This window comes from Bacteroidota bacterium (assembly GCA_016714535.1).
In the GTDB taxonomy this organism is placed as follows: Bacteria; Bacteroidota; Bacteroidia; order AKYH767-A; family OLB10; genus JADKFV01.
The window spans coordinates 173,014-219,144 of record JADKDR010000009.1; the positions used below are offsets into that span (position 1 = coordinate 173,014).

The 46,131-nt window shown below is 37.9% G+C and carries 40 protein-coding genes and 3 pseudogenes; 8 read left to right on the plus strand and 35 right to left on the minus strand.

Annotation, left to right across the window (positions count from 1 at the left end):
• Positions 1 to 110 precede the first annotated feature (110 nt).
• From IPO27_13315 to IPO27_13325, 3 genes are read left to right on the plus strand one after another with little or no spacing between them, the layout of a single operon-like run.
• Positions 111 to 530, plus strand: coding sequence for a hypothetical protein (locus IPO27_13315; GenBank protein MBK8847464.1), 420 nt, complete (start codon positions 111 to 113; stop codon positions 528 to 530).
• A complete protein-coding gene (locus IPO27_13320; GenBank protein ID MBK8847465.1) occupies positions 527 to 3,577 on the plus strand; it encodes a choice-of-anchor J domain-containing protein in 3,051 nt (1,016 codons plus the stop codon). The genes IPO27_13315 and IPO27_13320 overlap by 4 nt, the downstream gene beginning before the upstream one ends.
• A gap of 6 nt (positions 3,578 to 3,583) precedes the next feature.
• A complete protein-coding gene (locus IPO27_13325) occupies positions 3,584 to 4,741 on the plus strand; it encodes a homogentisate 1,2-dioxygenase (GenBank protein ID MBK8847466.1) in 1,158 nt (385 codons plus the stop codon).
• An 11-nt stretch (positions 4,742 to 4,752) separates the two neighbouring features.
• Here the strand turns inward: IPO27_13325 and IPO27_13330 are convergent, their stop codons facing one another.
• A complete protein-coding gene (locus tag IPO27_13330; protein ID MBK8847467.1) occupies positions 4,753 to 5,454 on the minus strand; it encodes a phosphosulfolactate synthase in 702 nt (233 codons plus the stop codon).
• Between the two features lie 102 nt (positions 5,455 to 5,556).
• Positions 5,557 to 6,975 carry a tetratricopeptide repeat protein gene (locus IPO27_13335; protein MBK8847468.1) on the minus strand — a complete coding sequence of 473 codons (1,419 nt, stop codon included), beginning with the start codon at positions 6,973 to 6,975 and terminating at the stop codon, positions 5,557 to 5,559.
• A 207-nt stretch (positions 6,976 to 7,182) separates the two neighbouring features.
• Between IPO27_13335 and IPO27_13340 the strand changes: the two genes are divergently transcribed.
• The gene (locus IPO27_13340) at positions 7,183 to 8,283 is read left to right on the plus strand and encodes an acyloxyacyl hydrolase (protein MBK8847469.1); all 1,101 of its coding nucleotides are present in this window, start codon (positions 7,183 to 7,185) and stop codon (positions 8,281 to 8,283) included.
• 3 nt (positions 8,284 to 8,286) lie between these two features.
• Here IPO27_13340 and IPO27_13345 read toward each other — a convergent pair whose 3' ends face one another.
• From IPO27_13345 to IPO27_13370, 6 genes and pseudogenes are all read right to left on the minus strand, one after another.
• Positions 8,287 to 9,159 carry an EamA family transporter gene (locus tag IPO27_13345; protein ID MBK8847470.1) on the minus strand — a complete coding sequence of 291 codons (873 nt, stop codon included), beginning with the start codon at positions 9,157 to 9,159 and terminating at the stop codon, positions 8,287 to 8,289.
• A gap of 7 nt (positions 9,160 to 9,166) precedes the next feature.
• Positions 9,167 to 9,985, minus strand: coding sequence for a hypothetical protein (locus IPO27_13350; GenBank protein ID MBK8847471.1), 819 nt, complete (start codon positions 9,983 to 9,985; stop codon positions 9,167 to 9,169).
• A gap of 82 nt (positions 9,986 to 10,067) precedes the next feature.
• Entirely contained in the window at positions 10,068 to 10,901 is an 834-nt protein-coding gene (locus IPO27_13355; GenBank protein MBK8847472.1) for a DUF4249 domain-containing protein, read from the minus strand.
• Between the two features lie 39 nt (positions 10,902 to 10,940).
• A pseudogene (locus IPO27_13360) lies at positions 10,941 to 13,345 on the minus strand (TonB-dependent receptor).
• Between the two features lie 106 nt (positions 13,346 to 13,451).
• Complete coding sequence (locus tag IPO27_13365) at positions 13,452 to 14,186, minus strand: transporter (protein MBK8847473.1); 735 nt, start codon at positions 14,184 to 14,186, stop codon at positions 13,452 to 13,454.
• A gap of 44 nt (positions 14,187 to 14,230) precedes the next feature.
• Positions 14,231 to 15,199, minus strand: coding sequence for a YitT family protein (locus IPO27_13370; GenBank protein ID MBK8847474.1), 969 nt, complete (start codon positions 15,197 to 15,199; stop codon positions 14,231 to 14,233).
• A 176-nt stretch (positions 15,200 to 15,375) separates the two neighbouring features.
• Here IPO27_13370 and IPO27_13375 point away from each other — a divergent pair.
• Positions 15,376 to 17,297, plus strand: a pseudogene (locus IPO27_13375) (amino acid permease).
• 208 nt (positions 17,298 to 17,505) lie between these two features.
• Positions 17,506 to 18,267 (plus strand): SDR family NAD(P)-dependent oxidoreductase, encoded by a 762-nt coding sequence (locus tag IPO27_13380; GenBank protein MBK8847475.1) that lies wholly within the window; start codon positions 17,506 to 17,508, stop codon positions 18,265 to 18,267.
• Positions 18,268 to 18,392: 125 nt separating this feature from the next.
• Here IPO27_13380 and IPO27_13385 read toward each other — a convergent pair whose 3' ends face one another.
• From IPO27_13385 to IPO27_13500, 24 genes are all read right to left on the minus strand, one after another.
• On the minus strand, positions 18,393 to 19,253 hold the full coding sequence (locus IPO27_13385; GenBank protein ID MBK8847476.1) for a hypothetical protein: 861 nt from the start codon (positions 19,251 to 19,253) through the stop codon (positions 18,393 to 18,395).
• Between the two features lies 1 nt (position 19,254).
• Complete coding sequence (locus IPO27_13390; protein MBK8847477.1) at positions 19,255 to 20,289, minus strand: TonB-dependent receptor; 1,035 nt, start codon at positions 20,287 to 20,289, stop codon at positions 19,255 to 19,257.
• Complete coding sequence (locus tag IPO27_13395; protein ID MBK8847478.1) at positions 20,286 to 21,479, minus strand: TonB-dependent receptor plug domain-containing protein; 1,194 nt, start codon at positions 21,477 to 21,479, stop codon at positions 20,286 to 20,288. The genes IPO27_13390 and IPO27_13395 overlap by 4 nt, the downstream gene beginning before the upstream one ends.
• Positions 21,480 to 21,513: 34 nt before the next feature.
• Positions 21,514 to 22,779 (minus strand): T9SS type A sorting domain-containing protein, encoded by a 1,266-nt coding sequence (locus tag IPO27_13400; GenBank protein MBK8847479.1) that lies wholly within the window; start codon positions 22,777 to 22,779, stop codon positions 21,514 to 21,516.
• A gap of 97 nt (positions 22,780 to 22,876) precedes the next feature.
• Complete coding sequence (gene fumC, locus IPO27_13405) at positions 22,877 to 24,271, minus strand: class II fumarate hydratase (protein MBK8847480.1); 1,395 nt, start codon at positions 24,269 to 24,271, stop codon at positions 22,877 to 22,879.
• A 140-nt stretch (positions 24,272 to 24,411) separates the two neighbouring features.
• A complete protein-coding gene (locus tag IPO27_13410) occupies positions 24,412 to 25,122 on the minus strand; it encodes a DUF4412 domain-containing protein (GenBank protein ID MBK8847481.1) in 711 nt (236 codons plus the stop codon).
• A gap of 399 nt (positions 25,123 to 25,521) precedes the next feature.
• Positions 25,522 to 25,956: a GNAT family N-acetyltransferase gene (locus IPO27_13415; GenBank protein ID MBK8847482.1), complete on the minus strand. Its 435-nt coding sequence runs from the start codon at positions 25,954 to 25,956 to the stop codon at positions 25,522 to 25,524.
• 582 nt (positions 25,957 to 26,538) lie between these two features.
• On the minus strand, positions 26,539 to 27,327 hold the full coding sequence (locus IPO27_13420) for a pirin family protein (GenBank protein MBK8847483.1): 789 nt from the start codon (positions 27,325 to 27,327) through the stop codon (positions 26,539 to 26,541).
• A 122-nt stretch (positions 27,328 to 27,449) separates the two neighbouring features.
• Positions 27,450 to 27,944: an SRPBCC domain-containing protein gene (locus IPO27_13425; GenBank protein MBK8847484.1), complete on the minus strand. Its 495-nt coding sequence runs from the start codon at positions 27,942 to 27,944 to the stop codon at positions 27,450 to 27,452.
• Between the two features lie 134 nt (positions 27,945 to 28,078).
• A complete protein-coding gene (locus IPO27_13430) occupies positions 28,079 to 28,381 on the minus strand; it encodes a hypothetical protein (GenBank protein MBK8847485.1) in 303 nt (100 codons plus the stop codon).
• Positions 28,382 to 28,453: 72 nt separating this feature from the next.
• Positions 28,454 to 29,161, minus strand: coding sequence for a pirin family protein (locus IPO27_13435; protein MBK8847486.1), 708 nt, complete (start codon positions 29,159 to 29,161; stop codon positions 28,454 to 28,456).
• 30 nt (positions 29,162 to 29,191) lie between these two features.
• Positions 29,192 to 29,605 (minus strand): hypothetical protein, encoded by a 414-nt coding sequence (locus tag IPO27_13440; GenBank protein ID MBK8847487.1) that lies wholly within the window; start codon positions 29,603 to 29,605, stop codon positions 29,192 to 29,194.
• Positions 29,606 to 29,641: 36 nt separating this feature from the next.
• Complete coding sequence (locus IPO27_13445) at positions 29,642 to 29,824, minus strand: hypothetical protein (protein MBK8847488.1); 183 nt, start codon at positions 29,822 to 29,824, stop codon at positions 29,642 to 29,644.
• Positions 29,825 to 29,874: 50 nt separating this feature from the next.
• Complete coding sequence (locus tag IPO27_13450) at positions 29,875 to 30,384, minus strand: SDR family oxidoreductase (GenBank protein MBK8847489.1); 510 nt, start codon at positions 30,382 to 30,384, stop codon at positions 29,875 to 29,877.
• Between the two features lie 60 nt (positions 30,385 to 30,444).
• A complete protein-coding gene (locus tag IPO27_13455) occupies positions 30,445 to 30,897 on the minus strand; it encodes a MarR family transcriptional regulator (GenBank protein ID MBK8847490.1) in 453 nt (150 codons plus the stop codon).
• 294 nt (positions 30,898 to 31,191) lie between these two features.
• The gene (locus IPO27_13460) at positions 31,192 to 31,986 is read right to left on the minus strand and encodes a hypothetical protein (GenBank protein ID MBK8847491.1); all 795 of its coding nucleotides are present in this window, start codon (positions 31,984 to 31,986) and stop codon (positions 31,192 to 31,194) included.
• An 11-nt stretch (positions 31,987 to 31,997) separates the two neighbouring features.
• The gene (locus IPO27_13465; GenBank protein MBK8847492.1) at positions 31,998 to 33,287 is read right to left on the minus strand and encodes an ammonium transporter; all 1,290 of its coding nucleotides are present in this window, start codon (positions 33,285 to 33,287) and stop codon (positions 31,998 to 32,000) included.
• Positions 33,288 to 33,318: 31 nt separating this feature from the next.
• On the minus strand, positions 33,319 to 35,514 hold the full coding sequence (locus tag IPO27_13470) for a glutamine synthetase III (GenBank protein MBK8847493.1): 2,196 nt from the start codon (positions 35,512 to 35,514) through the stop codon (positions 33,319 to 33,321).
• Positions 35,515 to 36,300: 786 nt separating this feature from the next.
• On the minus strand, positions 36,301 to 37,206 hold the full coding sequence (locus tag IPO27_13475) for a helix-turn-helix transcriptional regulator (protein MBK8847494.1): 906 nt from the start codon (positions 37,204 to 37,206) through the stop codon (positions 36,301 to 36,303).
• A gap of 1 nt (position 37,207) precedes the next feature.
• Complete coding sequence (locus IPO27_13480; protein MBK8847495.1) at positions 37,208 to 38,026, minus strand: oxidoreductase; 819 nt, start codon at positions 38,024 to 38,026, stop codon at positions 37,208 to 37,210.
• A 45-nt stretch (positions 38,027 to 38,071) separates the two neighbouring features.
• Positions 38,072 to 38,968: a DJ-1/PfpI family protein gene (locus tag IPO27_13485; protein MBK8847496.1), complete on the minus strand. Its 897-nt coding sequence runs from the start codon at positions 38,966 to 38,968 to the stop codon at positions 38,072 to 38,074.
• Positions 38,969 to 39,607: 639 nt separating this feature from the next.
• A complete protein-coding gene (locus IPO27_13490; GenBank protein ID MBK8847497.1) occupies positions 39,608 to 40,195 on the minus strand; it encodes a YdeI/OmpD-associated family protein in 588 nt (195 codons plus the stop codon).
• 9 nt (positions 40,196 to 40,204) lie between these two features.
• The gene (locus IPO27_13495; protein MBK8847498.1) at positions 40,205 to 40,528 is read right to left on the minus strand and encodes a DUF3291 domain-containing protein; all 324 of its coding nucleotides are present in this window, start codon (positions 40,526 to 40,528) and stop codon (positions 40,205 to 40,207) included.
• A 182-nt stretch (positions 40,529 to 40,710) separates the two neighbouring features.
• Positions 40,711 to 42,162, minus strand: coding sequence for a PQQ-binding-like beta-propeller repeat protein (locus tag IPO27_13500; GenBank protein MBK8847499.1), 1,452 nt, complete (start codon positions 42,160 to 42,162; stop codon positions 40,711 to 40,713).
• Between the two features lie 849 nt (positions 42,163 to 43,011).
• Between IPO27_13500 and IPO27_13505 the strand changes: the two genes are divergently transcribed.
• Positions 43,012 to 43,815, plus strand: coding sequence for a DUF4065 domain-containing protein (locus IPO27_13505; GenBank protein MBK8847500.1), 804 nt, complete (start codon positions 43,012 to 43,014; stop codon positions 43,813 to 43,815).
• Positions 43,812 to 44,156 (plus strand): hypothetical protein, encoded by a 345-nt coding sequence (locus tag IPO27_13510; protein MBK8847501.1) that lies wholly within the window; start codon positions 43,812 to 43,814, stop codon positions 44,154 to 44,156. Before IPO27_13505 ends, IPO27_13510 begins: the two co-directional genes overlap by 4 nt.
• A gap of 346 nt (positions 44,157 to 44,502) precedes the next feature.
• Here the strand turns inward: IPO27_13510 and IPO27_13515 are convergent, their stop codons facing one another.
• The 3 genes and pseudogenes from IPO27_13515 to IPO27_13525 all read right to left on the minus strand — a co-directional run bounded on the left by IPO27_13515 (position 44,503) and on the right by IPO27_13525 (position 46,116).
• Positions 44,503 to 44,742: a hypothetical protein gene (locus IPO27_13515; protein ID MBK8847502.1), complete on the minus strand. Its 240-nt coding sequence runs from the start codon at positions 44,740 to 44,742 to the stop codon at positions 44,503 to 44,505.
• Positions 44,739 to 45,731, minus strand: a pseudogene (locus tag IPO27_13520) (virulence RhuM family protein). The gene IPO27_13515 and the pseudogene IPO27_13520 overlap by 4 nt, the downstream one beginning before the upstream one ends.
• A gap of 52 nt (positions 45,732 to 45,783) precedes the next feature.
• Positions 45,784 to 46,116: a hypothetical protein gene (locus IPO27_13525; protein MBK8847503.1), complete on the minus strand. Its 333-nt coding sequence runs from the start codon at positions 46,114 to 46,116 to the stop codon at positions 45,784 to 45,786.
• Positions 46,117 to 46,131: the final 15 nt, after the last annotated feature.

Sequence of the window (46,131 nt, forward strand, 5' to 3'; positions counted from 1 at the left end):
ATCGAAAATCACTTCTCAAACCTGAATTATTAATAATATGTTTTCGCACTCAATACAATTTATTTCCTCATTCATAATTATTAACTTCGCACTTCAATAAAAAAAATCACATGATAAAATTTTTAAGCTTAAGTCTTTTTCTTATGCTTACGTATGCGCTCTCTTTTTCGCAAACCTATACGGATAAGGAAATGCGCAGCAAACCGTTATGGATAGAAATGATGAATGATACAAATGCCAACTTTTACGAAACCGTAAAAGCATTCGACCAATATTGGGAAAAACGAGAACACCCAATTGAAGAAGAGGAACTAATTGGCGAAAAGAAAAAAAGCGAACGCCAGTCCAAAATTGCAAGACTATTTGCACGAAATCGCAGGCTCAATGATTCGCAACATTTAGCTTTCGAGTACAAAAAGTTTGGTTGGTGGCGCATTAATAATGATGGCTGGGCAAAACCTGATGGAACGTTATATACTCCAGAAGAACGAAAAGTAATGTTTCAAAAAGAAAGGGGGGCTGCTAAATGAGGAAATTATTTATTCTTATTTTACAGTTTGCAATAACCTATTCTAGTTATGCTCAACTGCAACCCAATTGGAAAAATACCGGCCCCGTAAAATTTCCTACTAACAAAAGCGGGCAAATAAATGGAATTGGACGATGCTCACAATTAAAATTCCATCCGTTCGATTCGCTCAAGCGATACACTGCAAGCGCCTCAGGCGGCTTGTATTATAGTGCCGATGGAGGCAACAACTGGAATCAGATGAATACCGATGTGTTGCCCAAAACAGAATGTGCATCGCTTGCCATACACCCTACCAACGATTCAATTATTTACTTAGGAACAGGAGATGCTAATTACTATGGTGGTGGCCTTGGCGTTTGGAAATCGATTGATCATGGCGCTACATGGATCAGCAGTAATAGCGGAATGGGCAATGTGCTGGTAATTGAAATCCTGATAAACCCATCAAACCCTAATGTGCTGATTGCAGCAACCGATGCAGGTATTTACAAAAGTATTAATGCTGGAGCTACGTGGACTAAGAAAAATTTTGCAACCGGTTTTAAAGACATGATGTTTAAGGCTGTGCCTTTAACTGACACCATATACGCTGTAAACAGTTCTCAATTTTATATTAGTCCTGATATGGGCGAAACTTGGAACCTTATAACCAATGGTGTTGTAATTCCGGGCGGTGGCAGCGGTGGTGGGTTCAGGCTAGGAGTATCGCCTGCAAATCCGCAAGCTGTTTATATAGGTATGATCAAAGATGAGGGAACCATATTACGCTCATTAAATGGAGGCACATCGTTTACAACGGTTTATCATAATCCATCGGTAAGTCTTACAGGCTATGATGAAAATGGCGGTGGGCAGGGTAATTATAATTTTGATATTACCGTAGATCCAAACAATGCAAATGTTGTATACCTGGTATCGCACTGCGTTTGGCGCTCAGATAATGGAGGTATTGCCTGGACACGCTATACTGATTGGTGGGACGATTGTCACACCGACATGCATCACATTGTGCACAACCCCTTCAACACTGCAGAGCTTTACAATATTAATGATGGTGCCATATTTTTAAGTACAGATAGTGGCGATAATTGGGTAGACAAATCGGATGGAATAGCAGCAACCGAATGTTATCATGCTGCGCAAAGTCCAGTATCAGTTTATAATAGCATTGGTACACAAGATAATGGCGAATGCTATTTTGATGGAATTTGGAAAACTAATCGCGGGGGCGATTGGACCGTGCGTATGAGCTATGGATACTTATTTCCCAATCAGGTATATTATCATGATGGCGAAAGGCGTTTGGTAAACAGCAGCGATCAAAGCTGGAATATTCCATTTACTCCAGGCAATAGCGGCAACGATGTTGCACTTGGGTTTACGCCTGCAAATGTAAACACGGGCTATTGCGGCAAAACCGATATATGGGTAAGTACCAATTTGAACAATACAAGTCCGGCCTGGACTAAGGTAACCACACTTAACAAAGCTGTAAAAGCAATACAGGTATCGGAAACTAATGAAAACGAAGTTTGGGCAGTGCTTGGCACCAACCAAATAGTGCGTGTGCTTAATGCAACTTCATTAACACCGCAGGTAAGCATAAAGTCGGTACCTGCAAGCACTACCAATTCGGATATTGCGATTGTAAAAAATCATCCAAACGAAGTTTTCGTTTCATGCGGATTCAAAATCTATTTCTCTTCTGACACCGGCAGCACATGGGTCGATATTACGCTTAACTTACCAGTATTAAATATTCGCAAAATTTTTCATGATAATTATAGCAGCAATCATGCCCTCTATGTTTGCAATAACCTGGGTGTATATTTCAAAAATGATACAATGACCTCGTGGGCTAGTTACGCCAACGGATTACCAACGGTAGCCTCTTACGCTGACTTTATGATGATGAATGATGGAACTCCCAACAGTAAAATAATGGCATCCTATTATGGACGAGGCGTTTGGGAATCGCAAATGTATAAACCTAACGCACTACCTGCAGCTGCTTTTGGCGCTACAAAAAAAATTATTTGTGTAAATGAAAATGTGCAATTCATCGACTCTTCCACTACCAATGTGAGCAGCTACCTTTGGACATTTACTGGCGGTAATCCCGTCAACTCAACCTTACAAAATCCAATTGTAACCTATGCTGCTTATGGAAAATATGATGTATCATTAGTAGTTACTAATGCTTTTGGAACCGACACCATGCTAAAAACACAATATATAAAGGCGCTAAGCAATGGTATGCTTCCTTTTAGCGAAGCTTTCGAAGTTGTTTTTCCTCCGGTAGATTGGCAATCGACAGATGTAAATGCAAATAATGGTAAGTGGAATAAAAAATCGGGAAGCAGTGCTTATGGTATAGGACAAGCTTGTGCTTTCTTCAACAATTTTGTTTATAAAGAAAATGGCAATTACGATAGACTAATAACACAACCGGTTGACTTAAATTCAGCGCAACTAGGTGTATTGAAATTTGATGTGGCGTATGCTGCAAATACCAATGCAGCAAAAAGTGACACCCTTGCTGTATACGCTTCTATCGATTGTGGAAGTACCTATACCCTACTCTATGAAAAAGGCTCGACCACTCTGGCAACTGCTCCACCTAACGGAGCTGTCACCTTTATTCCAACACCTGCGCAGTGGCGCACTGATAGCATTGATGTGTCGGCATATATTGGGCAACAAGTACTATTTGCTTTTGAAAACAGAGGATATAATGGTCAAGCCATTTACTTAGATAATGTAAACGTAAATGTTTTTACTGCCATAGAGCAAAGTGAAAAAGGAGAATTAACTATTTTCCCAAATCCAAGCAGCGGCAATATGCTTATTGACTTAGGTAGGAGTAACCGCTTTGTTGACTATAAAATTTATTCAGCCGAAGGAAAACTGATAAGACAAAGTACAATAGCTAACAACGTAAGTGAAGTGCGAATAAGCGAATCAAGTTTGTCACCGGGACTATATACGTTACAACTTTCAGGAAATAATGTTCTTAGAAATTTTACATTTGAAATTATTAAATAAATAAAAATGCCACAGTATCATAAATTAGGAAACATACCTCCCAAGCGTCACACCCAATTCAGAAAACCCGATGGTGGATTGTATGCTGAAGAATTATTCAGTACACATGGGTTTAGCAATGTCTATTCACTTATTTACCATTGCCATCCTCCTACTCTTGTAAAATCAATTGCCGAACCGATGGATGTAACGCCAAAGGTAGCCTATATGCGCAGCCTGAAACATCAGAGTTTTCTGGGTTTTGATGTACCTGCAAAGGACGACTATTTGGATGCACGCACCCCCTTGCTATTGAATAACGACCTCACCATTTCGTTGGCTGCACCGCGCCTATCCATGACCGACTATTTTTATAAAAATGGTGATAGTGATGAAATGATTTTTGTTCATAAAGGAACTGGCGAGTTAAATACATTGTATGGAACGCTCACTTTTGGATATGGAGATTATATCATTATTCCACGCGGAACTATATATCAGATAAAGTTTAATACAACAGAAAACAGGTTATTGATAGTAGATTCACATTCGCCCATAGAAACGCCCCGGAGGTATCGCAATGAATATGGTCAGTATGAAGAACATGCTCCTTATTGCGAGCGTGATATACGCAAACCTGAAAATCTGAAGACCTTTGACGAGCAAGGTGACTTTTTAATCAAGATTAAAAAGGAAAATCAGATGTATCCCTATATTTATGCTACACATCCATTTGATGCCATTGGCTGGGATGGAAATCATTATCCATGGGCATTTAGCATACATGATTTTGAACCAATTACAGGAAGAGTGCATATGCCACCCCCTATTCATCAAACATTCGAAGCACATAATTATGTAATATGTTCTTTTGTTCCAAGGCTTTATGATTATCATCCATTATCAATACCCGTTCCTTATAACCATAGCAATATTGACAGTGACGAAGTATTGTATTATGTTGATGGAGATTTTATGAGCCGCAAACACGTAGAGAAAGGACAGATAACGTTGCATCCCGGAGGTATTCCTCATGGCCCGCATCCGGGCACAGTAGAAAAAAGTTTAGGACAAAAAGAAACAAAGGAACTAGCCGTAATGATAGATACCTTTAAGCCACTGTGGGTTACAGAAGATGCATTGAAAATATACGATGATAGCTATCACCAATCGTGGTTAAGCTAATATTGATTGAATTAATTTTTATCCACAAACTGAAAAAATGTGTCGCTGCGTAAGCCTATCCGCAGCGTTTCAAGTGCAATAATCTCATTGGGGGCAATGTTTCCTAAGTTAACATCGGCACCAAACAATTTTACAAAATAAGCTTGTTGTGCTTTTTGAGGTGCTTCCCAAATTATGTTCTCTTCTTTAACCTTATTCACTATTTTATTAATCAGCACCACATGCGCTTTTCCGTTGGGTCTGTAAATTCCTACATTACCACTTTCGCGTGCTTCGGCAATCACCTTCCACGAGCCGGCTTCCATCTCGGTTAGCATCATCTTAATCCATAAGTTGGGATGAATCAATATGCCTTCTTCTTTGCTTCCTACTTCCGATACCACAGTATAATTCTTAGCAAGTCGGCTAATATATTCGCATTTCAAATCATGATTGAGGGTTATGCTGCCATCGCTAACTTCGGCATGTGTAATCTTGTACTTGTCAAGCAAACGCATGTAATCATCAAACTTACCACGATACACAAAGGCCTCAAACATGGTACCTCCAAAATAAACAGGAATTTTGTTTTGCCGGTATACGTCAAGTTTTTTCTCAAGGTTTGGTGTAACCAATGCACTACCAAAACCCAACTTTAAAATATCGATATAAGGACTACCAGCCTCTGCAAGATTAGCGGCTTCAGTAGCACTAAGGCCCTTATCCATAACCATGGTTATGCCCTTGTTTCGGGGGCTTAGCCGACCTTTGAGGTACGGCAGAAAGGCTAAAATTATACATAGATTGTAAACAGAGTTTTCACTACAAATGAACTACTATTTTCTGTACTGTTCAATAATTGTCATTATATTTTTATCAGACTTTATTCCCGGAATTATTTCGAACAATTGCGTATGCGTTTCGAAATCATTTGAGAGCGCAAATTCAAGCATTTGATATGACTCTTTTAGATATCCATTTTCGTACAGCATTCCACAGCATTGATATTGAAAGTCTGCATTGTCAGGAAAATACTTGATACCCTCCGAAATGACTTCCAAAGCACGTTCTGGCTCATTATTTTCGTATAGCAAAATGCTATACTCTAACCATATAATTTCATGTGCCGGATCAAGGCCAATAACATTTTCGTAGCACTCGCAAGCCTCTTTGTAATGATTTAAATTCGATTGACAATCGCCAAGTGCAAACCAAAATTCGGCATTGTCAGGTTCTAGCTCTACTGCTTTTTTATAATAGTGCGAAGCTTCGAACCACTTAAAATTAAGAGATAACACCATGCCCATACTATACCATGCGGCAGGAAAATTTTGATTCAGCTTAATACAACGCTGATAATTCATTTTTGCCGCATTATGATCTCCCATCCATTCAAAGCATTCACCAATGTGATACCAATATATAGGATTATCAGGGTTAATATTTGCAGCTCTTTCATAGTACAACAGTGCATCTTTATATTGATCAAGTGCAAAGTAGCAATCTGCTGTTTCTCCTAATGCTGCAATATTATTCTCTTCAACAGCTATGGGATAACTATATGCATCAATTGCAGCGGTATAGTCTTCAAGTTCTTTATAAATCAGGCCTTTTGCAATCCAAGCGTCCAGATTATAAGGATCTTCGTCAAGTATTTTTTCGAAAAACAAAATACCTTCATCAAGTTTAAGAGTTGCTGCAAGCCAAATTACAAATTGTTGCGAAAGAAAATAGTCGTTGGTGCCACTGCTAATATATAATTTCATATACCTAACTGCCTGTTCGCAGTCTCCGGTATCGGCACTTGCAAAAGCAAGGTCATGATATATAGGGGCTTTTTCTTCGGCATTAATAAGTGCTTTCTTAAAAGACTCAATGGCTCCCAATGGGTTTTCGCGGTTAAGAAAAATGTGTGCCTTTAGTAAATGTAATTCGTGCTCATCTGGCCAGAGTGCTTCAAAATTATTTATGATATCCATGGCTTGTGCTTCTTTGCCCAATTTAAATAAGGCAGCTGCACGTTTCAACTCAAAGGTATGAGCACCCGGATGCATCTCTTGTGCATAAAGACATACCTCCAACGCTTTCGCATAATCTAGTTCGTGAAAGTAATAGTCGTAAATTTCAAGAAGTTCCTCGGTATCAAAAAAGTAGGATTCCTTCTTATCGAGCATCTCCTTGTATCTCTTCACACATGCTCCCTGCTCATTGTCGTGCTGGTTATCATCCTCCGGCTGGCTTTTGTTCCAATTCATACTCCTCTTTTTTAACTCAACAACTGCAACTAAATAGCAGCTATTGATATGTAACGATACAAACCTAACTAGATTGTTTTTATCTTAATACTCTTTGGTCATAAAGATTTTAACAAATAGACTGTTCTCAACTTTACAGTTTTCAAAAATTACGCCATCTTGCGCTATCAAATTATTTTGGCAGACATTAGTAAAAACTCGTATCCAATGAAAGGCACGGTGGTAAATGGTATGCGCTTAGGCTTGTTGATAGTATGCATGCCACTGTGTTTAAAGGCGCAAGTAGTCACACCTGCCAATATTGCTGCACAACTGCATTATGGTTTTCTAATAGCTCACCGTCCCTCTATGGCGCATATGCAAGAAGAGCACAGCAAAGGCCTTGAGCTTTCCTTTACTTTAAACACGAGTGGAAACAAGCCCTGGCAGCGTCTTTATGGTTTTCCGGAAATTGGAGTTAGTTACATTGTTTTATCAACAGGAAGTAAGGAACATTTGGGCAATGCACATGCCCTTTATCCTTTTATTAATTTTGGAATTATCAAAAACAAAAACTATAAACTGTGCTGGCGTTTGGGTTATGGCTTCGGATATATTGAGAAAACTTTTTCGGAAAAGGACAATTATAAAAATAACGCCATTGGCTCGCACCTTAACGCTGGCGTTAATGTAAGAATTAAACAGGATATAACACTTAGCCGCAATTGCTTTTTAACTACCGATGTTGGAATAAGTCATTGGAGCAATGGCAGTGTAAGAACTCCTAACCTGGGAATAAATATAGCCACAGCCAGTGTTGGATTTCGCTATCAGTTTGGTAAATTTGTTCTGGATACAATAACACGACCTTATTCGCAAAATAAAAAGGGAATAAGCATACTGATAGGCGGTTTTCCAAAAGAGGTGTATCCGGCAGGCAATCGTAGATTTTTTGCTGCAACCTTAAATACAAGTTATGAATTTGGAAAAAAGCTAAAGCATAAATGGGCAGTGGGTGCTGATTATATGTACGACAATTCGTTGGCCTACCGACTTACAAATAGTCAACCTGAATTGGGTATGATGGAGGCCAACTCACGCATAGGTATACACGCTGCTTATATTCAGCGTTTTGATAAAATGGAAATTTGGCTGCAACAAGGTTATTATCTCTACAATAAAATGGAAGAAGACAGCAAAAACTTATTTCAAATTTATGGCTTGCGTTATTACGTGTATCAAAAATGGTTTGCGGCAGTGAATCTAAAAACGCATTTCGCCAAAGCAGATTATATCGAATTAGGTATTGGTAAAAAAATAGAATGGTAAAGATTAACGTGCTTGCTCCTTAGGTTTTCTGCTAATAATATAAACGCCACCTAAAATTAAAGCTAGGCTAATAAGTTGTGCCATGTTTACAATTTCGCCATACCAAATACCCAGGACTACCGAAACAAAAGGCATGAGGTAGGTGACCGAAGCAGCAAATAATGCTGAAGATTTTTTCACAAGTGAATTAAATAAAACGGTGGCTACACTTGAGCCCACCATGCCCAGAGCAGCGACAGCAAGCAAGGAGCGCAAACCGGTTCCTTCAAAAGAGATTTTATGTGCAACAGGATGAATTAAAAAATAAATCACATAAGGAATAGCAGCAAAGGAAAGAGCAAATCCGGCAGCATGCATAACGCTGAGGCCCCCAAAATGATTTCTGATAATATTTACACTTGCGCCATAACCTACACAAGCAAGTACTACATACCAGGCATACGGATCGGCAATAAACTTATCGCCCTTTGGTTGAAAGTAAATTAAAGCCAGAGCGCCTAACATACCAATAAGCACACCCAACCATTGATTGCTGCGTGTTTTATTTTTAAAAACAGCAAAGGCAATAAGTAAAGTAAATAAAGGGCTTAACGCATTAAGCATGCCTGCTGTAGTGCTATTGATACGCGATTCTGCCAACGTAAATAATACCGCAGGAATACAATTGCCTACCATTCCTGAAGCTAACAGCCACTTCCACTTGCCTGCTGGAATTTTTGCAACAGATCTGAATATAAACGGGAGCAATACGGACGAAGCGAAAATCATACGCAAGCCTGCTACTTCAATAGGAGAAAAAGTTAGTAACCCTTCCTTAATCAATACAAATGAGCTTCCCCATATAACTGTAAGTATAGTCAACAATATCCACTTCATGGTTAGGTCAGGGTTTTAGTTGTTTTGCAAAAAAAGGTGTGTGCGCCAGTTGCCCAAGGTCATCATTTTTTATATACCTATTAATTCTGCACGAATAAATAGCATATCGATTATGTGTAAACGAAGACTCTACCTGCATTTCGTGCATACTATTTCCTAACATTGGATAGGTTATACCATTAGCTGCATGGTTGCTTTTCGCTTCTGCAAAATAATCATGCCTTTTATTTTGATGTAAGTCGCGGTCAATAGTTGAGATAACCGAAGCGTTATCAATTGTCACATTGCTCAATACCAATTCTTCGCCTAATATTAGTTGGTTCTTATTATTTGAATGCAAAGACAGTATGGCTTTGTTCTGTTTGGTATTAATATGAACAAGGTCGATGGGGAAGGTAACTTGGTTGACTTTTACTCTGCGTGTAAGCAGATAAACAGGAACAGGTAAAAGATACAAGTTGTATAAGTGTAAGAGATCGTTTACAGTCATAGTTATGCGCTGATGCCTGCGCTTAATTGGATTCATGAATGCAAAAACAATCCGGGTTAATAGCTGCTGTAAAAAACTCTGAACAAAATTTTCACTTTTTCGTATTGAATAAATTTTTACATCATTCAAAAAATGCTCCTCCGAATTGACAATGGTAAAAGTGGAAATTACTTTTTTATTATAACACAAATTGAGCTGATCGAAACCGGAAGGCAAAGTTGCAGCTATGCCAATGCTTAAAGGAGTTAGCGTTAATGGAAAAACATCCTCTGCTTGTAAACGCTGATTACCGCACTCCCAGTAAAACAAACTATCAGGTTTGTATGCTGTTTGCACCAATCTGAACTTAGAAGGATAGGCATATATTATATTCTTAAGCAGGCTCAATAAAACGAGGGTTCAGAATTTTTAGTTAGTACTACTTTGCATAAATCGTATCGTAGCTGGCCCCATAACCGGTAAAAAACCCGAGGCCACCTTTCACATTTGACTTAATAAATGCTACCGAAGAAAATGGATTGCCATTATTGCCAGATTGGGTTTCGGCACTGCGCCAAAAATTAAACGCATCAGCATCAATGGTACAAAACTTTACAATAATAGTATCGCCACGTTTATAAAATCCGCGTTCAATACCTGTGTCGGGCTCAACACTATTGGGCAATGTAGGACGCGAAAAGCCAAATTCGATACCGGTACCATTAATAAACTTGTCTTCGAAAACACTTCCAAATGGAGTTAAGAAAACATCATCCTTACTTGGCCTTTTGGCAAACCAACGATAAGCATTGCCTGCAGTATCAGGGTCTCTCAGATAGCCATAGGCAAAGCCCAGACTATCTAAATTTCCATAAACTTTGAAATAAACGCTATCGAGCACTACCGGCTTTGGCAAGGTTGCATAAGCCTCAACTTTTTCACCTTCTTTGGTTGTTACGGTAATGGTATACCTTCTTTCGGTTACTCCAACCATGTTTAATGCCATATATAAATAACCCAATTCAGGGGCAACAGCTTTCATGGTATCAGTGCTCACACCATCCGAAATTAATACGACTGCATCCTTGATAAGCAAGGCGGACAGTGCAGCGCTATCAATGGGATCAAAATATCCTGCAGAGCGCGATAAATATGCATACGGAGGCAATCCAGGCTCTACATAAGCCTCTATAACTACCTGAGCCTTGCCGGCAGGTAAGTCAACGGTTATATCCTTTTCGCACGAAACGAAAATAAATAGCGAAGCTATCAAACGTATAGTGTATATGTTACTCTGGTTTTCATACTCCGATTAAAAATTAAAATTATAGGTTATCGAAGGAATTACTGGAAATAAACTCACTTGCTTAGCCTTCACTTCGAGGTTACCTGTAGTTGCGTTGGTGGTACTTTCAAAGTAAATAAAGAAGGGATTGTAACGGTTGTAAACATTAAATACACTGAAGTTCCAGTTACTTTTAAATTTCCCCTTTGTCTTTAAATATAACGTAGCGCTTATATCGGCACGGTGATACGATTGCAATCGATAACTATTTAGTGGAGTATAGGTATTATAAATCTGCGAGCCCTGCCCAAAATCAGGCGCCTGCGGATTTGAAAAATCAAGGGGTCCTACAAACAAAACCTATCCTGCGGTAAGGTGAGGGCATTGCCCGTACTGTAAACCCAAACTGCACCAAAGGTCCAGCGATCGTTAAGACGATACGATAGCACAAGCGATACATCGTGCCTGCGGTCGTATTTAGGGAAAAATATATCTCCAAAATTTTTATCATCAAATTGCCTGAATGTCCAGGAAAGCGTGTAACCTGCCCATCCATTAAACTTACCATATGCCTTCTTAAAAAAGAACTCGGCACCATAACTCCAGCCTTTGCCAAATACAAAATTATTATCCTGATTATTTTTAACATCTTCGTCAGGCTGCGCTCCATCCCTATACTCAATCTGATTTCGCATATCCTTATAGTACACTTCAATTGAGGACTCGTACATGTTATCTTTAAAATTCTTAAAAAAGCCAAACGCATACTGTGTGCTCACTTGTGGTTTCACGCGGTCGCTACTTGGCACCCACACATCTGTGGGTAGCGAAATGGAAGAGATAGAAGCGAGATGGATGTACTGATAATTTTTCGTGTAAGATGCCTTTAAGGATGTTTTTCCGTTAATTGAATACTTGGCCGAAAAACGAGGCTCTGCATTAATATAATTTTTTACGATGTCACCCTTACCATATACGATGGTATCTTTTGGCTTAAAATTTTCATCTAGCACATACCTATCAAAAGGGCCTACTTGCATAAAGTCAGTTACCCGCACACCGTAGGTTACAGTCCAGTCATCATTTATGTTCCAATCATCGGTAGCGTATAGGGATAGGTCATGTGCATATAACTTGTAGGGCTTACCAAGGTCAAAAACTGTTTCGCCTTGCCTGGCACTTGCGCTCTGTGGAGTAAAAGAGTGAAAAATATAATTGGCTCCAAACTTAATATGATGCAAGATATGCGGAAAATAGTCGAAATCGGTTTTCAAATTCCAGTCGCGTACTCCACTGAAAAGTTTAAATTCAAAATCATCCTGACCGGCACCGAAACTAAAATCGTAATCGGTAAAAATCAGCGAAGTATTCATAAATAACTTATCGTTGAATAAATGATTCCAACGAAGCGTAGCCGTTGCATTTCCCCACGGGATATCAGCAGAAAAATCACCGGTGGGACTTTTAAAAGTAAATACATCGCGACCAAAATATCCGCTAAGAAACAAACGGTCTTTATCACCAAAACGATAATTGACTTTGGCATTGAGATCATAAAAAAAATATTTATTGCCGGCACCGCGCGAATCGGGGTCTACAAAAGGCTCGCGTAAAAACAAATCAATAAAAGTTCTGCGGGCACTGATGATAAATGATGAGGTATCCTTTTTAATAGGCCCTTCAATGGTAAGTCGGCTTGCAATAAAACCAACTCCACCCTGCACATGAAAGTCTTTGTTATTGCCCTCTTTCATGGTAATGTCAACTACCGATGCCAGACGCCCACCATAATTGGCAGGCATGCCGCCTTTGGTAAGAGTAAGATTTTTAACCGCATCGGCATTGAACACACTAAAAAATCCAAACAAGTGCGAAGCATTATAAACTGGTGCTTCGTCAAGTAAAATTAAATTCTGATCGGGACCACCACCACGCACATAAAATCCTGAGTTGCCCTCACCCGAACTTTTAACTCCGGGTAACAACTGTATGGCTTTCATTAAATCTACCTCACCCATAAATGCAGGAAGGGTTTTAATTTTTTCAACATCCCAATCAATTTTTCCCATAATGGTTGATTGCACATTCTGATCCTTACGTTCTCCAGTTACTTCAATCGCTTTGGTTTCAATTATTTTTGATTCCAAATCAATATTGAGTCGAATGTCTTTATCTAACTTAACCTTTTGACCAAATTCCTGATAACCCAAATAAGAACATGCAATGGTATATTCTCCCTTTTCTAAGGTAAGTGAATAAAAGCCGTACACATTGGAGGTTGACCCTTTAAGGGTTTCCTTTGTATATACATTAGCGCCTATCATACTCTCTCCGGTGGTCTTGTCTTTTACGTAACCCGATATGGTAAACTTTTGAGATATGGCAGTGTACCAGGAAATCGATATCACTACAAACGATAAAATTCGTTTCATATAATTGGTGAGAAAGTTATTAAAAATTGCGGGCGCAAAGGAACATTAAAAACACCAATGTGGATAGTATTAAAGTACTTTAGGTGTTAAAATAAATGTTAAGTTATTACCTGGGAAGCCGCATTGAAAAACCAAGACTACCATAAAAATCAGGCGCATTATCTGACAACTTGTAACCCCCACTAATATCGAGTTGCATGTCTCGGGTAAGCAAGAAGGTTAACCCACCATCTACCAAATGCGATGCTTTTGATTGATCAGGAACAAAACCAAAAACTTCAATATATCCACCTAAAAAATCATTAAAGGAATAAGCTGTAGTGAGTGTATAAATAAATGTTGCCTCACTGGAATTGCCATCCCACTCTGCGCCCAGGTTGTATCCAATATTTAGTTTTGGAGTAAGTGCATGTTGCAAGGTAAAACGAAAATCGCTGGCAAATGAATTGGTTGCAAACTCAGGTGTTGCAGTTTGAGGAATGTAAATGTGACCAATGAACGATGTCATGGGAACCCAGCCCTTTGCTTCGCTAAGCTTTGCCTTAAATCCAACCCCTAAGGGATTTAATCCGGTTTGATTGCGTTTACTGGTATTAGAGCTAATCAATTCGGTAATAGCCCTTAATTCGAAATTTGAATTTACACCATATTTCCACAAAACGGTTGGAACAACAAAGTTGGTAACACTGGCAGTAACTTGCTCATAGTTGAAGCCCATTTCGATTGAAAATGCCCCGCAGGCACCAAATAGCTGGTTTCGGTTTGGTCGGGGCGGTCTGTTTGTATAGGTGGCAACTCTTGTGCATGAAGACTGAGTAAGGTGAAAAACAAACAACCACAAAGTATCAAAAATCTAAAAGAGAAGTTATTCATAAAATTTTCTAATTAATGCTTTAATGGTCGCTTTTTTACAATTCCGCCTTTGGTATCTTTTACGCTACTCATAACAACAAATGCCTCCGGGGCAATCTTCGCAATCTCGTTGTTTAGTTTGCTTAGTTCGAGCCTAGTTATCACCGTGTAAATAATTTCCACATCAAATCTCTCGCCATGCTTACCATAACCTCGCTTGCCATGTAGTATGGTAACTCCCCTACCCATGGTTTCAACTATCATTTTTCTGATTTCTTCATGTTGCTCAGAAACAATGGTTACTCCAATATACTCTTCAATACCTTCCACAATAAAATCAAGAGTCTTGCTAGCAGATAGATAGGTAATCATTGAGTACATGGCCGTTTCAACAGAAAGCAAATATGCAGCTGAGCCAAATATCAGCACGTTGATAACGATAATAATATCGCCAACTGAGGTACTCAACTTTTTACTCAAATAAATAGCAAGCACCTCGGTTCCATCTATAACTGCGCCTCCACGCATGGCAAACCCGATTCCAGCGCCAAGAAAAAAACCGCCAAAAATGGCTATGAGTAAATTATCATTGGTTACCAAAGGAAAATCGATAACAGCTACTGATAAGGCCAGCAGCGCTATCGCGCTAATCGTTTTAATAGCAAATGATTTGCCTAATAAACGGTATCCTAAGTAGACAAAGGGCATGTTAATGACTACTATTAGCAGCGAAAAAGGAATTTTAAATACCAAAGAAAAAAGCAACGAAATTCCGGTAGCCCCACCATCAATAAAATTATTGCTTAATAAAAAACCCTTTAAACCAAATGCAGCCGAAACGACTCCGGTAGCAATAAAGAGGGCACTCTTTATTTCGCTTTTTAACGAAACCTGAAAGGCGTGATATGCCTTTTTAGCCTTGTCTGAATTGAGGTTAGCTATAGGTTCACCTTTAAGCTGTGATAACTTTTTAAAAACGCTTCGTATAAAAATTGCTAACATAATTGTAGAGTGGCAAATCTAATCAAATATTAAAACTACACCCTTACTTATAAAACGCAATGTTATTAATTAGCACCAAAATCAGTCCTATATTGAACAGCGTTATAGGCACAATTAAAAGTTTCTGTACGGCTTACTATTTTTTTCTCTATGTTTGAAAACATTAATAATTGCCAATGAATTTATTCAGAAGAAAAAATCTTCAATCAATTATCAAAGATATTGATTCGCAAAAGCCGAGCATGGTACCATGGGTAAGCATCTAGGATTGCGCGACCTAACTGCATTTGGAATAGCTGCAATAATTGGTGCAGGCATTTTTAGCACCATAGGTAATGCAAGTGCAAGTGGCGGCCCCGGGGTTGTTTTACTTTTTATTTTTACCGCAATGGCATGCACATTTGCAGCTTTTGCTTATGCCGAATTTGCCAGTATGGTGCCTGTTAGCGGCAGCGCCTACACCTATAGTTATATTGCCTTTGGCGAAATTATAGCCTGGATAATTGGTTGGGCACTAATCATGGAATATGGCATTGGTAATATTACTATAGCCATTTCGTGGAGCGATTACTTTACCACACTCATGCACAATTTTGGCTGGGACTTACCTGCCTGGAGCACCATGGACATTGTATCTGCCTATAACGGATATCACGATGCTGAGAAATTGATACATGCCGGCACTCCGTACGATGGGCTGCAACATAACCTTAAGCAAGCGCACATAGCCTATCTCAATGCACCGAAACTAGCAGGGTTGCACATTGTGGCCGATATTCCTGCTTTATGTATGATTGTATTTATAACCTGGCTGGTTTACCGTGGTATGCAAGAGTCGCGCAATGCAAGTAATATTATGGTGATAATAAAACTTGCCATAGTACTTTTGGTAATTGCAGTAGGTTTTTTTTATATTAATAAAGATAACTGGGATCCATTTTTACCAAACGGAATTTCGGGTGTATTAAAAGGAGTTGCAGCGGTGTTTTTTGCCTATATTGGTTTTGATGCAATTAGCACCACGGCCGAAGAGTGCAAAAATCCTCAACGCGATTTGCCGCGAAGCATGTTCTACAGCATTTCTATTTGCACAGTTCTCTATATCATCATTGCACTAGTACTTACCGGTATGGTTAACTATCGCGAGCTTGGCGTTGGCGATCCGCTGGCATTTGTTTTCGAAAGGGTGGGTATTAAATGGATGTCATTTATTATTTCAATTAGTGCTGTAGTGGCCATGGCCAGTGTGTTTTTGGTTTTTCAAATTGGTCAACCCCGTATCTGGATGAGCATGAGCCGCGATGGCTTGCTTCCAAAAAAATTCTCGAAAATACATCCTCGCTTTAAAACCCCTTCATTTGCTACTATTATAACAGGTTTTGTAGTAGCCATTCCGGCATTGTTTCTTAACCTAAATTGGGTTACAGATGTTTGTAGTATTGGAACCTTGTTTGCCTTTGTATTGGTTTGTGCCGGGGTATTAAAATTACAAATAAGCAAAGATGCACCAGAACGAAAGTTTAAAACTCCTTATTTAAATGGACGCTATTTTCTTCCGGTCATTCTAACGCTGGTTCTTTTGGCTGTTTACTTTTATAATGGTGACACTATGAAAAGTTTTCTTGTAAATGCCCCTCGTATGTATGCAAAGTCGGAGCTAATTACCAACCTTGATAAGCGCGAAATAGAACATATAAAATATAGTATAAGCATGTATGCGCCTCAAACCTATTCGCAATCGGGAAATGATGTTCAGGCCACGCTTGAAAATTTTAGCGATCAGGAATACGAGGATTTTTTAAAGACAACGCAACTTAGTGAAAGTAAGAAATATGAGTCGGGCTGGAAACTATTTAAACACAAAGTTCCAATATGGATTTTCATACTGGTTGCCATTTTCCTTTTATATATGGCCATTAAGCATAACCTTTCGCTTATTCCTTTGTTAGGTCTATTGTGTTGCCTCTATATGATGTGCGAAATGAGCTACATCAACTGGCTGTATTTTACAGGATGGTTATTAATAGGTCTCGTAATTTACTTCATATATGGATACAGTAACAGTAAATTGAATCATAAAAAACCACATACTATTTAAGATTTATCTAATTGTTTTCTTATGGCAAATTTTCCACCTATCTTTGCTATGCATACCACCGGGTGCGCCCAATTGCCCAAAGGCAATTGTACTGACCAAGGTGTGCAGTTGTGGTCAACAAAAACACGCCTTGATATTCGAAAAAATTGTTCCTGAAAAATTCAAAATATTAAACTTAGGAAGACTCTTAATTCATAATAAATAATTTATGCCAATAGCATTAATAACAGGTGCCACAGCTGGAATAGGAAAAGCATGTGCATATAAATTTGCACAACATGGATATGATTTGATTATTACTGGTCGCAGGATTGACCGGTTAGAGGCAGTTGCCTCAGATATACGCACCAATTTTGACAATCGAATAATGACACTCAATTTTGATGTTCGTCATCAAAAAGAGGTAGAAGAAGCCATCAACAGCCTTTCGTTCAATTTTAAAGAAATTGATATACTTATAAATAGTGCAGGCCTTGCCAGTGGCCTATCAAACATACAAGACGGAGATATTGCTGATTGGGATAAAATGATTGATACGAATGTAAAAGGTTTGTTGTATGTGTCGCGGGCAGTTATGCCATTAATGATTAAGCGTAAGCACGGTCATATTATTAATTTGGGAAGTATAGCCGGCAAAGAAACTTATGCCAAAGGCAATGTATATTGCGCAACAAAATATGCTGTTGACAGCATTAGCAAAGCTATGCGTATTGATTTGCTACCTCATCATATAAAAGTAACCAATATAACCCCGGGTGCTGTTGAAACCGAATTTAGTTTGGTACGTTTTAGTGGTGACGCAGCAAAAGCAAAATCTGTTTATGCCGGTTATGAGCCTTTAACAGCCGATGATATTGCTGATACTATTTTCTTTGCTGCATCGCGTCCGGTTAATGTTGTAATTAATGATATTGTGATAACTCCGCTTGCACAGGCAAACACGGCTTACCTTATGCGATCAACCACCTGATTTTTTCAAAGTCGTTGATATTCAAATTTCGGATACCCCTTTTTGCCGCTCTCGTTATAAAATCTATAAAGTGCAATTTATAAAAATAGCCCTTGTTATCTTTTAGTATGTAAACGTGGCCTGGTTTAACTTTTGAACATGCCCGCATTGATATCAAAGTATTTCCATTCAAATCCTATGGCATCGCGCGCCTTGGTTAGTATCTTGTTTTTGGCAAATTCGTAATCCACTTTTTCATAGCTATAACTGCTGTCAACAGTAGCTTGTAACATATTTGGGTTTATCAATACTCCTGTAACCAGGTAAGGAAATGGCAAACTATTTTGAGAAAAAATAACCCGGTATCGTGTAAACTGAATATGCCATTGATTATATTGGGGTTCTAGTGACAACACGTTGCCAGCATTATCAAATGTAAAATACTGATAACTGAAATTATTATCTCGTTCAATAACAATATTTGCTGACTGCGTAGAAGCGATACTTGCGTACTCAAATCTAAACGAATTATTATTACAATCAACAATTCTGATTTTCCAAAATCGCTCAGCAAAATTCGAATAGAGGTAACCGCGATCGACAACAAATATTTGATTTTTATTGTTATTCCAATTTCCTATTGCAAGGCTATCCTTATTCCATGACGGGGCATCCCACAAAAATACGAGTCCGGTAGTATCGGTTACAGCAGAAAATATATTGCTGTTAACTTTAGCTATGTGCATGAGTTTGCCGCCATTCATGTAGGAGAAAAAATTGTTGTCTTGCGCATCAAATGCAAGATCCCAGGCTGCAAAACGGCTATTGAATGTATCCTTATTGCTTAAGTTAAAATAAACCTGTTGTTCATACAATTCGCCCTGCTCTACCTGAGCAATAGTGCCGTTGCCGGGTTGAGGTAATTGTACCGCATTTTCTTCTTTGAGACAGCTACTACATAACTGCACAACTAAAAGCAAAACCATGATATTTCTCCAAGCTACCATTTCAATTTTTCTTTTTATTGAATTCGTAACGCAATTCAAGCATGTAATTTCTTCCCATTGCTACAGGAGTGATAGGTCCACCACCATGAGGTAGGGCGGCCGCTGTTGAATTAACAATATTAGTAACGTCCAAAATATTTTTTACTCCACAAACGATTTTCAAATGGTTGTTAAATAAACTCTTTGCTGCAATGATATCGAACATCGAAAATGCACCCGACCTTGTCAATGCCGACTCACCTATGTTACTCAAAGCAATTACCCTTGACACTCCATTTACTTTAAAAAATGCGTTGATTTCTAAACCATAATTCTGATTATTGCAACCGGCTGTTGCTGCAAACTCAGGAGAATAATAAACTTCTTGATTCATTAATCCTGAATTGCCCACCATGTTAAAAGAAATAGTCGACTGCCAAAGATTACTTCGGGCGCCTACCCTTGCTCCTGCTCCATAGTTACGAAAGCTGCCACTATTTATATACGTATATTTAAAAAATAAGGGGTCAGTTAAGCCAAGCGTAATCAGATTTTCAATCATGTTGTAAAAAGAATTTATTCCTGCCTCAAACGATACCGTTTTAGCATACCACACCTTGGTAATATTTGCCTGCATGTTTAATGCTTGCTCTGGTTGCAAATTATTATTGCCCGTTATGTTATGATTGGCATCGATAAAATTGATATCCAGTTCCTTTAGCGATGGCGCCCTGAAACCCCTGGCAACAGAAACGCGAGCAATTGTGTTCTTAGCCGGATTGATGCGCAGATGTAACGATGGAGTTACTGGGTTTCCAAATCTAGAGTTGTGTGACACACGTACTGAAGGCCTAACCACCACCTTGCTTAACATAGTAAACTCAATATTGCCAAATGCCGAAATGGAATTAAACTCCTGAAAATTATTGCGCAAACGAGCGCCTCTTGCGGCATCCAGTTGCAACTCGCTTCCTGCATTATACTTTACCTTTTTTGTATCAGAATAGTCGGTCATAAGAACACGCACCATATGCATATCATACAGACTAGTATTCACATTAGGTCGGATGGCAATTCCTTATTTTCGAGTGTAACCAAATCTTTTCTGTACGAAGTTTTTTGGCGTAAGTAACTGTTGTATGCCCCGGTAACTTTTATGCTTTTCTTATTGTTCCAACTATGTGAGTATGTCATATCAGCTGATGCACGTCTGGTAAAAAAACGATCATCAAAAGCATAAGCCTCATAAGGAGTAATAGTAGGAGCATTTTTGTCAATTATTGTTTCGTCCAGATACGAAGACTTTATTCTTATTTCGCTTTTATTAAATCGATAGCCTGCACCTGCATTCGCTACATACTGAACACGAGGGTTCCATAATTGTGTACGTTGTGTTCCCGGATCAGGATATCCATCAAAAAAATTACGCGCGCCACTTACATTATACCATGCATTTTTACTACCGCCTCCTACTGCAATACCAGTATTGTAATTGCCTACCGACTCATATTTTCCATTTACATTTATAAGCAAAGGCGATTCAACTTGCGATGCAGTTATAATATTGATAACTCCACCTAATGCATCGCTTCCGTAAATACTCGAAAGTGGACCTTCAATTATTTCTACGCCTGATACATTTTGAAGTGTAAGTTGATTTAAATCAATATTGCCATTCTCACGACCATTTACCGGAATGCCATCCACCATTACCTTTACATTTTGACCTCCCAAGCCATTAAGTTGCAAATTGCTTCCCAAAATTGGGTCTTGCGTAATTCGCATTCCGGGCTGTGTTAGTAATACATCATTCAAGGTGGTGCTTGCCTTTTGCTCTATTTGTTTCTTGTCAATCACTTTTACCTGGTATGCACTCTCGGCAGCAGTTTGATATTGCAATCCGGTTGATTTAATTTCTACAGTTGGCAAATCAATTTCCAGAGGTTTTAAGTAAATGTTGGTGTTGACGGAGGTAAGCGTTATTGATTGTGTTAAAAAGCCTCTTTTATAAATAGAAATTTTAGAGGGTGTAATGATGTCCACCTTTGCAAGTCCATTGGCATCTGCAATAAACTGCCTTCCACTACCATCATATATAGTAATGGTTGCATACTCAATAGCAGTTGAATCACTTGCAGCACGCACGGTTAGATGTACTAGCTCTGATTGAGAATTTCCATTTACAAAAAGTACACATAGAAAAAAGCTTAACAATAAACTCTTTAATGCATGGTATATGGACAACATAATGTGTTATTAAGTGCTAAATAGCATATGCCATTTAGTTTACAAAAACTTTTGTCTGATAAAAATTATTGCCGGTACTGATAGTTACAAAATACAAACCTGTGCTTAAATTTGTTTTTTTGATGCTGGTATTGTTAAGTCCATTGCTTAAACTCAATTGCTCGCTCAGCAGCACTTGCCCGTTCAAATTAATTAATTGCAATTCAGCATTTGTAGTAAGCGGGCTATTAACCAATATTGAAAGATTTGTTTCATTATTTATAAATCCAACAATTCCACCTGACTGATCATTGACAGCATTAATAGATGTTGGAATAAAGAGCAAATTAAAATCAATATTGCCATTGCTCAGTCCACCATAACCGGTAAAGGTGAGTTGAAAGATTGCACCATTTTTATCTTTAATAAAATAAGTGAGCGAGTCTTCAATAGACCAGGAGTTACCAGAAAAAGTTTTCCAATCGTAACCCATTACATTGATTTGTGAATTGAAACTACTCATATAGTTGGAAGCTTGAACCTGATTAACATCCACCCCACGGGCTTCAGCAACCATAACTCCTTCATTAGCTAAAGCACCTACAACCGGATAGTAAAAATTAATTCCCTGATCGGCATAGTAGCGATTGAAAGTAATGTCCCAATCTGTATTTGCAGGTTCACGATCAACAATTTGTCCGGTGCGTAAACTGTAATATATCAACGTTTTATTGGCATATGGCGATTTGGAAATAGTAACGGTAGTATCAAATGAATTGTTGAGGGTTGCATATCTAAAAGTATAATCGCCAGCCAGGTTGCGACTTTGAATCCAGAGTTTATAATAAACATCCGGGCTTCCATTTGCAACTAACTTAAGCAGGTATAAGCTGTCGCCAACTACATTATGCGTTATTATATTATACGTTCCCCAGCCATAGTTAAACATATTGGCAGGATTATAATTACGATTGATAGCGCCCCAATACCAACTTGTGTCGGTATTATATAATTCGTTCCAGTTTATATTATTGGTGGTATCCAGTGTTGCAAAATCACCTGTATTGGCACCACTAACAACATAGGCATGTACGCCATAGTTTGAATTAATGTGCACTCCGGCCGAATAGGCATTAATGCTAAATGCAAGCTCCCAATTATTTTTGGGTACACTTACTTGATTGCCAGTACTGCAATCAAAAAATATTTCTGAAACATAACCTGCCTGAACCGAAACCTGATTTGGTGTTCCAGGCTGGGCATTAATACAATTAAATGAAATGGAGAAAATGATAATTGGCGCAAAAATAAACTTATACATATAGTTAACTTGGAATTTTGCGCGAATGTAGTATCAGCAATCAAGGATACCACATGATAAATGTCATGGTTTGGTAAGAATTACAATTCTATGACAATCACAAACCTACCATTTCTTCCGGCTTAACCCATTGATCAAACTGTTCTGATGTAACATAACCAAGGTCGATAGCTGTTTGCTTCAACGTCTTTCCTTGCTTATGCGCAGTTTGTGCAATTTCTGCTGCTTTGTAATATCCTATTCTGTTATTAAGCGCGGTTACAAGCATTAAAGAATTTTCAAGATTCGTCTTAATATTTTCATGTAAGGGCTCAATGCCTACTGCACATTTATCATTAAACGAAATACAAACATCAGCTATTAATCGCGCGCTATGCAAAAAATTATAAATCATTACAGGTTTAAAAACATTTAGCTCGAAGTGACCGGTTGCCCCACCAATATTAATGGCCACATCATTACCCATTACCTGAGCTGCAATCATGGTCATGGCTTCGCACTGAGTAGGATTTACTTTGCCCGGCATAATGGAAGACCCCGGCTCATTATCGGGAATAAAAATTTCGCCAATGCCACAACGCGGGCCCGAAGCCAGCAAGCGAATATCGTTTGCAATTTTCATTAAGCTGCACGCCACGGTTTTCAAAGCGCCATGCGATTCTACAATAGCATCGTGTGCTGCCAGCGCTTCAAATTTATTTTCGGCCGTTATAAAGGGATGTCCGGTTAAAGTGGCAATATGAGCTGCTACATTTTCGCTATAGCCTTTTGGAGTATTAATGCCGGTTCCTACAGCGGTTCCACCTAAAGCAAGTTCACGCAGATGCAGCAAGGTATGTTCAATGGCACGTATACCGTGATCGAGTTGCGAAACATATCCTGAAATTTCTTGGCCCAATGTTAATGGGGTAGCATCCATCAGGTGCGTTCTTCCTATTTTAACAATACCCATATATGCTGCACTTTTATTTGCAAAGGTATTGCGCAAGGTTCTCAATGCTGGTATAACCTTTTCTACCAGAATGGTGTAGGCTGCAATGTGCATAGCAGTTGGAAAAGTATCGTTGCTCGACTGCGATTTGTTTACATCATCGTTTGGATGTACAGCCTTTTGCTCATCGGTAAGTTGGCCGCCATTTATAACGTGCGCGCGGTAAGCTATCACTTCATTAACGTTCATATTACTTTGCGTGCCACTACCCGTTTGCCAAACTACCAGAGGAAACTGATCGTCCAGTTTGCCATCCAGAATTTCGTCACAAACTGTTTTAATCATTTCGCATTTCTCAGAAGCCAACACTCCTGCTTCAAAGTTTGTAATAGCAGCTGCCTTTTTTAAATGGGCAAATGCCATTATTATCTCTCGTGGCATGCGATTTATATCCTGCGCAATTTTAAAATTTTCGATTGAACGCTGTGTTTGAGCGCCCCAGTAAACATGTACAGGCACCTGCACTTTTCCCATGGTATCTTTTTCTATTCGAAATTCCATTGTGTTATGATGATTATTTTTTTTGAGGGCGCAAATATATCAGAACTAGTTTCTATTGGAAATAAATAGCTGATTGATTTATTCACTCTTCTAAAAGATATGTAAATAAAAAAGCCGCTTAAGCGGCTTTTCGTTATTCTTTATTTGTGATCGGAATGCGGTGTTGCTCCGGGTGGCATTGGCATTTCCATTCCGGGAGGCAAATCAGGCATTTCCTGCATTTGATATCCACTCATGTCAAATACTGAATTAGGTACAGGCTGCTTCTTAATATTTGAAAATGTAACGGTTGTGATTTCATTGGTTTTGCGATCGGTAATGATGTATTGCACCGGCACACCCTTCATATCCTGATAGCCAATAGGACGCTGCATACGAGCCATTCCTCGGCCCGGAGTTTTGGTAATTTCTAACACCTCAAGCCAAGGTAAGATATCCTCTTCGGTCATCCAATACTCCATGTTTTTATTCTCATCTGAGGCAAGGTATTTCTTGCATTTATAACCACTTATTTCCTTAACTTCTTCGGTTGCTATAACCTTTACATTGCTTTCATTTTGGGCTGCGCTAGCAGGATGATTATTTATCTTTCTGCGGATGGCCATATTGGTTCCCCCCTGCTCTATTAGCATTGTACTCGTATTGTTACCCCTGTCAGTAATGGTCTTAAAGGGTGCCATCCTTTCGTTTTTAATTACCATAAGCGAAATGGTATCCTTAATAGTAAAGTCAATTACTACGGGTTCTGGTCGCGATGAGTTAATCACTGACATTTGGAAGTTGCCTTGCCATTGTGCAAAGGCGGCTTGCATAAACAGTATGCAAACAACTAATAGGTTTATTCTTTTCATATTTTTTTTATTGTTAAAATTTAATTGGGGCAGCAAAAGTATTTATTTTTTTGGATAAAAGGCAACCTCGCTGCCTTTAACCTCAAACATCCGGGTTATAATTCAAATATAATGAGTTTCGAATTCATTTTGAACAGGTATTTAATTCCTCGGATTGGGACCTTTTTGAAACTTGTCTCACAGGGCGTTTTTTTCTTGAACTACCTGCTACTCAGAAAGTTTTAAGCAACCGGAAGTGAGAGACTTTTACCACAAAACTTGATTTGAAAAACTAAACTTTCATGAGCTACAAAATTGTCTGCGCAGCACGAAACCCCGACTAATGCAAATGTGCTTTTAACGGAAAGGTGCTCTTGGCTTTTGCTGTTCATTTTGTGTCAATTAGGTTTTGTTATTCTATTATTTAAGCGTCCATAACCAAGCGTCACCAATTTCTTCGTCTTGAACAATTTCTGTAAAAACAAAACCGTTTTTCTCTAATATTTTTGTCGAAGCGTTATGCACAGGTGCAGTTTTCGCTGTAATAATTAGCGTTGGGTCATATTGTTGAGAAATTAAGACAAGTTCTTTACACGAAAACGATGCAATTCCTTGTCCTTCGTATTCTTTGAATGTCCAATAGGCTATTTCAACTTTTCCTTCTTTTGGTTGTCCGGTAAAACCACAAGAGCCAACAATTTGATTTTGTCTTACAACAAAATATCCAACCCAAGGCAAGTTATAGCCGATTTTTGGATAATATTCCTCATAGGATTTCAATAACATTTGACAGTCAACTGAACTATAAATATTATTCGTCTTATCTAAATTTAATTCTATTGCTTTCAATTCCATTTTATCAATCAATTTCAATTACTTTCTTGTCAGTTTATTTATATCGATGTAGTTTGCAAGGTTTACCGCCAACCTCAAACTGTAAAAAAATTATTACCAACACAGCTGCACATTATCAATATGTGGTAAAAATAAAAAACATTACAACAGGTGTTAAGTATTTTTGAAATGAAATATTTTACATGCATTATATTGCACAAGCCAATAGACATCAGTAAGATTATTTTTGCTGGATTGTAGTATTTCGGCCCACAATCCCGTTCGCTTTGTCGATGCTTTTGAAAGCAAGCTCGACTTGCCAAAGTTACAGTTTGAGGTAACAAGCATCAACAACGAGGACCGCCCATCGTTCGATTGCAATATTGTTTATATCGTATACAGCCACTGTTACACCCATTAAAAACCAAACCGCACTCCGTTACAAATGCACCAGCCTACACTACCGACTAAAGCTCATGCTAAACCCATAGCAGCTAGTGAGGCTTGAACACTTGCTATGCATATCATCCTTCGTTTGTTTTACCAGGAGGTGGGCTATTTTGTAGGTTTAAATGCCAGGCGTTTGTGCTTCCATATTCATAATTAAAGAGGATGCAAAATTCCCATATCGCCACGTTGTAGTCTTTGTTGTGTTGCTGTCATTTGCTCGTGAGTCGTCATTACAAAAGGTCCTCCGTGAACAATGGGTTCGTTGTGCGGTGTGCCTGATGCAAATAGGAAATTTGAAGTTTGGCTAGTCGAATTAACTTTTATTTTATCTCCTGTTTTCTCAAATGTTATCATGGATATTCCTCTAATCTCTCTGTCGGCAATGGTAATATCTCCTGTCATTAAATAAATAAACGCCATTTCTTTGGTGTCAAGTTCAATACTTGAATTTGGTTGTAACGTAATGTCAAATAATGAGGTTTTTGTTACCAAATCAAGTGGCGAAGTTAAGTTTTGGTATGTGCCTTGTATAACTCTCAATTTTATATTGTCTCTATTGTATTCAGGAACATCTTTTGAAAATGCATGAAAAGCTTTTGGTTCTACCAATCTGTTTTTGTCTGAATGGTTGATCCATATTTGAAAGCCATGACAATCAATTCCATCAGTGGTTGGTACTTCATCGTGCTTTACACCGCTACCTGCTTGCGTAACGTGTATTCCACCCGGTTCAATAATACTATTATCACCTCGACTGTCTCGATTAAGAAATGAACCTTTGCTATCAGGCATCATATAGGTCATAACAGATACACCTGCGTGAGGGTGGGGTCCAAAAATTGCTTTGTCCATATGAAACTCTGTAAAAACCAAAAACGGTTCAAAATCAAATTCGTTATGAAACATGTCAACCGATGTAAAACCCATTGGGTTTGGTTTCATGATTTGCCTGGTTATTCTTTTTACTTGTTTTTGCATCAATTGAGTCTTAAGATTTTGAGTTTATACTATATGCCATTTACTAAACAACCTTGAGAATAGAGCTATCCTTGAAGTCAAGTATCTTATCCATTATTTTCCACATAACTTTTAAATTCCAGATTCATTTTTTTAAAACCGCTGGGTGCGTTCTTCATCATGGGCAGTTCTTTAAAGATCAATGACAAAATACCTCTGTACTCTTCTCTGTTGACAAGCAAGGTTCTTTCATTTCCTAAATCCCGGAGTTCAAAAAAATGCTCTCCATCAAAAACCCTTGGTATACCGGTTATGGCAATCCATGCGAACTGTTTTCGCTCCTCCCAATGTGAAATAGCAGGTTTGAATTCGTAAGGGGCTGCTCCATCTGTGGAAAGCTTCAGGTGCAATTTCCCCCCAGGTTTTACTTCACCACCTAAAAAAGTCAATTGGGTATTCCAGTTCTTATAGCTTTTAAAGTCAATGATCTCACTCCATACTTTGTCTATAGAGGCATTGATTTCGATTTCGTCTCGGATTTCAAAGCTTGCCCTGCTCAATACAATTAGCAGCGTGAATAGAATAATTATGGTTATCCACATAGTCTTGTGTTTAATCTATTTGTTTATTCGTTTTTAAAATGCAGATAAGGTTTGTGAACAATATCTTACGCCTACTGCTCACACCTTACTAAAGGTTTAGTTTGAGGCTGATATCTTTTAAGATTTCTGCATTATCATAAGGATAGAGATATCCAGGTTCGGTAGTTGCAACCCCTGGAAAATGTTCCTTCAGGTAAACTCTGATTCTGATTCTCTGTTCTTCTGAATATCTGCCTAATTAAAACCAAATCAACTTTTTTTAATGTGCTTAGTTTTTTCAATCCTTCTTCTTCACTAAAGTTACCAATAGCAGTTGCTGTTTTAAGGCTATCTCTAATCATGGAAACAACTTCATTCATTCTTTCAGGATTACCACCAAACAAAACCATTACAGGTGCGTTTTCCTGAGGTGCAAAAAATTCTCTTATTAGTGTCATGCTATTTTTGTTTTGTGCATCTGCGTTGATGCTAATTGAAAGTAAAATAATGATTAGGGCCCTTCTCATAAACTATAATTTTATTCCACGTTGCATAGGGACTTCTACAAAAATTAATTCTGCATCTTCAAGAGACTTTATTAAAAAACTATCTGCATCATATATTCCAATTGCATCACCCGTCTCAAGATTCCTATTATCAATTTCAATTGAACCCGTTGCACAATGAACATAAACGCCATTGTTTTTCAAATTCATTTTATATGTAACGGAATTTCCTTTATCCAATTTTGAAACACTAAAGAATGCATCCTGATTGATTGGTGCAGTTTCATTTCTGCCATCAGGCGAAAGTGCAAGAAGTACTTTGTTGAGTTTGTCTTCAGCTTGATAGCTAAATTTTCCGTGTCGTGGTTTTACATCCATTGTTTTTGGATATACCCAAATTTGAAAACTGTGAAATGATGCTGTTTTAGATGCATTAAATTCACTATGCATAATGCCCGTTCCGGCACTCATTGTTTGAACGCAATTTTCATTGATAATACCTTCGCTGCCAGTATTATCTTTATGGGCTTGTGAGCCTGAAATAACAATGGTACTTATCTCCATGTTTTGATGCGGATGCATTCCAAAACCTTGTCCGGCTTCAACTACATCATCAGCAAAACCACACAACTCACCAAAGTTGGTTTGATAAGGAACAAAAGCGTAAGCACTTTTTTTCCATGCATCCTGCTTATGAATTCTGTCAACATTGTTTCTTAAAATCAATTTCATTTATCGAATAATTAAGAAGTAATAATTAAATCAGACATTACTTTTTTTGCTTCTGTTAATGAAATACAAAAGCACAAGTGGAACTACGCAATGCATTGTTGAAAGCACCAAAGCGTATGTCGTTGTTACATTAGGTATTCCTTTGAAAGGGCCGCCTAATGATAAAAGCATTAGTATAATAGAAAGAATACTGAAAATTCTGAACCCATTTTGAGTATATTTCTCAATTAAGAAAAATACAGTTGAAGCAACCAGAGTGGGAACAATACTGGCCATTATTACTGGAGCAATTGTTAATGGTTGATTGGGTTGAACAAAAATATCATCCGTTATCCATCCCATTTTTTTAGAAATAAAGAACAGAATAGCATTGATAATTGTTGAAACGGCAGATGCTGTTAGACCAGCCATCATTACTTGTTTGAAGTTTAATTTATTTGTCATTTTGATTTGATTTTGAATTAAATTTTGATTTTTATTTTATCTGGATTTATTTACATCGTCCCATGTATCAAGACATATCACTTCACCTTTTACAGCTCCCTTTGCAACTTCAAGAAATGCAGGAGCAAGGGCAAGTGTATCCTGGTCAGCTTGCATACCCATTTTGTTTGTTGTTCCGCCAATTGGAGCAATACCAAAGTGAATGCATATAGTATTCACTCTAACTTTGTCATTTATTGTTTCTGCGTTTAAACCATAGGTTAAACTATTTACAGCAGCATTTTTGCAGTAGCCAACCACAGGTTTTCTGCATTCGGAATAAAACCAGGCAAGCCATGTGCAAGTCCACCACTAATCATAGTGTAAGAAGAGCCCTCCTGATTTTTTAATTCAGGAAGAAAATATTTTGCCATTAAAACGGTATTAAAAAAGCCGTTGTCGAATGCATCTCTCACCATCTGAGAGTCTGTTTTGGTAGGAGCCGTAGCATAGGTTACGAATCCTACTGATGAAACAATGTGGTCAATAGATTTTCCTTTCAAAATAGCAGAGACATCTTGTTTTGTTTTTGCAGCTTCTGCATCATTTGTAAAATCACCAACCACTGCATAAAATGGTTCATCGGGTTTTAGTGATATTGTTTTTTTTAGCTCGTCCAAATTCTGAGCATTTCGGGAAATCCCTACCACTTGTGCTCCTTCATTTAGGAATGCTCTTACAATACCTGAACCTACTGTACCGGTAGCACCGGCAATTACGATTACTTTGTTTTTAAACATAATTTTAGTTTTTAATTAGATTATTGATGTATTAATTTAAATTTCTCAAGAATTGATTATCTATTTTTTACAATTTTTATTTGCTAAATTTTCAATGGTTTTATTCAGCACCTTCATACAAACCTCGAGGTCACTTTTACTGATGCCTTTTAGTGCATCATTGATAGCAGCCTGACCGCATGCCATGGCTTCCTCTTCAATGCTTTTCCCTTTTTTTGTAAGCTGAATTTTAAAAATTCTCCGGTCGTTTTCATGGTCTGCTCTTTCTACTATGCCCTCCCTCTCCAAAATGTCAATGATGCGTGTAACATTTGCTCTGTCGCGAAGGGTACCTGCTGCTAATTCCTGTTGCGAACATCCGTCATTCTGCCATAAATGAGTAAGTACACGGAATTGGTCTGGCGTAATAGGAAGATTTTTCTCTTTCATATGCATAGCCAATTGCCTGAACACATATGTATATGCTACTCCTAATATTCGACCGTAAGACTTATCAATTTTTGTCATAATCATCCGCAATTGTTAAATACGCAACAAAAGTAGAAATGATTTTTCAATTCACAAAATTTATTCTTAAAATATTTTTAATGAAGAGTTGATTTTTTGATTTCACCAATAACACTCAACTCATTTTCAGGGTTGTTTCCTTTTTAGTTTTTGTTTGTTCCAGTCACACATCCAATTGTCTGCGGCCAGATTAAATATCGAAAAAATGAAAGCTGGTAAGTATTGGCAAGAGGCAAAATAATACCAGAAAAAAAATGGATCGAAACCCAAATGCAAGACCAAATAATATTTTGTTATTTTTTAAATACACAAAACCGGTATTCCATTTTCATTGGTAATAAGTTCCTGGAAAATTTTTTTTCTTTTCTCAGCCTCTTTGCGATGATGTTTTGTATCTATCATCAATGCTATGAGATCAAACTTTTCATGGCTTGCCACCGATAATAACTCCTTGCCAAACTTCTTAGTGGGTTGGTCTGTTCTTCTCAACTCCAGGTGGGCGTTATCAATTTTCAATACATTTTTTATGGTGTCCACTTTTTTCTGCATTTCCTTTTCCTCGTGGTCATCTTTCGTAGCAGGAATTATTATTGTAAGTTTCGAACCAAACAAACTTATAATAGCTTGCAGAGTAGACAAAGGAGCTTGCAATTCTGCCTCATGGCTGAAAATGGGAAGTAAAATATTTTTGTAAGGGCGCAAAGGGGTGTTGTGCTGCACAACTACTGTGGGCGTTTCGGCATTAAAAATAAGTTTGAGCGCATTGCTCCCGGTTATAAACTGCAGATCCTTTTTACCATGTGTTGCCATGAAGGTTAGATCCACACTTTTATTTTTTAACCAGTCTTTGAGTCCTTGAATCAAATTGAGGGTTGAAACTACTGGCTTGAATGAAATGTTTTTATCGAAGTTTGCAATATTTGTTATCTGTTCAACACTCTTTTTTTCGGCCCATTCGCTATCTTCGGTGCTGTTAATTCCATGTAAGGAGATTACTTCTGCTTTGCAAAGTGAGGCGATCTGATAGCAATGACATGCAGCCAAATTGGATGCTAAAGTATAGTCGGTAAGTAACAATAATCGTTTTAAAGACATAATAAATAAGTTTAATCGTTCAATTCAAAGGCTCGCTCACCATGAAGTGCAGCATCCATACCCTGATCCTCTTCTCGCTCTGATACTCTTGCACCACCAGTAATGAACGCACATATTTTAAATACAATGAAGGTGGCTATAGCCGAATAAGCAACTGTTACCAATACGGCTACCAATTGCGTCCATACCTGAGAAGGATTTCCATAAAGAAGTCCTGCAGCTTTGTTTACCGCAGGATTTGCAAATACACCTGTAGCTATTGCACCAAATATTCCAACCATTCCATGCAAACCAAAAGCATCAAGCGTATCATCATATCTGATAAGTTTTTTTAGCTTAACCACGCAGAAATAACCTACCAACCCCGAACCTAAGCCAATGGCAGCCGCGCCCGCCACATCAACAAACCCGGCAGCAGGAGTTATGCCTACCAACCCGGCAATAACACCTGAAGCAATGCCTATAATAGAGTGCTTACGCGAATCGACCCACTCAATCAACAGCCACGACATGCCTCCAATACAAGCCGCAACATTGGTCACCAAAAACGCATTTGCTGCAATGGCATCAGCTGCAAGTTGGCTGCCGGCATTAAATCCAAACCAACCAAACCACAAAAGTGCCGAGCCAAGTATGGTTAGTTTTAGTGATGATGGCTTAGCTTTTTCAGAAACAAAATCCCTTCTTTTTCCAAGCATAAATAAGAGCACCAGTCCGGCCACACCGGCATTGATATGAATTACGGTTCCTCCGGCAAAATCGAGCTCACCGTGGCCACTCAAAAAGCCACCTCCCCAAATCCAGTGAGCAACAGGACAATATACTAAACCAGTCCAAAGAAATGTGAAAATAATCCATGTCGAGAATTTAATTCGTTCAATGATTGATCCGCTCACAATAGCAATAGTAATTGCAGCAAATGTTCCCTGAAAGGCAACAAACAGCAATGTTGGTATAGTGTTCGACACATCATTAACACTAATTTCTTTAAGTAAAATATTGCTAAAACTACCTATAATAGAATCCTTACTGCCGAAAACCATACTATAACCCACTGTAATCCAAACGATAGTTGCCGAACAGAAGGCCACATAGCTCATTCCAATAGTATTTAAGACGCTACGGGTACGTGTGAGCCCTCCATAAAACAAGGCAAGCCCGGCAGGTGTCATCAACATCACAAGTGCTGTAGCAACCAACATCCATGCTGTATCGCCACTATTAATTTCATTCCCTGCAAATAATAAAAAGGGGTGAAAAATTATTAAAAAAATTAATCCTGATTTCTTGAACTTGGTCATAGTTTCTTTTTATGGCATTGAAAAAACATAATTACCTTATAAAGAGCAATTCGCGGTATTTTGGTAGCGTCCAATGTTCGTTATCAACTACTCCTTCAAGCATATCAACATTTGCCCGTATCTTCTCGAAGTATGGAATAACTTTGTTGGCATAAGTTGAGGCTTTTTCAAATGCATCTTCCATAGCCCTGGCTTCCATTAATTCATGCTTTAGTCCAACAAGGTCTTTACTTACCTTTTCGGCCAAATAGGCTATTGGAGAAACCATTTTATCTACCAGGTGTTTTGCCTGAGCTTCTAATCCCATGCTTTTCATGTTATTGTGAACTTCACTCATCCTGTTGATGGTTTTATATGCTGCAGGAAGAATAAAGCTGTGGCTCATTTCGAGGAAGAGATTGGCTTCAATATCAACTTTGTTTGTGTAGTTCTCGAGTAAAACATCGCATCTGCTTTCCAATTCTTTTGAACTAAAAACCTGTTGACGTTTAAAGACCTGAATTGACTTTTCGGTCAACAAAGATTTTAAAGCTGAGGGTGTATTTTTATTATTACTTAGTCCGCGTTTCTTTGCTTCTTCTTCCCATTCTTTAGAATACCCATTACCATTAAAAACGATGCGGTTAACAGCATCTTTGTAACTCTGCAACACTTTTATAATATTGGCTTTTTGGTCGGTATTATTTAAACTGAGTTTGTCTACTTCCGATTTGAAAATTACCAGTTGATCTGCAATTATTGTATTTAACACCGTGATAGGAGCCCCACAATGCGCAGAGGCACCCACAGCACGAAATTCAAAACGATTGTCGGTAAATGGGAATGGAGATGTTCTGTTTCTATCTGTTTGGTCTTTGGTTATATGAGGAATTTTGGTTAGACCAAGATCCATCATCTCTGCTTTGTCTTCCATTTGAGCGGCTAACCCATCAGTCCAGAAATTATCAAGCACCTGCTGCAATATGGATCCTGTATATACCGAGATAATTGCCGGTGGCGCTTCATTGGCGCCAAGACGATGATCGTTACCCGCAGTGGCAATACTTGCTCTAAGTATATCACCATTATCATGAATAGCTTTAATGATATTGATAAAAAATGTAAGGAAAAGCAAATTGGAGCCTGGAGAATTGCCCGGAGAAAGAATATTTTTTCCTGTGCTTGTTGACATGGACCAATTGCAATGTTTTCCGCTTCCGTTAAGGCCGGCAAAAGGCTTCTCGTTGAATAGGATTCTGAATTTATGTTTCACCGCAGTCTTTTCCATTATCACACGAATTAGTTGATTGTGGTCTACTGCAACATTTGATTCTTCAAACATGGGTGCGCACTCATATTGCCCGGGAGCTACTTCATTATGTCTTGTAAGAATTGGTATTCCAAGTTTTAGACTTTCAAATTCAAAATCCTTCATAAATTCTTCCACACGCTCAGGTATGGCAGCAAAATAATGATCATCTAGCTGTTGGCCTTTGGCCGGTTTTCCTCCAAAAATTGTTCTGCCGGTTAGCAAAAGATCGGGACGCGCATTGTAAAACCGCTCATCAACAAGGAAGTATTCTTGTTCCCAACCCAGGGTTGAAAAAACGTGACCTATGCTTTCGTCAAAATATTTGCAGACTTCAGTGGCCGCCTTGTTCAAAGCATGATTTGATTTTAATAAAGGCGTTTTGTAGTCCAGCGCTTCACCGGTAAATGAAATAAATACTGCCGGAACATAAAGTGTCTTTCCTAATTTTGTTTCCAAAATAAATGCCGGTGATGACGGATCCCAAATGGTGTATGCTCTTGCTGAATGTGTTGCCCTTAATCCTCCTGAAGGAAAACTGGAGCCATCAGTTTCGCGCTTTACCAATTCGCCCGCAGTAAGGCTTTCAATGCCCTTTATCTCTGGGTTGATGGTAGGTTTATAAAATGCATCATGTTTTTCGGCAGGGGAATCGGTAAGAGGTTGAAACCAATGTGAAAAATGAGTAACCCCTTTTTCCATTGCCCATTTTATCATTGCCTCGGCCATTTGCTCAACAGTAGATGCTTCTATTGGTTTTTGCTGCAGCGTTACTCCCCTCATTTTCTGATATACTTCATCGGAAACATAAGCTTTAAGCGTTCGCATATTGAAGATGTTTTCACCAAACAGATCAGAAATTTTTCTTGAACCGGATGAATTGGAGTGAGTCATCGTTTCGGCATCGACCCCAGAGTTAACAGTGTTAGTTTGATTCATTTTAAAATTGATTAATAGATATTATGTACAGTTTAATTAAATTTACGTTTGATGAATTCAGTAATTTTATTTAATGTTATGTATCGAAATTTGTCAATAGAAAATTTTCTACTTTAAGTTAAATTTTACGAATAAAAGTTTGTTGAATCAACGTTAAGGCCTTAAGTAGAAAAGTCGTGGGCAAACATAAATAAAATTCTAATTTTCAATAAACATTTTTTTCGACAAAAGGTCAAACCATGCCATTACAAATGAAAGGAAAGTACTAACACTACAAACGTTTAAACAATTCGCAATTAAACAACAATAGATTGTTCAAAGTTAAACCCAAATTATGCAGTAGAAGTTGATCTAAAAGCCGAGCTATCTGTATTAATTGAGTTAATCGTTATGTAATTGATAATTTCACTTGCATAATACCATTAGCTATTATACAACAGGCTAACGCGATTTCTCCCTCTCCTTTGGAGAGGGTTGGGGTAAGGTAAGAAAAGCAACTGTTTTATAAAAGCTAATGGTATAATTTGTGTTAAAAGTAATTGCAAACTGACGTATACACTCATAGTTAAACAATCGCAAAAACAAAAATTGCTTTACTATTACACCTAAGCAATTTAGCACGCCCCCCCAGCAAAGCCACTCAATTATGACGACACCCCATGCCGGTGTCGCTGAACACCCCGTTAGAGTATACGGGGCAGGCCTAATAGACAAAAGCCCCTCGTTTGCTGCGATGCCGGGGGGGCTTTCGTCTATACGGCTAAATGTTACGTGCTGGCGTTTCTGTCAATTTAGGTTTCTGTATTCAATTGGAGTCTTCCCTGTCTTTTGTTTAAAAAGTTTGCTGAAATATTGAGGGTACTCAAATCCTAATGAATAAGCAATTTCTCCAACACTGTTGTCGGAGTTTATCAAAATATTTTTGGCTTCTTCAATAAGGTAGTAATGAATATGGTCTTGTGCATTCATTCCTGTTTCCTTTTTGAGCAGGTCACTTAAATAACTGGCAGATAAATGTATGTTGTCAGCTAAATATTTTACTGTCGGCAAACCAGTTTCTTTCAACTGTTCCGATTTGAAGTAGGATTTTAATAATTTCTCTACCTGCGCAATTGTGTTTGAATTACTACTTTTTCTAGTAATAAATTGTCTGCCGTAGTAGCGTGAACAATAATTGAGAAGTAATTCAATATTTGAAACTATAAGGGTTTGGCTGTGATTGTCAATATTTTCTTGTAATTCCGTTGCAATTTTTTGCACACAGTCATATAAAGTTTGTTTTTCTTTTTCAGATAAATGCAAGGCCTCAGCAGTTTCGTATGAAAAAAAAGTGTATTCATTCATTTTTTCACCTAACGATGTACCACGAAGTAAATCTGGATGAAAGAACAAACCCCAACCCATCATATCGTCTCTCTTCTCAATCTCACTGTCCATTGTAACCACTTGCTTTGGCGCAATGCAAACCAAACTTCCATCCTGAAAATCATAAGATTGTCTTCCATACCGTATTTTATTGGCGCAATAGTTTTTAAACATAATGGAATAGAAATCAGTACTAATCCTTGTACCTTCTTCTACGTATTCATCTACTTTACTAAAATCAACCACTGCAACCAATGGGTGATTAGTTTTGTTTTGCACAAAGTGGTTGATTTCGGATATGCTATGTAATTGAATAATTGGTTTCATTTTATACTTGGCTCATTACAATTTTATCAAATAATCTATCCCCTAAATAAATTCTCATCCAAACCATTGGTTTTGCATATAGCCCAACTCTATATCTTGTTTTTGGTTTTCGTTCATTTATAATTTTACTCACAGTGTTGGAAATTACAATAGGTTTTGAACCCTTTCCGCTATCAAACAATTTTTTAGTCGCAGCTACTAGTTTGTTTGTGATTGTAGCATAAGCTCCTTTTGATGAAAATTTACTTAACTGGTTTAACATAACATCAGCAAACTCGGTTCTAATGATTCCCGGCTCTAAAATAACTACATTTATATTAAATTGTTTAATTTCTAATCTCAAACAATCGCTAAAACCTTCAACTGCATGTTTGCTGGCATGATACCAAGCACCCATTGGTGTGTACATTTTTCCGCCCATGGAAGAAGTGTTAATAATTGTTCCCATTTTTGCTTTACGCATGTATGGAACGACTATTTGTGTAATTGCCGCTAATCCAAACAAATTTACTTCAAATTGTTGTCTGGCTTCTTGGATTGGTACGTCTTCAACAGCACCATACAAACCATATCCTGCATTGTTCCAAAGAACATCGATTTTCCCTTCTTGCTTAATGATCGTGTCCACTGCATTTTGAATGTCACTTGCGTTTGTAACATCCATTTGAATAGGATGCCCACCTAATGTTTTGAGGTCTTGCATTTGGTCAATTCGTCTTGCAACAGTGTAAACTGTATGTCCTTGCTGAATGAGTTCTTTTGCAGTTTCTTTGCCCATTCCTGAACTTGCACCCGTGATTAAAATTATTTTCTTGCTCATTATTTTGAATAGTATTATTACTTAATTGGTGGCTTAATAAAATATTTAATTGCTAGCGAATTTTTTAAGTAATTCTTCAGAAATCATTTTTCCTAATTGGTCGCAGGCCTTTGGACTATCTCCACTAAAAAGTCTGCGATCAATATAAGTGTCTCCTTTAACACCGTCATTAATGACTTTCATACCTTGTTCTTCAAGTTTTTCACATTGGAACCAAGGAAGCATGCCCGGTAAATAACCAAGCATGGGAGATTGCTTATCAAATTTATCTGGAAAAGCGGCCAGTTTGTATCCACTATATGGATGCGGGCCATCTCCATTTTGAACGGTCGCCATAAGGGCGGCAGGCCCGTGGCAAACGGCAACAAGGTATCGGTCAGTATCTTTTACCCAACGAATCAAAGTGCCTACATTTTTATCTTCTGGCAAGCCAACCATGGCACCATGCCCGCCAGGTAGAAACAAAGCAACATAATCAGAATCTTCGTTGAGCTTACCATTCGCAATCATTTCCGAAAGTGATAACGGACGGTCAAACTTGGATTGATTATTTGCAAGAAATGTAATTACTGCAATATCTTTTTTGGGCACCGACCACTGTTCAAGAATTGCAGGCTTACCAGTTGGTGTAACCACATCAAAGTTAAACCCTGCATTTACCAAGTGCATCAGAGGTACTGTTGTCTCCTGTACATTTTGCCCTGTGGAGAACAAAACACCATTAGCCATTTCAAGGTAACGTTCTTCTGTACAAAGGACTAATATTTTTTTATTTCCTGTGTACTTCTTACCTCCGAAGTCTGTGTGCTTATAGCCACTTTTTTTATCTACACCAAGAAAAAGGCCGAGCGGAGATGGGATGTATCCTCTACCGTCCTTCTCTATAGTAGGGGCGATGCCGAGCAAACGCTGAAAGAAGTTTGTTTTTGTTTTATTACTCATTTTTCTTGAATTTATAATGCAAATGTCAGGCTAATGAGTCGTTGTTAGTTAATACAAATTCACGATTGTTGTATACTTTTTATGGATTGTTAGTTTTGTTATTCGATTCGTGGTCGTCTTACGCTTGCACCTAACGTCAGCCTGTGAAATAACCAACTTGCCCACAGCTGCACGTTAACAACATGTGGTAAAAATAAAAATTGCAACGACACTGCTGACGGACCTTCAAAAATAAATAAATACACATTACATAGCAGAAGGCTGCCGGTATCAAATGAAAATATCAAGTTTAGATTGCAACATCGATGTTGAAAATGTTGTACGCTTTATTGATGCATTTGTAAGCAAGCGCGATTTAGTAAAATTGAAATTTGAAAAGAGTTCTTGTTGTCGTGGTATTTTAATCTACAATTGGCATAAATCGTATATGGTCATAGTTATGAAATCGCTTCGATCGCCAAAATTTTCAAAAGTGGGTTTTTTCACATCTTGACGCACGGTTGGCAGCTACAAGAAGTTGGCGATTTCGAAGCACAAAACTGTCTGTTAGCACCGCACTTGCTACGAAGCACAAATCTTCATTTAACCACTGAACCGCCAATTTCTTGTAGGTGCTGTTATGCGTTTGCCCTTCTTTTCTCATTGTCTGGAATGATTTGCTTTTATGTTGTCTGTTGCAAGACGCACTGTTTCTTCAATTCGTTTTTGTCTTGTATCGTCTTTCTTAGCGTTGAGTATCCATTCAAGTATTCCCCGTTTTGATGAACGTGGAAATTTCACCCAATTTGCAAATGCAATTTTGTTTTTTGAGAATTGTGCTTGTAAGTCGTCTGGAACGGTAATATTCTCTACATCATCCAATGCTGTCCAAGTCCCATTTTTTTTGGCAATTTCTATCATTTCAAAACCTGCGGATTGCATAAGTCCTTGTTCAATCAGTTTTGCAACTTTCTCTTTGTTAAACTTACTCCAATTGCTTTTAGGGTTTCTCTTCGCAAAGAATTGATAATAACTACTCTCATCCCTTTTGTTTGGTTTGCTGTCTATCCAACCAAAACACAATGCTTCGTCCACCGCTTCTGGGTAATAAATGCTCGGGATGTCTCTCTCTTTTTTGTAAATGATGAGCCAAACAGATTTTTCTGTTTGGCTATTTTTTTCCAACCATTTTCGCCAATCTTTTCGTGTCTTGGCGTGATAAGTATTTATGCCGTTATGTAATTCCAACTTATGTGTTTATTTAATGTCAAATAACATTTTTGCTTCATTCCAACTTATTAACTCCCCCCTATTTATTCGTTTGGATTGAATTTTAGAAGAGAATAACTTAGATTGTTTCATCGCTTCTAAATGTGTTCCATGTCGATAAAACGCATTGATTTCTTCTTCACTAAACCATAGAGTCATTGTATACCAGTGCTTCAAATTCCAGTTGTTGGTTACTTTATACTTTTTGCAATTTGATTGTTTCAACTCACTAATAATTTGTGCGTTAAACTTAAAAAAGGCAACTAATTTAGAATATGACTTCAACTCTATTTTAGTAATTGATATTATCATTTAATTATTGAAGGTTTGGTTTGTATTTCATTTTTCTGTCTATTTAATAATGTTTTGCAGCTACAAGAAGTTGGCGATTTCGGAGACGAAAACTGTCTGCCACCGCTGAACATGATACAAAGGACAAGGCTTCATTTAACCACTGAAACGCCAATTTCTTGTAGGTGCTGTTATGGGATGGGCTAATGTTTAATTATTTTGAAAGGTTGATTAACCCCATCAATCATCAGGAAATATAAACCTTGAGGGAATCCGTCCAATTGAATAATTGTATTTTTAGATACAATTCCAGTTTTAATTTCGCTGCCTTTAATATCTATCAACTTAAAAGCACTTCCGAAGATTTCATTGCCAACATCCAGCACAAAATAAGAAGATGTAGGATTTGGATAAACCCTCGCAAAAACATCATTTATTTCATAAGTTCCGGTTGCCATTGTTGGCGTATAAACTCTGATTTTGTTACTTCCGGAAACAGCAGCAAGACCATTTGCCGCAAAGCAAACACCGGAAGTATTTGTGAAATTTAAAACATCAGACCACAACAAATTTAAGGAGAGGTCAAAAGCATACACGCCATTTTCTCCATTCGTTGCATAGATAATATTGTTGTTAGTAGATGAAATCCTTGGTGAATAAAAACCTCCCTGGGTAATGGAAACAGATGAATCGTTAACAACACCAGTCAGTGGATTTAAACGGACGATTTTTCCATTTGACGGAGCATAGACTGAGCTGTCCGATCCAACACACATCGTACTGAAGGAACAATTACCATAGATTTTGGTTTGCCACAATAAATTTAATTGGGTGCCATTATCTGACAGCGCTGCTACATTATCTTCCGTCAGCTGAACATAGATTGCACCGTTTTTTCCGACCATTAAAGCTGATTGTGGCAAATTCCCTCCAGGTTGTAATTCGGTTACAATATGGGAATACTTCTTTTGGCCGTTTAACAAATCAATTGCCCATACATACGAAATACCGCCAATTTGCTCCAATGTATATCCGGTATTATTACCCTGACTGATGGCCATTTCTCCGCTACCTGAGGCCATAGGTACTGTTGAAGTTTGCCAAACCATTTGACCATTTGAAGGGTCTATTTTATAGGTTTTAAAATTCCCCATAATATAAAAGTTGCCAATTGAATCAAAAACTCCTGATTCGGTTATATAAGCAGCGACATTTACATTTGATGTCCAAATATGCGAACCGTCAGATACATTAAGTGCAAAAAGTGAATCATTATTGCTTTCTGTATACCTCATTACAAAAACTCTGTTGTCGCGAAGACCCACAGGAAGTGACCGTCCTGCAGAATCAGTAACATCAACACTCCATAACAAATTCCCCGTGATTAAATCGAAACATTCTACAGGGGCATAGGTGAGACTTTGAAACCGCATAGTCACCAGATAGTTCCCTTCAATATATATAGGGGTACCAAAAAATCCTGATGATGTAGTTTCCCATAGTACACTGTCTGTTGTTGGTCCGGCAACATCAACATAACCGTTTTTTCCCCAATTTCCACCAATATTATTCCAACCGGTATTTTGACCCTTCACCAAAGCAGAAATACTCATAAGGACAAATAAAATTCCATGTTTAATTTTAATTTGATTCATATTAATTGTTTTTATTTTTAGCCTTGCATATAACGTCAGCCCATGAAAAAACCACTTCCTCAACAGGTACACATTAACAGCATGCGGTAAAAATAAAAATTACAACGACACTATAAACGTATCTTTAAAAAAAATAAATACACATCACATACCAGAGCACTGCCGGCATTAAATGGAAATATCACGTTTAGATTGCAACATCGATGGTGAAAATGTGGTTCGTTTTTTTGATGCACTTGTATGCAAGCTCGGTTTATTGAAATTGAAATTTGAAAGAGTAATAGTTATCTTGAAATTTGAATAGCTAAAGTCGCCACAAATCGCATACAGCCATAGTTACGCCCCCGTCAACGATCCGCTAACGCAATAGCAAAATTTCTGCACATCACTTGCTTACATTTCGGGAATACTCGATGCAGCCTCAATAAATGCTAAGGCCGGGGCAGGCAGTGCAATCCCGTTGTGTATTTCACGACACCAAGTTTTGTCAGTTAGTAGCTGCTTTGTCATTCGACCGAAGCACCACGGTTAGTAGTTTCAACATTGATGCAACGAAGCGATTTATATTTAAAGCTCTTTTTTTTTCTATTTGAACCCGTACGGTGGGAAAAATAACTTTGTAAAAAAAGGAATGGTGTATTTTGTTTGGGAACAAAAAACCGCTCTTATAAAATTGACTTGTGGCGTTGGCTTGCAGCTTATTAAAGAATTTGTTTTTTGTGAATGCGTTTTTCCTGCACTAAAGCATCAAAAAGTTCAAATCTTATTGTTTGAAATAGGAACAAATATTTGTTTTGAATTGAAACAGTGTTTATCTTTGCGCTGTTGAATTGAAATAAATAAATTGATATGAACACAAAACTCTCACAGAAACAAATTGGTCAGAGGGTAACTGATCTTCGTAAAATGAAAGGGTTGTCACAGGAAAATTTAGCGAAAAGTGTCAAAATTTCCAGGCCGTCTTTGGCTCAAATTGAGTTAGGGAACAGAAGTGTTGATGTGCTTGAATTGCAAAGGTTGTCTTTGGTCCTGGGTTTTTCAATGGATGATTTCATGTCTAAAAACTTTACTATGAGCCAGGATTTAGAAGGTAAAGCCGAAGCAAAGTCAAAGAAAACAAATGAACGAATTTCTGTTCCAACTCTGCAAGTCAACAAGTTTAAAAATGTGTTGCTCTACATTTTAGAAAGATGTGCAGGTAAACCCAATGTTGGCGAAACGGTGCTTTACAAACTGCTTTACTTTTCTGATTTCAACTACTACGAATTGTATGAAGAACATTTGACTGGTGCAAAATATCGCAAGTTGCCATATGGTCCTGTTCCGCAAAAGATAGACACCATTATTGGTCAGATGATGGAAAAGGGATTGATGCAAAGAATTAAAACGGAGTACTATGACAAGATGCAAACTCGTTACATTCCTCTTGTGAAAGCTGATTTGACAGAGTTGAAAGCAAGCGAAAAGGAAATGATTGATAAAGTGATTGAACAAATGAGTGACTGGTCTGCATCTGCTATTAGTAGTTATTCTCATAAAGATATGCCCTGGATTGCCTCAAAAGAAGGAGAAGAGATAAATTACGAATTAGCTTTTTACAGAGATGCTCCTTTCTCGGTAAGGAACTATGGAGACGAAATTGAAGAACAATGACTTTTGAAGAATTAACCGAATTTAAAAGGGACTTGAAAATCCTTTTGAAAAAATACAGAACATTGAACGATGATTTGGGTGTAGTGAAACAAGTGTTGACTGCAGCACCCGAAGCAAGACCACCGTTCAGTTTTCGCATTGACAATTTGGGATTAGAAACTTGTGTAATCAAAGTGAAAAAGATTGCCTGTAAAGCATTAAAAGGACAAGGTGTGAATTCAGGAATACGTTTGATATACGCCTATTTTGAGAGTGAAGCGAAAATAGTTTTTATAGAACTCTATCACAAGAACGATAAAGAGAATGAAGACAAGCAAAGGATTTTAAACAACTTTAAATAGCAGGGAAAATAAAAAATTTGCAATACCCGGGTATAGAATGGTTGTAAGAATGTAACCTAAAGTTTGCCCATAGCTACACACAAACAGCATGAGGGTAAAAAAAATTGCAACGACACCATTGACATACCTTAGTAAAAAAAATAAATACACATCACATACCAGAGCACTGCCGGCATCAAAAAGAAATATCAAGTTTAGATTGCAATATCGATGCTGAAAATGTTGTATGTTTTTTTGAAGCTTTTGTTTGCAAACTCTATTTAGTGAAATTGAAATCTGTTCAGTGGACAAGTGGTCAAAATTTGTCAAGATTTGATTCGCCTAAAGTTTTTGTGCTGCTGTACACTTACAGTTTCTCATAAGCTTGTGTGTATACCTGTTCGGGTAAGTTGGGATTGAATTGTTTTAGTTTCTGTAAGAAATTTCTTTTCAGAATAATTTCCTTTTTGCTTCCTCTGCCTAATGAACTGCCTTCACCAAATGTTTCTTTGTTGTAGGCAATAGCAGTGTCCCAACCAAGGCGGTCATGAAACAAATCAATGGCGGTTTGTTCTACTAAATTATCTTCTGAATATTCCCAACTCATTTATTGTCTTTCAATTTTTTTACCGCTTTATCAAAATCGCTTTCGTATTCACGGTCTTGTATCACTCTGTATTTTTCATATTCACCTTCGGCTTTTAGCTTGGCTTCCAGCATGGTTACTTTTCCTTTGTCTTTCAGAATCGGGTAATTAGAGAGTTGCAAAAAGTTTGTTAAAAACTTACTCCAATCTTTCATATACATCAGTTGGCTGCGTTTGGCATTTACCTCTGCCAAATCAAGATAGGCGGAAACTATTTTGTTGAGTTCTTCAATGTGAGCTTCATTCAAATAATTTTTTTGCAACCGAGACATCACTTTTCAATATTTTTTTCCTGAAGGGGCTTGTTTCCATGTTTTCAATCCCATGTAAATTTTCTTTGCATCGGCTTCGGTGTAAATTATTTCGGCTGCTGTTTTTCCTGTAATTGCCCAATGCAATTTGTTTTGAACCGATGCAAAAAAATCTTGTGTGGTGGGTGCTTCTTTGGTGTAATCAACACTCAAAGCATACAGGTCGGTAATCTTCTGATAAAATCGTCTTTCGCTTGCACGGATTTCACGAATGCGTTCAAGCAATTCATCAAAATAATCTTTGCCGAAATTTTGCCTTGCTTCAATCGTTCATCATCCAACACAAAACCTTTGGTGATAAATTCTTTCAATGTGCTTGTTGCCCAAATACGAAACTGTGTGGCTTCGCTGCTGTTTACACGGTAGCCAACTGCTAAAATTGCTTCTAATCGGTAATACGAAGTTTGGTATTTTTTGCCATCGGCAGCAGTTGTTTCCATTTTGGAAACAACTGAATTTTCATCCAACTCTTTTGATTCAAAAAATGTTTTTTGAGGTGTTTGCTTATTGCAGGAACAGCCACCGCAAACAAAGCTGACAGTGCTTTTTGTGTTAACCAAAAGTTTCTCCTTGGTAAACCACTTCCACCTTTACATTGCCTTGTGGGGTGGAGTAAAATATGAGTTGATTGTTTTCCATTAGCGTAATTATTTTTTTGTCATTTACCGAGAAATCCTCGGCAACTAAATCTTTATTTTTCAACTTGTAAGAATTCCTTAATAGTTCGTTTTTCATTCACTACCATTTTCCTGATGTCGGGAAAATGGTTTGCACCGTGTTGAGTGGTATGTTCCAAAATGGAACTAACCACTTCTTTTAATTCTCTGCTTTCTATACTTTGCTCCTTTACTTTTTGAAAGTCAATTTTACCTGTATGTTTAGAAACATCAATTCCTGTAATTGGGTATTTTATCTTATCGATATCAATACCAGAAGGAATATAAATAATAGTGTAAATTATAATTAATCCCACTGCTATCGCAAACAGGGCAATCATAAATCCAATAATGCATCCTTTTTTCATTTAAATGTGTGCTAA

Bases quoted from the DNA above. Each gene is read 5' to 3' on its own strand.
- IPO27_13315 (MBK8847464.1), top strand. From the start codon at position 111: ATGATAAAATTTTTAAGCTTAAGTCTTTTTCTTATGCTTACGTATGCG.
- IPO27_13320 (MBK8847465.1), top strand. From the start codon at position 527: ATGAGGAAATTATTTATTCTTATTTTACAGTTTGCAATAACCTATTCT.
- IPO27_13325 (MBK8847466.1), top strand. From the start codon at position 3,584: ATGCCACAGTATCATAAATTAGGAAACATACCTCCCAAGCGTCACACC.
- IPO27_13330 (MBK8847467.1), bottom strand. From the start codon at position 5,454: ATGGTTATGGATAAGGGCCTTAGTGCTACTGAAGCCGCTAATCTTGCA.
- IPO27_13335 (MBK8847468.1), bottom strand. From the start codon at position 6,975: ATGAATTGGAACAAAAGCCAGCCGGAGGATGATAACCAGCACGACAAT.
- IPO27_13340 (MBK8847469.1), top strand. From the start codon at position 7,183: ATGAAAGGCACGGTGGTAAATGGTATGCGCTTAGGCTTGTTGATAGTA.
- IPO27_13345 (MBK8847470.1), bottom strand. From the start codon at position 9,159: ATGAAGTGGATATTGTTGACTATACTTACAGTTATATGGGGAAGCTCA.
- IPO27_13370 (MBK8847474.1), bottom strand. From the start codon at position 15,199: ATGTTAGCAATTTTTATACGAAGCGTTTTTAAAAAGTTATCACAGCTT.
- IPO27_13380 (MBK8847475.1), top strand. From the start codon at position 17,506: ATGCCAATAGCATTAATAACAGGTGCCACAGCTGGAATAGGAAAAGCA.
- IPO27_13385 (MBK8847476.1), bottom strand. From the start codon at position 19,253: ATGGTAGCTTGGAGAAATATCATGGTTTTGCTTTTAGTTGTGCAGTTA.
- IPO27_13395 (MBK8847478.1), bottom strand. From the start codon at position 21,479: ATGTTGTCCATATACCATGCATTAAAGAGTTTATTGTTAAGCTTTTTT.
- IPO27_13400 (MBK8847479.1), bottom strand. From the start codon at position 22,779: ATGTATAAGTTTATTTTTGCGCCAATTATCATTTTCTCCATTTCATTT.
- fumC (MBK8847480.1), bottom strand. From the start codon at position 24,271: ATGGAATTTCGAATAGAAAAAGATACCATGGGAAAAGTGCAGGTGCCT.
- IPO27_13410 (MBK8847481.1), bottom strand. From the start codon at position 25,122: ATGAAAAGAATAAACCTATTAGTTGTTTGCATACTGTTTATGCAAGCC.
- IPO27_13415 (MBK8847482.1), bottom strand. From the start codon at position 25,956: ATGGAATTGAAAGCAATAGAATTAAATTTAGATAAGACGAATAATATT.
- IPO27_13420 (MBK8847483.1), bottom strand. From the start codon at position 27,327: ATGAAACCAAACCCAATGGGTTTTACATCGGTTGACATGTTTCATAAC.
- IPO27_13425 (MBK8847484.1), bottom strand. From the start codon at position 27,944: ATGTGGATAACCATAATTATTCTATTCACGCTGCTAATTGTATTGAGC.
- IPO27_13430 (MBK8847485.1), bottom strand. From the start codon at position 28,381: ATGACACTAATAAGAGAATTTTTTGCACCTCAGGAAAACGCACCTGTA.
- IPO27_13435 (MBK8847486.1), bottom strand. From the start codon at position 29,161: ATGAAATTGATTTTAAGAAACAATGTTGACAGAATTCATAAGCAGGAT.
- IPO27_13440 (MBK8847487.1), bottom strand. From the start codon at position 29,605: ATGACAAATAAATTAAACTTCAAACAAGTAATGATGGCTGGTCTAACA.
- IPO27_13450 (MBK8847489.1), bottom strand. From the start codon at position 30,384: ATGTTTAAAAACAAAGTAATCGTAATTGCCGGTGCTACCGGTACAGTA.
- IPO27_13455 (MBK8847490.1), bottom strand. From the start codon at position 30,897: ATGATTATGACAAAAATTGATAAGTCTTACGGTCGAATATTAGGAGTA.
- IPO27_13460 (MBK8847491.1), bottom strand. From the start codon at position 31,986: ATGTCTTTAAAACGATTATTGTTACTTACCGACTATACTTTAGCATCC.
- IPO27_13465 (MBK8847492.1), bottom strand. From the start codon at position 33,287: ATGACCAAGTTCAAGAAATCAGGATTAATTTTTTTAATAATTTTTCAC.
- IPO27_13470 (MBK8847493.1), bottom strand. From the start codon at position 35,514: ATGAATCAAACTAACACTGTTAACTCTGGGGTCGATGCCGAAACGATG.
- IPO27_13475 (MBK8847494.1), bottom strand. From the start codon at position 37,206: ATGAAACCAATTATTCAATTACATAGCATATCCGAAATCAACCACTTT.
- IPO27_13480 (MBK8847495.1), bottom strand. From the start codon at position 38,026: ATGAGCAAGAAAATAATTTTAATCACGGGTGCAAGTTCAGGAATGGGC.
- IPO27_13485 (MBK8847496.1), bottom strand. From the start codon at position 38,968: ATGAGTAATAAAACAAAAACAAACTTCTTTCAGCGTTTGCTCGGCATC.
- IPO27_13495 (MBK8847498.1), bottom strand. From the start codon at position 40,528: ATGATAATATCAATTACTAAAATAGAGTTGAAGTCATATTCTAAATTA.
- IPO27_13500 (MBK8847499.1), bottom strand. From the start codon at position 42,162: ATGAATCAAATTAAAATTAAACATGGAATTTTATTTGTCCTTATGAGT.
- IPO27_13505 (MBK8847500.1), top strand. From the start codon at position 43,012: ATGAACACAAAACTCTCACAGAAACAAATTGGTCAGAGGGTAACTGAT.
- IPO27_13510 (MBK8847501.1), top strand. From the start codon at position 43,812: ATGACTTTTGAAGAATTAACCGAATTTAAAAGGGACTTGAAAATCCTT.
- IPO27_13515 (MBK8847502.1), bottom strand. From the start codon at position 44,742: ATGAGTTGGGAATATTCAGAAGATAATTTAGTAGAACAAACCGCCATT.
- IPO27_13525 (MBK8847503.1), bottom strand. From the start codon at position 46,116: ATGAAAAAAGGATGCATTATTGGATTTATGATTGCCCTGTTTGCGATA.